The organism is Shewanella sp. VB17 (assembly GCF_013248905.1).
GTDB lineage: Bacteria > Pseudomonadota > Gammaproteobacteria > Enterobacterales > Shewanellaceae > Shewanella.
In genome coordinates, this window is sequence record NZ_JABRVS010000001.1 from 1 (window position 1) to 57,671 (window position 57,671).

Annotated in this window: 22 protein-coding genes, 3 rRNA genes and 4 pseudogenes (1 of these 29 running past the window's edge); 10 read left to right on the top strand and 19 right to left on the bottom strand. The window is 43.5% G+C overall.

Going from position 1 to position 57,671, the window contains the following annotated elements:
• The 9 genes and pseudogenes from HQQ94_RS00005 to HQQ94_RS00050 all read right to left on the bottom strand — a co-directional run.
• Positions 1-988, bottom strand: a 988-nt coding sequence (locus HQQ94_RS00005) for an AMP-binding protein (RefSeq protein WP_173292474.1), incomplete at its 3' end; no start/stop codon positions are given.
• 2 nt (positions 989-990) lie between these two features.
• Entirely contained in the window at positions 991-4,290 is a 3,300-nt protein-coding gene (locus HQQ94_RS00010; RefSeq protein WP_173292476.1) for a condensation domain-containing protein, read from the bottom strand.
• Positions 4,232-8,776, bottom strand: coding sequence for a non-ribosomal peptide synthetase (locus tag HQQ94_RS00015; protein ID WP_173292478.1), 4,545 nt, complete (start codon positions 8,774-8,776; stop codon positions 4,232-4,234). The genes HQQ94_RS00010 and HQQ94_RS00015 overlap by 59 nt, the downstream gene beginning before the upstream one ends.
• Positions 8,718-10,034, bottom strand: a complete 1,317-nt coding sequence (locus tag HQQ94_RS00020) for an AMP-binding protein (RefSeq protein ID WP_173292480.1) — start codon at positions 10,032-10,034, stop codon at positions 8,718-8,720. The genes HQQ94_RS00015 and HQQ94_RS00020 overlap by 59 nt, the downstream gene beginning before the upstream one ends.
• A complete protein-coding gene (locus tag HQQ94_RS00025; RefSeq protein ID WP_173292482.1) occupies positions 9,997-13,515 on the bottom strand; it encodes a condensation domain-containing protein in 3,519 nt (1,172 codons plus the stop codon). The genes HQQ94_RS00020 and HQQ94_RS00025 overlap by 38 nt, the downstream gene beginning before the upstream one ends.
• Positions 13,469-16,897, bottom strand: a complete 3,429-nt coding sequence (locus tag HQQ94_RS00030) for an amino acid adenylation domain-containing protein (RefSeq protein ID WP_173292484.1) — start codon at positions 16,895-16,897, stop codon at positions 13,469-13,471. Before HQQ94_RS00030 ends, HQQ94_RS00025 begins: the two co-directional genes overlap by 47 nt.
• Positions 16,860-17,784, bottom strand: a pseudogene (locus HQQ94_RS23025) (condensation domain-containing protein). Before HQQ94_RS23025 ends, HQQ94_RS00030 begins: the two are co-directional and overlap by 38 nt.
• Positions 17,765-21,271 carry a non-ribosomal peptide synthetase gene (locus tag HQQ94_RS00045; protein WP_173292490.1) on the bottom strand — a complete coding sequence of 1,169 codons (3,507 nt, stop codon included), beginning with the start codon at positions 21,269-21,271 and terminating at the stop codon, positions 17,765-17,767. The pseudogene HQQ94_RS23025 and the gene HQQ94_RS00045 overlap by 20 nt, the downstream one beginning before the upstream one ends.
• A gap of 9 nt (positions 21,272-21,280) precedes the next feature.
• Complete coding sequence (locus tag HQQ94_RS00050; RefSeq protein ID WP_173292492.1) at positions 21,281-32,233, bottom strand: non-ribosomal peptide synthetase; 10,953 nt, start codon at positions 32,231-32,233, stop codon at positions 21,281-21,283.
• 667 nt (positions 32,234-32,900) lie between these two features.
• On the opposite strand from HQQ94_RS00050, the pseudogene HQQ94_RS22415 reads away from it, so the two are divergent.
• Positions 32,901-33,361 (top strand): annotated as a pseudogene (locus HQQ94_RS22415) (transposase); the annotation flags it as partial.
• Between the two features lie 99 nt (positions 33,362-33,460).
• Here HQQ94_RS22415 and HQQ94_RS00065 read toward each other — a convergent pair.
• A complete protein-coding gene (locus HQQ94_RS00065) occupies positions 33,461-33,961 on the bottom strand; it encodes a lactoylglutathione lyase family protein (RefSeq protein ID WP_173292498.1) in 501 nt (166 codons plus the stop codon).
• Between the two features lie 95 nt (positions 33,962-34,056).
• Here HQQ94_RS00065 and HQQ94_RS00070 point away from each other — a divergent pair, with 95 nt between their 5' ends.
• Entirely contained in the window at positions 34,057-34,950 is an 894-nt protein-coding gene (locus tag HQQ94_RS00070) for a LysR family transcriptional regulator (protein WP_173292499.1), read from the top strand.
• On the opposite strand, the gene HQQ94_RS00075 is transcribed toward HQQ94_RS00070, so the two are convergent.
• The gene (locus HQQ94_RS00075) at positions 34,947-35,525 is read right to left on the bottom strand and encodes a hypothetical protein (protein ID WP_173292501.1); all 579 of its coding nucleotides are present in this window, start codon (positions 35,523-35,525) and stop codon (positions 34,947-34,949) included. The two genes, HQQ94_RS00070 and HQQ94_RS00075, sit on opposite strands and share 4 nt — an antisense overlap.
• Positions 35,526-35,788: 263 nt before the next feature.
• On the opposite strand from HQQ94_RS00075, the gene HQQ94_RS00080 reads away from it, so the two are divergent.
• Positions 35,789-36,412 (top strand): PDC sensor domain-containing protein, encoded by a 624-nt coding sequence (locus HQQ94_RS00080; protein WP_173292503.1) that lies wholly within the window; start codon positions 35,789-35,791, stop codon positions 36,410-36,412.
• 100 nt (positions 36,413-36,512) lie between these two features.
• Here the strand turns inward: HQQ94_RS00080 and typA are convergent, their stop codons facing one another.
• Complete coding sequence (gene typA, locus HQQ94_RS00085) at positions 36,513-38,321, bottom strand: translational GTPase TypA (RefSeq protein WP_173292505.1); 1,809 nt, start codon at positions 38,319-38,321, stop codon at positions 36,513-36,515.
• A 371-nt stretch (positions 38,322-38,692) separates the two neighbouring features.
• Between typA and glnA the strand changes: the two genes are divergently transcribed.
• From glnA to HQQ94_RS00100, 3 genes are all read left to right on the top strand, one after another.
• On the top strand, positions 38,693-40,102 hold the full coding sequence (gene glnA, locus HQQ94_RS00090) for a glutamate--ammonia ligase (protein WP_173292507.1): 1,410 nt from the start codon (positions 38,693-38,695) through the stop codon (positions 40,100-40,102).
• A 182-nt stretch (positions 40,103-40,284) separates the two neighbouring features.
• A complete protein-coding gene (locus tag HQQ94_RS00095; protein ID WP_173292509.1) occupies positions 40,285-41,241 on the top strand; it encodes an ABC transporter substrate-binding protein in 957 nt (318 codons plus the stop codon).
• A gap of 1 nt (position 41,242) precedes the next feature.
• On the top strand, positions 41,243-44,071 hold the full coding sequence (locus tag HQQ94_RS00100; RefSeq protein WP_173292511.1) for an ATP-binding protein: 2,829 nt from the start codon (positions 41,243-41,245) through the stop codon (positions 44,069-44,071).
• Positions 44,072-44,189: 118 nt separating this feature from the next.
• Here HQQ94_RS00100 and HQQ94_RS00105 read toward each other — a convergent pair.
• Positions 44,190-45,314: pseudogene (locus tag HQQ94_RS00105) on the bottom strand (aminotransferase class V-fold PLP-dependent enzyme).
• On the bottom strand, positions 45,301-46,509 hold the full coding sequence (locus HQQ94_RS00110; RefSeq protein WP_173292514.1) for a monodechloroaminopyrrolnitrin synthase PrnB family protein: 1,209 nt from the start codon (positions 46,507-46,509) through the stop codon (positions 45,301-45,303). The pseudogene HQQ94_RS00105 and the gene HQQ94_RS00110 overlap by 14 nt, the downstream one beginning before the upstream one ends.
• Positions 46,510-46,802: 293 nt before the next feature.
• Here HQQ94_RS00110 and HQQ94_RS00115 point away from each other — a divergent pair, with 293 nt between their 5' ends.
• The 3 genes from HQQ94_RS00115 (at position 46,803) to glnG (ending at position 49,977) form a co-directional block, all read left to right on the top strand.
• Positions 46,803-47,348, top strand: a complete 546-nt coding sequence (locus HQQ94_RS00115) for a DUF4124 domain-containing protein (protein WP_173292516.1) — start codon at positions 46,803-46,805, stop codon at positions 47,346-47,348.
• A gap of 116 nt (positions 47,349-47,464) precedes the next feature.
• On the top strand, positions 47,465-48,508 hold the full coding sequence (gene glnL, locus HQQ94_RS00120) for a nitrogen regulation protein NR(II) (protein ID WP_173292519.1): 1,044 nt from the start codon (positions 47,465-47,467) through the stop codon (positions 48,506-48,508).
• 53 nt (positions 48,509-48,561) lie between these two features.
• Entirely contained in the window at positions 48,562-49,977 is a 1,416-nt protein-coding gene (gene glnG, locus HQQ94_RS00125; RefSeq protein WP_173292521.1) for a nitrogen regulation protein NR(I), read from the top strand.
• A 22-nt stretch (positions 49,978-49,999) separates the two neighbouring features.
• On the opposite strand, the pseudogene HQQ94_RS22420 reads toward glnG, so the two are convergent.
• The 4 genes and pseudogenes from HQQ94_RS22420 to HQQ94_RS00140 all read right to left on the bottom strand — a co-directional run.
• Positions 50,000-50,155 (bottom strand): annotated as a pseudogene (locus HQQ94_RS22420) (IS630 family transposase); the annotation flags it as partial.
• 460 nt (positions 50,156-50,615) lie between these two features.
• Positions 50,616-50,731: ribosomal RNA gene (gene rrf / locus HQQ94_RS00130) — 5S ribosomal RNA — on the bottom strand.
• Between the two features lie 259 nt (positions 50,732-50,990).
• Positions 50,991-53,898, bottom strand: a 23S ribosomal RNA gene (locus HQQ94_RS00135).
• Positions 53,899-54,367: 469 nt separating this feature from the next.
• A 16S ribosomal RNA gene (locus HQQ94_RS00140) occupies positions 54,368-55,911 on the bottom strand.
• The 16S, 23S and 5S rRNA genes sit together here, the layout of an rRNA operon.
• A gap of 778 nt (positions 55,912-56,689) precedes the next feature.
• Between HQQ94_RS00140 and HQQ94_RS00145 the strand changes: the two genes are divergently transcribed.
• On the top strand, positions 56,690-57,160 hold the full coding sequence (locus HQQ94_RS00145; protein ID WP_173292524.1) for an RNA-binding protein: 471 nt from the start codon (positions 56,690-56,692) through the stop codon (positions 57,158-57,160).
• 25 nt (positions 57,161-57,185) lie between these two features.
• Here the strand turns inward: HQQ94_RS00145 and murI are convergent, their stop codons facing one another.
• Positions 57,186-57,671 carry the 3' portion of a glutamate racemase gene (gene murI / locus HQQ94_RS00150; RefSeq protein ID WP_173292527.1) on the bottom strand. Its footprint extends 318 nt past the window's final position, so only the last 486 of its 804 coding nucleotides appear in the window; its start codon lies beyond the right edge, outside the window; its stop codon occupies positions 57,186-57,188.

Below are 57,671 nucleotides of genomic sequence, written 5' to 3' on the forward strand. Positions count from 1 at the left end.
CTCGCTCAAGACCCAACACCGACTGCCAAATCTCACACAGCCGAGTCTCAAGCTCATTGCGGGGTGCAGTGTAATTGTCCCTATTAACCCAAGTCGGCTCAGGTAAAGCCCGCCTGTCTAGCTTACCGTTGATCGTTAATGGAACAGCATCAATATCTGTGAACGTCGCCGGCACCATGTATTCGGGTAAGCTTTGAGCCAGAGACGCCATGACGCTATCAATGTCCAAAACATGACCCTTTGTTAACATCACATACGCCGCTAAGTATTTAGCCCCATCACGTTCACGGTCTATCACCACGGCTTGCTTCACGCTATCAAGGAGTGATAACGCCGTTTCAATTTCACCTAGCTCAATCCGGTAACCACGGATCTTGACCTGGCTATCGTTACGGCCTAAATACTCCAAATGACCATCGGCTAAGTAACGTACCAAATCACCCGTTTTGTATAAACGCGTATACCCTTTTTCGATGTCTTCAGCCGTGGCAAACGGGTTTTTAATAAAGCTCGCCGCTGTTAAGTCTGGGCGATTAAGATACCCGCGCGCCAAACCTGCGCCACCGATGTAAAGCTCACCAGCCCCCCCAAGAGCAACAGGTTGCAAGCTAGTATTTAAAACATATAGCAGTGTATTATCTATTGCTTTTCCTATTTGAATATCATTGAAATCTTTAAGTAAGTTCTGCGTCACGCATACAGTTCCTTCTGTTGGGCCATATTGATTAAATGTCACCTTAGCAGGCAAGCAAGCTAATGCGTTTAACACATCCCCTCCCGTATGCAGCACCTGCAAGCTAGAATCTTTCAGCTCTTTCGCCATATGATTAACAATAACTGTAGGGATAAAGGCCTTATCGATCTGATACTCGTTGATCATTTTCAATAAAATTTCAGGATTTTTTTGAGCATGCTTAAGCACTATATGTAACGAAGCCCCTGAAAATAAACATGGAAAAAGTTCATAAACCGACGCATCAAAAAACATAATTAGAAAAAAAGTAATACTTTTGTATCTGCTGATATTTCATGCGTTTTAATTATAAATTGAGATAGGTTCACAACTCCCCTATGCTCAATCATCACCCCCTTTGGTTTCCCCGTCGTCCCAGAGGTGTAAATCACATAGGCCAAATCGTTAGCTGTGCTGACTAGGTTTAGTCTTTGGGTTGGCATACTTTCATAACTCGAAGACAAGTCTGCTGACAACAAACTCATATCATCACCCAGAGCAGTTAGCGTCTCAAGATATTGTGACTGCGTCACCACCATCTTGGCATCGGTATCGGTTAAGATGAACTGAGTTCGCTCTGCTGGGTACTCCGGCGAAATAGGCACATACGCACCACCCGCTTTCAGCACCGCTAAAATACTAATCACCATCTCCAGACTTCTGTCCAAATACAGTGGAATTAAGGTATCGGCCTTAAGCTCGTGACCACAGATATCGAGGTGTGTCTGACGGATGCTGTGGGCTAATTGATTGGCTCTTTCATTTAATTCAGCATAGGTGAGCTGCTTGTCTTCAAACACTAAAGCAATGTTATCCGGTGTTTTCGACACCTGCTCATCAAACAACTGATGCAAGGTTTTATCGCTTGGATATGGCGCCTCAGTGTCGTTAAAGCTGTGCAGCAAGGTATTGCGTTCATCCTCACTGATAAAAGATAATGACTGACATAACTGCGCGGGCTTGGCGGCGATTGAGCTTAAGATACACTCAAGCTGATTAAGCAGACGTGTGGCATCCTGGATGCTCAACCAAGCTTCACTAAATCCAAGGTTAACCGTTAAGCTATCCCCTTCCTCAAAAGCTATCACCGACAGCGGATAATCCACTTTCTCTACCGCATCACGGAAAGCTAAATTAGATTCAATCCCAGTATTAAGCTCATCCACCTCCGACAGCGGATAGTTTTCAAACACAAACAAGCTATGGAACAATCGCTCACCGTCTTGTTGCAGACTCGCTAGCGACACTGCACTGTGACTGTTCAACGCCGCAATATCTTTTTGAATCGCTTTTAAGCTAGCGCCAACCGTTAACTCGGCTTGCTCCCAATCAACCATCAATGGCAAGGTATTAATATACAGCCCAACGCTGGACTCAATCCCTTCAACCGGCACATCTCGACCCGATACCGTGGTCCCCACGATTGTTTGACTATCACCACTGTAGGTTTGCAGTAACTTATGCCAAGCAAACTGCAAAGCAACATTTAAGGTCACCCCTTGCGCTTTACACATCGTGGTCAATTGCTTGTAGGCTTGACCTTCCACCTTAAATGCTTGCCCTGCCGGCTCATCCACAGCCTTAACCTGAGATAAGTCCACCTTATGAGTGAGCAGGTTAGATAAATCATTCGCGCCTTGATATTGCGCCTTCACCTCTGACCAATACATATCAGTGTCAGCTTGAGTATGACGATAATATTCTTGCGCAGCCAAATACGCCTTGTCCACCTCGATACGCGGCGCCTCACCTGCCATTAACTGATTGTAATAACCATGCACCGTATCCATCAACACAGGCACACTCCAGCCATCAATAATGCTGTGATGCTCACTTTTTAATACCGTAAACAAGTCATCCGCTTGCTTAATAATCGTAAAACGGACTAACCCCGGCTGAGTTAAATCAAAACCAACAGCCCTATCTTCTTGCTGTATCTCAATGATGACTTGTTCACGCGCCTCAAGCGATAAATGGCTAATATCTTTAACAGTGAAATTATCTTTATTAATACTCGCACCACGGGTTGTCACCTGCAGCATCTCTCCTTGCCAATCAAAAGCTGTGCGAAGGATTGGGAAACGTATCGATGCTAAGCGCCACGCCTCTTGATAGTTATCAAGGTCTAATGCACGTTGATAATCAAATAACATCTGTACACGATAAGCATCATCATCAGGCTGACTAATGTGATGATAGATAAACCCTTGCTGCAAGCTCGTGGCAGGGTAAATAGCTTCTATGTCATATTGGCCTTGTAAGCGATAAAGTTCTGAAACGGAGAATTTATCGAGCCCGTAATCACTCGGTGTCTTAAGTCCGCCTAATTGAGCTTGCTGTTTAGCAGTGTTAATCACCATTGTCAGCGCCGCTTCAAAATCAGCAACAAATAATGCCGTTTGCCCCTGTGATAAACGTGAAATAATACTAAAGCCCAACACCCCTTGCTGTACTGCACCATTGATATTAAGCGCTAAATCATCCTCGTTATCGAACGAGACTTGTACACCCACATCTGTTGATACCAAGCTCCAATCCAGCTCAGCTCCGCTAACACTGCTTTCACCTAATTGGCCTAAATAGTTAAAGCTCACTTCAGGTAATTGACCTGCAACACGCCCAACCTGACGCAAAGCACCATAACCAAGCCCCTTATCGGGTATTGCCCTGAGCATTTCCTTAGTGTGAATGATGGTCTCTGCAGCCGTTTCATAAGCATCAAGCTTCACCGGGTACATACTGGTAAACCAACCCACTGTTTGTGATACATCTAAGGTCTCATCAATCGACTCACGTCCATGCCCCTCCAGTACGATATGATTAACCGACTCTCCAAAGGTACTTTGTAGGGCAATCGTTAGCGCACTTAACAACAAGTCATTAATCTCAGTGTGATAACCGCTATTGGCCTCGCGCAATAAAGTCTCGGTTAACTCATGAGATAACATCACACCTTGCGTTTGCGGCTCACTAAGCTCAGGGAGTATCCGCATATCAGCGGTGACACCTTGCCAGTAAGCCACGTCCTTCTCCGACTTTTTACCATACTCTGTGATGGCACCCACCCATTGCCGATAACTGCTGGTTTTTTCTGGTAAGCTTTGCCCTGTTAGCAGTAGACGCATGTCATCGGCAATAATTCGCCACGACACCGCATCAATAATCAAATGATGAAGTGCAAAGAAAAGACGTGAGCGGCCATCTTCATAGCCTGTCAGCTCTGCAGCCTGCCATAAAGGCCCTGCATCAAGTGCAAAGTCACTCTGCCAAGTCGTTAGTTGCTGATGCAACTCATCATCTGACAACTCACTGACATCACAACTCACTAAAGGTGCCATGGCGCTGCGGGCATCATAACGCTGACCTCTTGATGGTGAAGAGGTAAAGCGAGTACGCAAGACATCATGCTGCTCCGCTAAACTTTCTAGCGCCCTTTCGATGGCAGACAGTGTCACACCTTGAGGTAGCTGCACCATAAAGGCTTGATTCCAGTGATGCTCACTCGCCCATACCCCCATCAAAGAACCATTGCTGAATTGGCAATAAATCAAACTCACCTTCAAGCACGCCTTGCTCGGCAACAATTTCAACCGCTGAGGCTTCTTTTTCTAATGCAGATGCCAATTGCGCCACCGTAGGTGCATCAAAAATCACCTTAACCTGCAAGCTAAAGCCTGCTTGACGTAGTTTAGATACCAGCTGAATACTGATTATCGAATCACCACCACTGCGGAAGAAGTTATCGTGTATCCCCACTCGCTCAAGACCCAACACCGACTGCCAAATCTCACACAGCCGAGTCTCAAGCTCATTGCGGGGTGCAGTGTAATTGTCCCTATTAACCCAAGTCGGCTCAGGTAAAGCCCGCCTGTCTAGCTTACCGTTAATCGTTAATGGAACAGCATCAATATCTGTGAACGTCGCCGGCACCATGTATTCGGGTAAGCTTTGAGCCAGAGACGCCATGACGCTATCAATGTCCAGAACATGACCCTTTGTTAACATCACATACGCCGCTAAGTACTTAGCCCCATCACGTTCACGGTCTATCACCACAGCTTGCTTCACGCTATCGAGGAGTGATAACGCCGTTTCAATTTCACCTAGCTCAATCCGGTAGCCACGGATCTTGACCTGGCTATCGTTACGGCCTAAATACTCCAAATGACCATCGGCTAAGTAACGTACCAAATCACCCGTTTTGTATAAACGCGTATACCCTTTTTCGATGTCTTCAGCCGTGGCAAACGGGTTTTTAATAAAGCTCGCCGCTGTTAAGTCTGGGCGATTAAGATACCCGCGCGCCAAACCTGCGCCACCGATGTAAAGCTCACCAGCCCCCCCAAGAGCAACAGGTTGCAAGCTAGTATTTAAAACATATAGCAGTGTATTATCTATTGCTTTTCCTATTTGAATATCATTGAAATCTTTAAGTAAGTTCTGCGTCACGCATACAGTTCCTTCTGTTGGGCCATATTGATTAAATGTCACCTTAGCAGGCAAGCAAGCTAATGCGTTTAACACATCCCCTCCCGTATGCAGCACCTGCAAGCTAGAATCTTTCAGCTCTTTCGCCATATGATTAACAATAACTGTAGGGATAAAGGCCTTATCGATCTGATACTCGTTGATCATTTTCAATAAAATTTCAGGATTTTTTTGAGCATGCTTAAGCACTATATGTAACGAAGCCCCTGAAAATAAACATGGAAAAAGTTCATAAACCGACGCATCAAAAACATAATTAGAAAAAAGTAATACTTTTGTATCTGCTGATATTTCATGCGTTTTAATTATAAATTGAGATAGGTTCACAACTCCCCTATGCTCAATCATCACCCCCTTTGGTTTCCCCGTCGTCCCAGAGGTGTAAATCACATAGGCCAAATCGTTAGCTGTGCTGACTAGGTTTGGTCTTTGGGTTGGCATACTTTCATAACTCGAAGACAAGTCTGCTGACAACAAACTCATATCATCACCCAGAGCAGTTAGCGTCTCAAGATATTGTGACTGCGTCACCACCATCTTGGCATCGGTATCGGTTAAGATGAACTGAGTTCGCTCTGCTGGGTACTCCGGCGAAATAGGCACATACGCACCACCCGCTTTCAGCACCGCTAAAATACTAATCACCATCTCCAGACTTCTGTCCAAATACAGTGGAATTAAGGTATCGGCCTTAAGCTCGTGACCACAGATATCGAGGTGTGTCTGACGGATGCTGTGGGCTAATTGATTGGCTCTTTCATTTAATTCAGCATAGGTGAGCTGCTTGTCTTCAAACACTAAAGCAATGTTATCCGGTGTTTTCGACACCTGCTCATCAAACAACTGATGCAAGGTTTTATCGCTTGGATATGGCGCCTCAGTGTCGTTAAAGCTGTGCAGCAAGGTATTGCGTTCATCCTCACTGATAAAAGATAATGACTGACATAACTGCGCGGGCTTGGCGGCGATTGAGCTTAAGATACACTCAAGCTGATTAAGCAGACGTGTGGCATCCTGGATGCTCAACCAAGCTTCACTAAATCCAAGGTTAACCGTTAAGCTATCCCCTTCCTCAAAAGCTATCACCGACAGCGGATAATCCACTTTCTCTACCGCATCACGGAAAGCTAAATTAGATTCAATCCCAGTATTAAGCTCATCCACCTCCGACAGCGGATAGTTTTCAAACACAAACAAGCTATGGAACAATCGCTCACCGTCTTGTTGCAGACTCGCTAGCGACACTGCACTGTGACTGTTCAACGCCGCAATATCTTTTTGAATCGCTTTTAAGCTAGCGCCAACCGTTAACTCGGCTTGCTCCCAATCAACCATCAATGGCAAGGTATTAATATACAGCCCAACGCTTGACTCAATCCCTTCAACCGGCACATCTCGACCCGATACCGTGGTCCCCACGATTGTTTGACTATCACCACTGTAGGTTTGCAGTAACTTATGCCAAGCAAACTGCAAAGCAACATTTAAGGTCACCCCTTGCGCTTTACACATCGTGGTCAATTGCTTGTAGGCTTGACCTTCCACCTTAAATGCTTGCCCTGCCGGCTCATCCACAGCCTTAACCTGAGATAAGTCCACCTTATGAGTGAGCAGGTTAGATAAATCATTCGCGCCTTGATATTGCGCCTTCACCTCTGACCAATACATATCAGTGTCAGCTTGAGTATGACGATAATATTCTTGCGCAGCCAAATACGCCTTGTCCACCTCGATACGCGGCGCCTCACCTGCCATTAACTGATTGTAATAACCATGCACCGTATCCATCAACACAGGCACACTCCAGCCATCAATAATGCTGTGATGCTCACTTTTTAATACCGTAAACAAGTCATCCGCTTGCTTAATAATCGTAAAACGGACTAACCCCGGCTGAGTTAAATCAAAACCAACAGCCCTATCTTCTTGCTGTATCTCAATGATGACTTGTTCACGCGCCTCAAGCGATAAATGGCTAATATCTTTAACAGTGAAATTATCTTTATTAATACTCGCACCACGGGTTGTCACCTGCAGCATCTCTCCTTGCCAATCAAAAGCTGTGCGAAGGATTGGGAAACGTATCGATGCTAAGCGCCACGCCTCTTGATAGTTATCAAGGTCTAATGCACGTTGATAATCAAATAACATCTGTACACGATAAGCATCATCATCAGGCTGACTAATGTGATGATAGATAAACCCTTGCTGCAAGCTCGTGGCAGGGTAAATAGCTTCTATGTCATATTGGCCTTGTAAGCGATAAAGTTCTGAAACGGAGAATTTATCGAGCCCGTAATCACTCGGTGTCTTAAGTCCGCCTAATTGAGCTTGCTGTTTAGCAGTGTTAATCACCATTGTCAGCGCCGCTTCAAAATCAGCAACAAATAATGCCGTTTGCCCCTGTGATAAACGTGAAATAATACTAAAGCCCAACACCCCTTGCTGTACTGCACCATTGATATTAAGCGCTAAATCATCCTCGTTATCGAACGAGACTTGTACACCCACATCTGTTGATACCAAGCTCCAATCCAGCTCAGCTCCGCTAACACTGCTTTCACCTAATTGGCCTAAATAGTTAAAGCTCACTTCAGGTAATTGACCTGCAACACGCCCAACCTGACGCAAAGCACCATAACCAAGCCCCTTATCGGGTATTGCCCTGAGCATTTCCTTAGTGTGAATGATGGTCTCTGCAGCCGTTTCATAAGCATCAAGCTTCACCGGGTACATACTGGTAAACCAACCCACTGTTTGTGATACATCTAAGGTCTCATCAATCGACTCACGTCCATGCCCCTCCAGTACGATATGATTAACCGACTCTCCAAAGGTACTTTGTAGGGCAATCGTTAGCGCACTTAACAACAAGTCATTAATCTCAGTGTGATAACCGCTATTGGCCTCGCGCAATAAAGTCTCGGTTAACTCATGAGATAACATCACACCTTGCGTTTGCGGCTCACTAAGCTCAGGGAGTATCCGCATATCAGCGGTGACACCTTGCCAGTAAGCCACGTCCTTCTCCGACTTTTTACCATACTCTGTGATGGCACCCACCCATTGCCGATAACTGCTGGTTTTTTCTGGTAAGCTTTGCCCTGTTAGCAGTAGACGCATGTCATCGGCAATAATTCGCCACGACACCGCATCAATAATCAAATGATGAAGTGCAAAGAAAAGACGTGAGCGGCCATCTTCATAGCCTGTCAGCTCTGCAGCCTGCCATAAAGGCCCTGCATCAAGTGCAAAGTCACTCTGCCAAGTCGTTAGTTGCTGATGCAACTCATCATCTGACAACTCACTGACATCACAACTCACTAAAGGTGCCATGGTGCTGCGGGCATCATAACGCTGACCTCTTGATGGTGAAGAGGTAAAGCGAGTACGCAAGACATCATGCTGCTCCGCTAAACTTTCTAGCGCCCTTTCGATGGCAGACAGTGTCACACCTTGAGGTAGCTGCACCATAAAGGCTTGATTCCAGTGATGCTCACTCGCCCATACCCCCATCAAAGAACCATTGCTGAATTGGCAATAAATCAAACTCACCTTCAAGCACGCCTTGCTCGGCAACAATTTCAACCGCTGAGGCTTCTTTTTCTAATGCAGATGCCAATTGCGCCACCGTAGGTGCATCAAAAATCACCTTAACCTGCAAGCTAAAGCCTGCTTGACGTAGTTTAGATACCAGCTGAATACTGATTATCGAATCACCACCACTGCGGAAAAAGTTATCGTGTATCCCCACTCGCTCAAGACCCAACACCGACTGCCAAATCTCACACAGCCGAGTCTCAAGCTCATTGCGGGGTGCAGTGTAATTGTCCCTATTAACCCAAGTCGGCTCAGGTAAAGCCCGCCTGTCTAGCTTACCGTTAATCGTTAATGGAACAGCATCAATATCTGTGAACGTCGCCGGCACCATGTATTCGGGTAAGCTTTGAGCCAGAGACGCCATGACGCTATCAATGTCCAAAACATGACCCTTTGTTAACATCACATACGCCGCTAAGTATTTAGCCCCATCACGTTCACGGTCTATCACCACAGCTTGCTTCACGCTATCGAGGAGTGATAACGCCGTTTCAATTTCACCTAGCTCAATCCGGTAACCACGGATCTTGACCTGGCTATCGTTACGGCCTAAATACTCCAAATGACCATCGGCTAAGTAACGTACCAAATCACCCGTTTTGTATAAACGCGTATACCCTTTTTCGATGTCTTCAGCCGTGGCAAACGGGTTTTTAATAAAGCTCGCCGCTGTTAAGTCTGGGCAATTAAGATACCCGCGCGCCAAACCTGCGCCACCAATGTAAAGCTCACCGCTGACGCCCAATGGCGTTAGCTCTAAATGCTCATCGATCACATAAAAGCCAATATTGTCAATAGCTCGCCCAATAGGCACGCTCGCGTTAAAGCTATCACGAGTATCGAAATAACTGACATCAATAGCCGCCTCTGTCGGGCCATACAAGTTAAACAGACAGGTATTCGGCTCACTTACTTGGTTAAATTCTCCAACCTGAGTCACCCCCAGAGCTTCTCCGCTACAGAAAACCTGATTAATTCGGGCAGAAAACTGCTGCGATGATTCTTTTAAATAATGACTAAAAGCACTGAGCATCGAAGGCACAAAATGCAGAGTGGTGATCCCTGCATCACAAATCAGCGCCTGCAATAATTCTGGTTGCTTATGCACCACTGGAGCAGCAATTACAATTTGAGCCCCTACTTGATTAGCCCAGAGTAATTCCCACACCGAGACATCAAAAAATATACGGTGTTTTTTGTAATACTCGGTCATTTTCCGCCAGTGGATATTCTTTTTGCATCCAATAAATGCGGTTCACCACAGCATCATGGGCCAACATAACCCCCTTTGGCTTCCCAGTCGTCCCAGAGGTGTAAATCACATAGGCCAAATCGTTAGCTGTGCTGACTAGGTTTGGTCTTTGGGTTGGCATACTTTCATAACTCGAAGACAAGTCTGCTGACAACAAACTCATATCATCACCCAGAGCAGTTAGCGTCTCAAGATATTGTGACTGCGTCACCACCATCTTGGCATCGGTATCGGTTAAGATGAACTGAGTTCGCTCTGCTGGGTACTCCGGCGAAATAGGCACATACGCACCACCCGCTTTCAGCACCGCTAAAATACTAATCACCATCTCCAGACTTCTGTCCAAATACAGTGGAATTAAGGTATCGGCCTTAAGCTCGTGACCACAGATATCGAGGTGTGTCTGACGGATGCTGTGGGCTAATTGATTGGCTCTTTCATTTAATTCAGCATAGGTGAGCTGCTTGTCTTCAAACACTAAAGCAATGTTATCCGGTGTTTTCGACACCTGCTCATCAAACAACTGATGCAAGGTTTTATCGCTTGGATATGGCGCCTCAGTGTCGTTAAAGCTGTGCAGCAAGGTATTGCGTTCATCCTCACTGATAAAAGATAATGACTGACATAACTGCGCGGGCTTGGCGGCGATTGAGCTTAAGATACACTCAAGCTGATTAAGCAGACGTGTGGCATCCTGGATGCTCAACCAAGCTTCACTAAATCCAAGGTTAACCGTTAAGCTATCCCCTTCCTCAAAAGCTATCACCGACAGCGGATAATCCACTTTCTCTACCGCATCACGGAAAGCTAAATTAGATTCAATCCCAGTATTAAGCTCATCCACCTCCGACAGCGGATAGTTTTCAAACACAAACAAGCTATGGAACAATCGCTCACCGTCTTGTTGCAGACTCGCTAGCGACACTGCACTGTGACTGTTCAACGCCGCAATATCTTTTTGAATCGCTTTTAAGCTAGCGCCAACCGTTAACTCGGCTTGCTCCCAATCAACCATCAATGGCAAGGTATTAATATACAGCCCAACGCTTGACTCAATCCCTTCAACCGGCACATCTCGACCCGATACCGTGGTCCCCACGATTGTTTGACTATCACCACTGTAGGTTTGCAGTAACTTATGCCAAGCAAACTGCAAAGCAACATTTAAGGTCACCCCTTGCGCTTTACACATCGTGGTCAATTGCTTGTAGGCTTGACCTTCCACCTTAAATGCTTGCCCTGCCGGCTCATCCACAGCCTTAACCTGAGATAAGTCCACCTTATGAGTGAGCAGGTTAGATAAATCATTCGCGCCTTGATATTGCGCCTTCACCTCTGACCAATACATATCAGTGTCAGCTTGAGTATGACGATAATATTCTTGCGCAGCCAAATACGCCTTGTCCACCTCGATACGCGGCGCCTCACCTGCCATTAACTGATTGTAATAACCATGCACCGTATCCATCAACACAGGCACACTCCAGCCATCAATAATGCTGTGATGCTCACTTTTTAATACCGTAAACAAGTCATCCGCTTGCTTAATAATCGTAAAACGGACTAACCCCGGCTGAGTTAAATCAAAACCAACAGCCCTATCTTCTTGCTGTATCTCAATGATGACTTGCTCACGCGCCTCAAGCGATAAATGGCTAATATCTTTAACAGTGAAATTATCTTTATTAATACTCGCACCACGGGTTGTCACCTGCAGCATCTCTCCTTGCCAATCAAAAGCTGTGCGAAGGATTGGGAAACGTATCGATGCTAAGCGCCACGCCTCTTGATAGTTATCAAGGTCTAATGCACGTTGATAATCAAATAACATCTGTACACGATAAGCATCATCATCAGGCTGACTAATGTGATGATAGATAAACCCTTGCTGCAAGCTCGTGGCAGGGTAAATAGCTTCTATGTCATATTGGCCTTGTAAGCGATAAAGTTCTGAAACGGAGAATTTATCGAGCCCGTAATCACTCGGTGTCTTAAGTCCGCCTAATTGAGCTTGCTGTTTAGCAGTGTTAATCACCATTGTCAGCGCCGCTTCAAAATCAGCAACAAATAATGCCGTTTGCCCCTGTGATAAACGTGAAATAATACTAAAGCCCAACACCCCTTGCTGTACTGCACCATTGATATTAAGCGCTAAATCATCCTCGTTATCGAACGAGACTTGTACACCCACATCTGTTGATACCAAGCTCCAATCCAGCTCAGCTCCGCTAACACTGCTTTCACCTAATTGGCCTAAATAGTTAAAGCTCACTTCAGGTAATTGACCTGCAACACGCCCAACCTGACGCAAAGCACCATAACCAAGCCCCTTATCGGGTATTGCCCTGAGCATTTCCTTAGTGTGAATGATGGTCTCTGCAGCCGTTTCATAAGCATCAAGCTTCACCGGGTACATACTGGTAAACCAACCCACTGTTTGTGATACATCTAAGGTCTCATCAATCGACTCACGTCCATGCCCCTCCAGTACGATATGATTAACCGACTCTCCAAAGGTACTTTGTAGGGCAATCGTTAGCGCACTTAACAACAAGTCATTAATCTCAGTGTGATAACCGCTATTGGCCTCGCGCAATAAAGTCTCGGTTAACTCATGAGATAACATCACACCTTGCGTTTGCGGCTCACTAAGCTCAGGGAGTATCCGCATATCAGCGGTGACACCTTGCCAGTAAGCCACGTCCTTCTCCGACTTTTTACCATACTCTGTGATGGCACCCACCCATTGCCGATAACTGCTGGTTTTTTCTGGTAAGCTTTGCCCTGTTAGCAGTAGACGCATGTCATCGGCAATAATTCGCCACGACACCGCATCAATAATCAAATGATGAAGTGCAAAGAAAAGACGTGAGCGGCCATCTTCATAGCCTGTCAGCTCTGCAGCCTGCCATAAAGGCCCTGCATCAAGTGCAAAGTCACTCTGCCAAGTCGTTAGTTGCTGATGCAACTCATCATCTGACAACTCACTGACATCACAACTCACTAAAGGTGCCATGGTGCTGCGGGCATCATAACGCTGACCTCTTGATGGTGAAGAGGTAAAGCGAGTACGCAAGACATCATGCTGCTCCGCTAAACTTTCTAGCGCCCTTTCGATGGCAGACAGTGTCACACCTTGAGGTAGCTGCACCATAAAGGCTTGATTCCAGTGATGCTCACTCGCCCATACCCCATCAAAGAACCATTGCTGAATTGGCAATAAATCAAACTCACCTTCAAGCACGCCTTGCTCGGCAACAATTTCAACCGCTGAGGCTTCTTTTTCTAATGCAGATGCCAATTGCGCCACCGTAGGTGCATCAAAAATCACCTTAACCTGCAAGCTAAAGCCTGCTTGACGTAGTTTAGATACCAGCTGAATACTGATTATCGAATCACCACCACTGCGGAAAAAAGTTATCGTGTATCCCCACTCGCTCAAGACCCAACACCGACTGCCAAATCTCACACAGCCGAGTCTCAAGCTCATTGCGGGGTGCAGTGTAATTGTCCCTATTAACCCAAGTCGGCTCAGGTAAAGCCCGCCTGTCTAGCTTACCGTTAATCGTTAATGGAACAGCATCAATATCTGTGAACGTCGCCGGCACCATGTATTCGGGTAAGCTTTGAGCCAGAGACGCCATGACGCTATCAATGTCCAAAACATGACCCTTTGTTAACATCACATACGCCGCTAAGTATTTAGCCCCATCACGTTCACGGTCTATCACCACAGCTTGCTTCACGCTATCGAGGAGTGATAACGCCGTTTCAATTTCACCTAGCTCAATCCGGTAACCACGGATCTTGACCTGGCTATCGTTACGGCCTAAATACTCCAAATGACCATCGGCTAAGTAACGTACCAAATCACCCGTTTTGTATAAACGCGTATACCCTTTTTCGATGTCTTCAGCCGTGGCAAACGGGTTTTTAATAAAGCTCGCCGCTGTTAAGTCTGGGCAATTAAGATACCCGCGCGCCAAACCTGCGCCACCAATGTAAAGCTCACCGCTGACGCCCAATGGCGACAATTTCCTATCACTGTCCAACACATAGACTTTTCGAGTATTAATTGGCTTGCCAATAGGAACTGACCCACCAAAATGATCGCAATCATAAGTGGTCGTAAACGTCGTGCTTTCTGTTGGACCATAACCATTTAATACTTTCTCAGGTCGACTTTCCTGCGCCAGTAACTGCCGTATCAAGTCTGGCGTCAAGGCCTCTCCACCCACTAATAAGTAACGCAAGTTGGCAAACAGCTCCATATCTTGAACATACAAGCTATCGAACAAGGCGCGGGTTAGCCATAAAACGCTAATTTTATGACTACTTAGTAAATGGCGAATTTGCTCAACAGATATATGAGCATTGCGAGTCGGCAACACCAGTTTTGCCCCATACGTTAATGCGCCCCACAACTCGAAGGTGGCGGCATCAAAACTAGCGTCAGACAGCTGCAAGAAAACATCATCAGCAGACAAATCAACATAAGCATTGTTTTGCACTAAGGAAGTGATCCCTTGGTGTGGCGTTAAGACCCCTTTGGGCTTACCTGTAGTACCCGAGGTGTAAATCACATAGGCCAAATCGTTAGCTGTGCTGACTAGGTTTAGTCTTTGGGTTGGCATACTTTCATAACTCGAAGACAAGTCTGCTGACAACAAACTCATATCATCACCCAGAGCAGTTAGCGTCTCAAGATATTGTGACTGCGTCACCACCATCTTGGCATCGGTATCGGTTAAGATGAACTGAGTTCGCTCTGCTGGGTACTCCGGCGAAATAGGCACATACGCACCACCCGCTTTCAGCACCGCTAAAATACTAATCACCATCTCCAGACTTCTGTCCAAATACAGTGGAATTAAGGTATCGGCCTTAAGCTCGTGACCACAGATATCGAGGTGTGTCTGACGGATGCTGTGGGCTAATTGATTGGCTCTTTCATTTAATTCAGCATAGGTGAGCTGCTTGTCTTCAAACACCAAAGCAATGTTATCCGGCGTTTTCGACACCTGCTCATCAAACAACTGATGCAAGGTTTTATCGCTTGGGTATGGCGCCTCAGTGTCGTTAAAGCTGTGCAGCAAGGTATTGCGTTCATCCTCACTGATAAAAGATAATGACTGACATAACTGCGCGGGCTTGGCGGCGATTGAGCTTAAGATACACTCAAGCTGATTAAGCAGACGTGTGGCATCCTGGATGCTCAACCAAGCTTCACTAAATCCAAGGTTAACCGTTAAGCTATCCCCTTCCTCAAAAGCTATCACCGACAGCGGATAATCCACTTTCTCTACCGCATCACGGAAAGCTAAATTAGATTCAATCCCAGTATTAAGCTCATCCACCTCCGACAGCGGATAGTTTTCAAACACAAACAAGCTATGGAACAATCGCTCACCGTCTTGTTGCAGACTCGCTAGCGACACTGCACTGTGACTGTTCAACGCCGCAATATCTTTTTGAATCGCTTTTAAGCTAGCGCCAACCGTTAACTCGGCTTGCTCCCAATCAACCATCAATGGCAAGGTATTAATATACAGCCCAACGCTGGACTCAATCCCTTCAACCGGCACATCTCGACCCGATACCGTGGTCCCCACGATTGTTTGACTATCACCACTGTAGGTTTGCAGTAACTTATGCCAAGCAAACTGCAAAGCAACATTTAAGGTCACCCCTTGCGCTTTACACATCGTGGTCAATTGCTTGTAGGCTTGACCTTCCACCTTAAATGCTTGCCCTGCCGGCTCATCCACAGCCTTAACCTGAGATAAGTCCACCTTATGAGTGAGCAAGTTAGATAAATCATTCGCGCCTTGATATTGCGCCTTCACCTCTGACCAATACATATCAGTGTCAGCTTGAGTATGACGGTAATATTCTTGCGCAGCCAAATACGCCTTGTCCACCTCGATACGCGGCGCCTCACCTGCCATTAACTGATTGTAATAACCATGCACCGTATCCATCAACACAGGCACACTCCAGCCATCAATAATGCTGTGATGCTCACTTTTTAATACCGTAAACAAGTCATCCGCTTGCTTAATAATCGTAAAACGGACTAACCCCGGCTGAGTTAAATCAAAACCAACAGCCCTATCTTCTTGCTGTATCTCAATGATGACTTGCTCACGCGCCTCAAGCGATAAATGGCTAATATCTTTAACAGTGAAATTATCTTTATTAATACTCGCACCACGGGTTGTCACCTGCAGCATCTCTCCTTGCCAATCAAAAGCTGTGCGAAGGATTGGGAAACGTATCGATGCTAAGCGCCACGCCTCTTGATAGTTATCAAGGTCTAATGCACGTTGATAATCAAATAACATCTGTACACGATAAGCATCATCATCAGGCTGACTAATGTGATGATAGATAAACCCTTGCTGCAAGCTCGTGGCAGGGTAAATAGCTTCTATGTCATATTGGCCTTGTAAGCGATAAAGTTCTGAAACGGAGAATTTATCGAGCCCGTAATCACTCGGTGTCTTAAGTCCGCCTAATTGAGCTTGCTGTTTAGCAGTGTTAATCACCATTGTCAGCGCCGCTTCAAAATCAGCAACAAATAATGCCGTTTGCCCCTGTGATAAACGTGAAATAATACTAAAGCCCAACACCCCTTGCTGTACTGCACCATTGATATTAAGCGCTAAATCATCCTCGTTATCGAACGAGACTTGTACACCCACATCTGTTGATACCAAGCTCCAATCCAGCTCAGCTCCGCTAACACTGCTTTCACCTAATTGGCCTAAATAGTTAAAGCTCACTTCAGGTAATTGACCTGCAACACGCCCAACCTGACGCAAAGCACCATAACCAAGCCCCCTTATCGGGTATTGCCCTGAGCATTTCCTTAGTGTGAATGATGGTCTCTGCAGCCGTTTCATAAGCATCAAGCTTCACCGGGTACATACTGGTAAACCAACCCACTGTTTGTGATACATCTAAGGTCTCATCAATCGACTCACGTCCATGCCCCTCCAGTACGATATGATTAACCGACTCTCCAAAGGTACTTTGTAGGGCAATCGTTAGCGCACTTAACAACAAGTCATTAATCTCAGTGTGATAACCGCTATTGGCCTCGCGCAATAAAGTCTCGGTTAACTCATGAGATAACATCACACCTTGCGTTTGCGGCTCACTAAGCTCAGGGAGTATCCGCATATCAGCGGTGACACCTTGCCAGTAAGCCACGTCCTTCTCCGACTTTTTTACCATACTCTGTGATGGCACCCACCCATTGCCGATAACTGCTGGTTTTTTCTGGTAAGCTTTGCCCTGTTAGCAGTAGACGCATGTCATCGGCAATAATTCGCCACGACACCGCATCAATAATCAAATGATGAAGTGCAAAGAAAAGACGTGAGCGGCCATCTTCATAGCCTGTCAGCTCTGCAGCCTGCCATAAAGGCCCTGCATCAAGTGCAAAGTCACTCTGCCAAGTCGTTAGTTGCTGATGCAACTCATCATCTGACAACTCACTGACATCACAACTCACTAAAGGTGCCATGGTGCTGCGGGCATCATAACGCTGACCTCTTGATGGTGAAGAGGTAAAGCGAGTACGCAAGACATCATGCTGCTCCGCTAAACTTTCTAGCGCCCTTTCGATGGCAGACAGTGTCACACCTTGAGGTAGCTGCACCATAAAGGCTTGATTCCAGTGATGCTCACTCGCCCATACCCCCATCAAAGAACCATTGCTGAATTGGCAATAAATCAAACTCACCTTCAAGCACGCCTTGCTCGGCAACAATTTCAACCGCTGAGGCTTCTTTTTCTAATGCAGATGCCAATTGCGCCACCGTAGGTGCATCAAAAATCACCTTAACCTGCAAGCTAAAGCCTGCTTGACGTAGTTTAGATACCAGCTGAATACTGATTATCGAATCACCACCACTGCGGAAAAAGTTATCGTGTATCCCCACTCGCTCAAGACCCAACACCGACTGCCAAATCTCACACAGCCGAGTCTCAAGCTCATTGCGGGGTGCAGTGTAATTGTCCCTATTAACCCAAGTCGGCTCAGGTAAAGCCCGCCTGTCTAGCTTACCGTTGATCGTTAATGGAACAGCATCAATATCTGTGAACGTCGCCGGCACCATGTATTCGGGTAAGCTTTGAGCCAGAGACGCCATGACGCTATCAATGTCCAAAACATGACCCTTTGTTAACATCACATACGCCGCTAAGTATTTAGCCCCATCACGTTCACGGTCTATCACCACAGCTTGCTTCACGCTATCGAGGAGTGATAACGCCGTTTCAATTTCACCTAGCTCAATCCGGTAGCCACGGATCTTGACCTGGCTATCGTTACGGCCTAAATACTCCAAATGACCATCGGCTAAGTAACGTACCAAATCACCCGTTTTGTATAAACGCGTATACCCTTTTTCGATGTCTTCATCCGTGGCAAACGGGTTTTTAATAAAGCTCGCCGCTGTTAAGTCTGGGCAATTAAGATACCCGCGCGCCAAACCTGCGCCACCAATGTAAAGCTCACCGCTGACGCCCAATGGCGTTAGCTCTAAATGCTCATCGATCACATAAAAGCCAATATTGTCAATAGCTCGCCCAATAGGCACGCTCGCGTTAAAGCTATCACGAGTATCGAAATAACTGACATCAATAGCCGCCTCTGTCGGGCCATACAAGTTAAACAGACAGGTATTCGGCTCACTTACTTGGTTAAATTCTCCAACCTGAGTCACCCCCAGAGCTTCTCCGCTACAGAAAACCTGATTAATTCGGGCAGAAAACTGCTGCGATGATTCTTTTAAATAATGACTAAAAGCACTGAGCATCGAAGGCACAAAATGCAGAGTGGTGATCCCTGCATCACAAATCAGCGCCTGCAATAATTCTGGTTGCTTATGCACCACTGGAGCAGCAATTACAATTTGAGCCCCTACTTGATTAGCCCAGAGTAATTCCCACACCGAGACATCAAAAATATACGGTGTTTTTTGTAATACTCGGTCATTTTCCGCCAGTGGATATTCTTTTTGCATCCAATAAATGCGGTTCACCACAGCATCATGGGCCAACATAACCCCCTTTGGCTTCCCAGTCGTCCCAGAGGTGTAAATCACATAGGCCAAATCGTTAGCTGTGCTGACTAGGTTTGGTCTTTGGGTTGGCATACTTTCATAACTCGAAGACAAGTCTGCTGACAACAAACTCATATCATCACCCAGAGCAGTTAGCGTCTCAAGATATTGTGACTGCGTCACCACCATCTTGGCATCGGTATCGGTTAAGATGAACTGAGTTCGCTCTGCTGGGTACTCCGGCGAAATAGGCACATACGCACCACCCGCTTTCAGCACCGCTAAAATACTAATCACCATCTCCAGACTTCTGTCCAAATACAGTGGAATTAAGGTATCGGCCTTAAGCTCGTGACCACAGATATCGAGGTGTGTCTGACGGATGCTGTGGGCTAATTGATTGGCTCTTTCATTTAATTCAGCATAGGTGAGCTGCTTGTCTTCAAACACTAAAGCAATGTTATCCGGTGTTTTCGACACCTGCTCATCAAACAACTGATGCAAGGTTTTATCGCTTGGATATGGCGCCTCAGTGTCGTTAAAGCTGTGCAGCAAGGTATTGCGTTCATCCTCACTGATAAAAGATAATGACTGACATAACTGCGCGGGCTTGGCGGCGATTGAGCTTAAGATACACTCAAGCTGATTAAGCAGACGTGTGGCATCCTGGATGCTCAACCAAGCTTCACTAAATCCAAGGTTAACCGTTAAGCTATCCCCTTCCTCAAAAGCTATCACCGACAGCGGATAATCCACTTTCTCTACCGCATCACGGAAAGCTAAATTAGATTCAATCCCAGTATTAAGCTCATCCACCTCCGACAGCGGATAGTTTTCAAACACAAACAAGCTATGGAACAATCGCTCACCGTCTTGTTGCAGACTCGCTAGCGACACTGCACTGTGACTGTTCAACGCCGCAATATCTTTTTGAATCGCTTTTAAGCTAGCGCCAACCGTTAACTCGGCTTGCTCCCAATCAACCATCAATGGCAAGGTATTAATATACAGCCCAACGCTTGACTCAATCCCTTCAACCGGCACATCTCGACCCGATACCGTGGTCCCCACGATTGTTTGACTATCACCACTGTAGGTTTGCAGTAACTTATGCCAAGCAAACTGCAAAGCAACATTTAAGGTCACCCCTTGCGCTTTACACATCGTGGTCAATTGCTTGTAGGCTTGACCTTCCACCTTAAATGCTTGCCCTGCCGGCTCATCCACAGCCTTAACCTGAGATAAGTCCACCTTATGAGTGAGCAGGTTAGATAAATCATTCGCGCCTTGATATTGCGCCTTCACCTCTGACCAATACATATCAGTGTCAGCTTGAGTATGACGATAATATTCTTGCGCAGCCAAATACGCCTTGTCCACCTCGATACGCGGCGCCTCACCTGCCATTAACTGATTGTAATAACCATGCACCGTATCCATCAACACAGGCACACTCCAGCCATCAATAATGCTGTGATGCTCACTTTTTAATACCGTAAACAAGTCATCCGCTTGCTTAATAATCGTAAAACGGACTAACCCCGGCTGAGTTAAATCAAAACCAACAGCCCTATCTTCTTGCTGTATCTCAATGATGACTTGCTCACGCGCCTCAAGCGATAAATGGCTAATATCTTTAACAGTGAAATTATCTTTATTAATACTCGCACCACGGGTTGTCACCTGCAGCATCTCTCCTTGCCAATCAAAAGCTGTGCGAAGGATTGGGAAACGTATCGATGCTAAGCGCCACGCCTCTTGATAGTTATCAAGGTCTAATGCACGTTGATAATCAAATAACATCTGTACACGATAAGCATCATCATCAGGCTGACTAATGTGATGATAGATAAACCCTTGCTGCAAGCTCGTGGCAGGGTAAATAGCTTCTATGTTATTAGAGAACTCTTTAGTTATCGTTTCAACTTTAACTAACTCAATAAAATCTTGTGCATCATAAATCTTATTTTGATGTAAAAAACGTAATAAGTTGTCTTTATTATTTTTAATATTACTGACAACATTCGAACATACATTTTCACCTTCAAATGCTAATTTTAATTTATCACCAGAAGCCCAAATGGAAACATTTAGCTCACTTAATTCCTTTAATAGATTTAGCATTGTTTACCCTTAAATCTCTAATATTGTTTGCTTAACTGAACTTGGTTTTTTTTGAGTTTTTGTATTAAACCGATCAGTTAATTGATGCAATTGCTGATTTGATAACTTATCAACCCCATAATCACTCGGTGTCTTAAGTCCGCCTAATTGCGCCTGCTGCTTGGCAGTGTTTATCACTGCATCTAGCGCCGCTTCAAAATCAGCAACAAATAACGCCGTTTTCGCCTGTGATAAACGTGAAATAATACTAAAGCCCAACACCCCTTGCTGTACTGCACCATTGATATTAAGCGCTAGCTCACCCTCATTATTGAGCGCCACCTCAACACCAGTATCACCACCAACTAAACTCCAATCCAGCTCAGCTCCGCTAACACTGCTTACACCTAATTGGCCTAAATAGTTAAAGCTCACTCTAGGTAATTGACCTGCAACACGCCCAACCTGACGCAAAGCACCATAACCAAGCCCCTTATCGGGTATTGCCCTGAGCATTTCCTTAGTGTGAATGATGGTCTCTGCAGCCGTTTCATAAGCATCAAGCTTCACCGGGTACATACTGGTAAACCAACCCACTGTTTGTGATACATCTAAGGTCTCATCAATCGACTCACGTCCATGCCCCTCCAGTACGATATGATTAACCGACTCTCCAAAGGTACTTTGTAGGGCAATCGTTAGCGCACTTAACAACAAGTCATTAATCTCAGTGTGATAACCGCTATTGGCCTCGCGCAATAAAGTCTCGGTTAACTCATGAGATAACATCACACCTTGCGTTTGCGGCTCACTAAGCTCAGGGAGTATCCGCATATCAGCGGTGACACCTTGCCAGTAAGCCACGTCCTTCTCCGACTTTTTACCATACTCTGTGATGGCACCCACCCATTGCCGATAACTGCTGGTTTTTTCTGGTAAGCTTTGCCCTGTTAGCAGTAGACGCATGTCATCGGCAATAATTCGCCACGACACCGCATCAATAATCAAATGATGAAGTGCAAAGAAAAGACGTGAGCGGCCATCTTCATAGCCTGTCAGCTCTGCAGCCTGCCATAAAGGCCCTGCATCAAGTGCAAAGTCACTCTGCCAAGTCGTTAGTTGCTGATGCAACTCATCATCTGACAACTCACTGACATCACAACTCACTAAAGGTGCCATGGCGCTGCGGGCATCATAACGCTGACCTCTTGATGGTGAAGAGGTAAAGCGAGTACGCAAGACATCATGCTGCTCCGCTAAACTTTCTAGCGCCCTTTCGATGGCAGACAGTGTCACACCTTGAGGTAGCTGCACCATAAAGGCTTGATTCCAGTGATGCTCACTCGCCCATACCCCATCAAAGAACCATTGCTGAATTGGCAATAAATCAAACTCACCTTCAAGCACGCCTTGCTCGGCAACAATTTCAACCGCTGAGGCTTCTTTTTCTAATGCAGATGCCAATTGCGCCACCGTAGGTGCATCAAAAATCACCTTAACCTGCAAGCTAAAGCCTGCTTGACGTAGTTTAGATACCAGCTGAATACTGATTATCGAATCACCACCACTGCGGAAGAAGTTATCGTGTATCCCCACTCGCTCAAGACCCAACACCGACTGCCAAATCTCACACAGCCGAGTCTCAAGCTCATTGCGGGGTGCAGTGTAATTGTCCCTATTAACCCAAGTCGGCTCAGGTAAAGCCCGCCTGTCTAGCTTACCGTTAATCGTTAATGGAACAGCATCAATATCTGTGAACGTCGCCGGCACCATGTATTCGGGTAAGCTTTGAGCCAGAGACGCCATGACGCTATCAATGTCCAAAACATGACCCTTTGTTAACATCACATACGCCGCTAAGTATTTAGCCCCATCACGTTCACGGTCTATCACCACAGCTTGCTTCACGCTATCGAGGAGTGATAACGCCGTTCCAATTTCACCTAGCTCAATCCGGTAACCACGGATCTTGACCTGGCTATCGTTACGGCCCAAATACTCCAAATGACCATCGGCTAAGTAACGTACCAAATCACCCGTTTTGTATAAACGCGTATACCCTTTTTCGATGTCTTCAGCCGTGGCAAACGGGTTTTTAATAAAGCTCGCCGCTGTTAAGTCTGGGCGATTAAGATACCCGCGCGCCAAACCTGCGCCACCGATGTAAAGCTCACCGCTGACGCCCAATGGCGACAATTTCCTATCACTGTCCAACACATAGACTTTTCGAGTATTAATTGGCTTGCCAATAGGAACTGACCCACCAAAATGATCGCAATCATAAGTGGTCGTAAACGTCGTGCTTTCTGTTGGACCATAACCATTTAATACTTTCTCAGGTCGACTTTCCTGCGCCAGTAACTGGCGTATCAAGTCTGGCGTCAAGGCCTCTCCACCCACTAATAAGTAACGCAAGTTGGCAAACAGCTCCATATCTTGAACATACAAGCTATCGAACAAGGCGCGGGTTAGCCATAAAACGCTAATTTTATGAGTCCTTAATAAATGACGAATTTGCTCAACAGATATATGAGCATTGCGAGTCGGCAACACCAGTTTTGCCCCATACGTTAATGCGCCCCACAACTCAAAGGTCGCCGCATCAAAACTAGTGTCAGACAATTGCAACAAAGCATCATCAGCAGATAAATCAATATAAGCATTATTGTGTACCAAGGAAGTGATCCCTTGATGCGGTGTCATCACCCCCTTTGGCTTCCCAGTCGTCCCAGAGGTGTAAATCACATAGGCCAAATCGTTAGCTGTGCTGGCTAGGTTTGGCCTTTGGGTTGGCATACTTTCATAACTCGAAGACAAGTCTGCTGACAACAAACTCATATCATCACCCAGAGCAGTTAGCGTCCCAAGATATTGTGACTGCGTCACCACCATCTTGGCATCGGTATCGGTTAAGATGAACTGAGTTCGCTCTGCTGGGTACTCCGGCGAAATAGGCACATACGCACCACCCGCTTTCAGCACCGCTAAAATACTAATCACCATTTCTAGACTTCTGTCTAAATACAGCGGAATTAACGTATCCGCCTTAAGCTCATGGCCTGTAGTATCAAAATAAGTGTCACGAATGGCATGAGCCAGCTGATTGGCCCTTACATTTAATTCAGCATAGGTGAGCTGCTTGTCTTCAAACACCAAAGCAATGTTATCCGGCGTTTTCGACACCTGCTCATCAAACAACTGATGTAAGGTTTTGTCGCTTGGGTATGGCGCATCTGTATCATTAAAGTCGTGCAATAAAGTGTTGCGTTCCTGAGCTGACAACACATCGATGTTAGCTATATTTTGAGTCTGCTCAGCAACAAAAGTCTGCAGGACTCGTGTATAAATGGCCGAGATACGCTCAACACTCGCCTCATCAAATAAGCTCACAGCATAGTTGATTTGACCACTGATATTATCCTCTCCACTGGTCAGAAAAAGACTTAAATCAAATTTCGCGGGGCTGTATAAGCTTTCTTCTAATTCTACAGGCGTAAAGGGTAGCTGGCTGGCACTTGAACTATTTGAGCCAAAATCTTGCACACCAAACATCACTTGGAAAATAGGGTGCCGTGAACTATCACGCTCTACATTTAACCCGTCCACCAATTGCTCAAACGGAATGTCTTGATGCGATTTCGCTTGAGAGACCACATCATGGACAGCTTGGATGAATTCGTTAGTATCAAGATCACTTAATACTTGCGCCCTCAGTGCCAAGGAATTCACAAACATCCCAATTAAACTTTGCGTTTGCGCATGGTGACGATTGTCTGAGGGTGAGCCAATAACAATGTCATCTTGCCCTGATAATTTCGCCAAGCTCACGTAAAATGCACTCAATAGCACAGTATAAAGCGTCGTCTCTTGCTCTCTAGCCAACATCCGAAGTTTATTTGATAACATCACATCCAGTGTAAATTCACTGTCTTGACCACGATAATCTATCTTCACGGGACGCGGCCTATCGGTAGGTAAGGTTAAGGTCTCACAACCCGACAAGGCCATCCGCCAATAATCAAGCTGCCGCTCACCCACATCACCTTGCAGATAATCTCGTTGCCACACCGCATAATCACCGTAATTGATGTCTAAGGCAGGTAGGTTTATTTCACGTGACTCACTTAATCCTTGATACACCTCACTCAACTCGCGAATAAAGATGCCTTCCGACCAACCATCCATTGCAATATGGTGCCACATCAACAAGACATATTGACCTAGCTCAGTTTGGTAATGGTTAAGCCGCAAGCTTGGTTCGCCTTGTAAGTCAAAAGGGCGGGCAATATCAGCTTTAATCATCTTGCTCAACTCAGCTTCGCCATGGCAAGTATATGAGTTCAGGGTCAAACGAGTATCCAACACCTGTTGATAAGCATTATTGGATTCATCATAGCCATAAACACTATTCATCACGACATGGCGACCACTCACCACGTTAATGGCTTCTTCTAGTAACAACACATTGATGTCATCATCAAGCTGAGCTAAATAAGGCATATGATACGCATTGCTGCCTTGCTCAAACTGCTCAATAAACAACATCCGCGCTTGCGCAAACGACACCGGATAATGAGCCATATCACAATGCGGAATAACCACCAACTCTTGCTGACTCAATGATTGTTCATTTAACGCTAACACAATCCCTGCAACCGTCTTTTGCTCAAATAACACATGTAATGCTAAATCAACACCCAAATCACGACGAATACCTCCCACCAACTTAATCGCAGAAATCGAATCACCACCAGTGCGGAAGAAGTTATCGTATACCCCCACTCGCTCAAGCCCCAACACCGACTGCCAAATCTCACACAGCTGAGTCTCAAGCTCATTGCGGGGTGCAGTGTAATTGTCCCTATTAACCCAAGTCGGCTCAGGTAAAGCCCGCCTGTCTAGCTTACCGTTGATCGTTAATGGAACAGCATCAATATCTGTGAACGTCGCCGGCACCATGTATTCGGGTAAGCTTTGAGCCAGAGACGCCATGACGCTATCAATGTCCAGAACATGACCCTTTGTTAACATCACATACGCCGCTAAGTACTTAGCCCCATCACGTTCACGGTCTATCACCACAGCTTGCTTCACGCTATCAAGGAGTGATAACGCCGTTTCAATTTCACCTAGCTCAATCCGATAACCACGGATTTTAATCTGGCTATCGTTACGGCCTAAATACTCCAAATTACCATCAGGTAAATAACGCACTAAATCACCCGTTTTGTATAAACGCGTATACCCTTTAGCGATGTCTTCAGCCGTGGCAAACGGATTATCAATAAAAGACGCAGCAGTTAATTCAGGCTGGTTAAGATAGCCACGAGCGAGCCCTGCACCGCCGATATAAAGCTCACCTGCTCCGCCTATCAGTAATAATTTTTTCTTATCATCAAGCACATAAATACGCTCACTCGATAATGGTCGACCTATTTTCTTATCATTACCATCTTGATAGCCGCTGCGCGTGCTCCAAATACACGTTTCTGTGGGACCGTAAACATGATGAATCTCCATAAATAGGGCTGACAGCTTATCAAATAGCTCAGCCGAGCAACTCTCCCCACCTACAACCACTTGGATACTAGATAAGTTATACCGACGACCCACTTCATCACAAATCATGCTCCACATCGACGGAGTCTGCTGAATAAAACTAATATCCTGCAAGTGACTATCAAGCGATTCATTTAACTGCGCAAATTCTGACAATATCAGGCGATCACCCGAAACTAGAGGCAATGCGTACTCTAAGCCAAAAATATCGAAGGTGTACTGCGTCAAGCTCAATGTAGAGAAACTCTCAAGCGACAACCATTGATGAGCGGAAAGAATAAAGTAGGTAAAGACATCATGTTCAACCATCACCCCCTTTGGCTTCCCAGTCGTTCCAGAGGTGTAAATCACATAGGCCAAATCGTTAGCTGTGCTGGCTAGGTTTGGCCTTTGGGTTGGCATACTTTCATAACTCGAAGACAAGTCTGCTGACAACAAACTCATATCATCACCCAGAGCAGTTAGCGTCCCAAGATATTGTGACTGCGTCACCACCATCTTGGCATCGGTATCGGTTAAGATGAACTGAGTTCGCTCTGCTGGGTACTCCGGCGAAATAGGCACATACGCACCACCCGCTTTCAGCACCGCTAAAATACTAATCACCATTTCTAGACTTCTGTCTAAATACAGCGGAATTAACGTATCCGCCTTAAGCTCATGGCCTGTAGTATCAAAATAAGTGTCACGAATGGCATGAGCCAGCTGATTGGCCCTTACATTTAATTCAGCATAGGTGAGCTGCTTGTCTTCAAACACCAAAGCAATGTTATCCGGCGTTTTCGACACCTGCTCATCAAACAACTGATGTAAGGTTTTGTCGCTTGGGTATGGCGCATCTGTATCATTAAAGTCGTGCAATAAAGTGTTGCGTTCCTGAGCTGACAACACATCGATGTTAGCTATATTTTGAGTCTGCTCAGCAACAAAAGTCTGCAGGACTCGTGTATAAATGGCCGAGATACGCTCAACACTCGCCTCATCAAATAAGCTCACAGCATAGTTGATTTGACCACTGATATTATCCTCTCCACTGGTCAGAAAAAGACTTAAATCAAATTTCGCGGGGCTGTATAAGCTTTCTTCTAATTCTACAGGCGTAAAGGGTAGCTGGCTGGCACTTGAACTATTTGAGCCAAAATCTTGCACACCAAACATCACTTGGAAAATAGGGTGCCGTGAACTATCACGCTCTACATTTAACCCGTCCACCAATTGCTCAAACGGAATGTCTTGATGCGATTTCGCTTGAGAGACCACATCATGGACAGCTTGGATGAATTGGGTGATATCGCTATCACCTAGCACCTGCGCCCTCAACGTTAGCGAGTTAACAAACATCCCGATGAGATTTTGTGTTTGTGCATGGTGACGATTATCCGAGGGCGAGCCAATAACAATGTCATCTTGCCCCGATAATTTCGCCAAACTCACGAAAAACGCACTCAATAGCACAGTATAAAGCGTAGTTTCCTGCGCTTTCGCCAGCGCCCTAAGCTCAGATGACAATCCAGCATCTAATGTGAAATGACTGTCTTGACCGCGATAATCTATCTGCGCGGGCCGCGGCCTATCTGTCTGCAAACTCAAGTTCTCATAACCCGACAAGGCTTCTCGCCAATAATCAAGCTGCTGCGAGCCCACTCCACCCAGCAAATAATCACGTTGCCACACCGCATAATCACCGTAATTGATGTCTAGTGCAGGTAAATCTATTTCCCGTGACTCACTTAGCGCTTGATACACCTCACCCAACTCGCGGATAAAGATATCATCCGACCAACCATCCATCGCAATATGGTGCCACATCAACAAGACATATTGACCTAGCTCAGTTTGGTAATGGTTAAGCCGCAAGCTTGGTTCGCCTTGTAAGTCAAAAGGGCGGGCAATATCAGCTTTAACTCTCTCGAGTAATTCAGATTCACCATGGCAAATACGCGACTGAAATACGAGATGCGCATCCAATACCCGCTGATAAGCAGTATTGGATTCATCATAGCCATACACGCTATTCATCACCGAATGACGAGCGCTCACCACATTAATGGCTTCTTCTAATAAGAATACGTTGGCGTCATCATCGAGCTGAGCCAAATAGGGGATATGATACGCATTGCTGCCTTGCTCAAACTGCTCGATAAACAACATACGCGTTTGCGCAAACGACACCGGGTAATGAGCCATATCAAGATGCGGAATGACCACCAACTCTTGCTGAGCTAGCGTTTGCTCATTCAGCACCAAGGCAATGCCCGCTATGGTTTTTTGCTCAAACAACACATTTAGAGCTAAATCAACACCCAAATCACGGCGAATGGCCGCCACCAACTTAATCGCCGAAATCGAATCACCGCCACTGCGGAAGAAATTATCGTGTATCCCCACTCGCTCAAGACCCAACACCGACTGCCAAATCTCACACAGCTGAGTCTCAAGCTCATTGCGGGGTGCAGTGTAATTGTCCCTATTAACCCAAGTCGGCTCAGGTAAAGCCCGCCTGTCTAGCTTACCGTTAATCGTTAATGGAACAGCATCAATATCTGTGAACGTCGCCGGCACCATGTATTCGGGTAAGCTTTGAGCCAGAGACGCCATCACGCTATCAATGTCCAAAACATGACCCTTTGTTAACATCACATACGCCGCTAAGTACTTAGCCCCATCACGTTCACGGTCTATCACCACGGCTTGCTTCACGCTATCAAGGAGTGACAACGCCGTTTCAATTTCACCTAGCTCAATCCGATAACCACGAAGTTTAACCTGGCTATCATTTCGCCCTAAGTATTCTAAATTACCATCGGACAAGTAACGCACTAAATCACCGGAGCGATATGCCCGAGCGCCAAGTTCCGTGCTAAACGGATCTGCAATAAACTTCTCGGCGCTCAGAGCTTCACGGTTAAGATATCCTCGAGCAACACCAGCCCCACCAAGTAATAGCTCACCCGGCACCCCTTTAGGCACTAATTGTAATTGCTCATCAACCACATAGACTCGGGTATCTAAAGTGGCTCGACCAATTGGCACGCTCGAACTTGCCTCACTTTCACCTAACCAATATAAAGTTGATGAAATAGTCGCTTCTGTCGGTCCATAGTTATTAATCAACTGACATGCAGGTTGCGCTGGCCCTGTTAACCATGCTTTAGCAAAGTCAGCATTGAGCACATCACCACTAACAATTAATCGTGTTAGCGAGGTCTGCTGCCAAAAATCGACATCACTTAACACCGACTCTAATAAGGCTTTTGCATATAAGGGCGGAAATTCAGTAATGGTAATAGGGTTATCTTGCAGCCATAAGATAAACTCAGCCGAGGTCCATTGAGTTTCTGGGCGAAGATACAAACTTGCCCCGGTCGTTAAGGCCTCAAACACTTGCTCTACCGAGGCATCAAAACCTATATTGGAAAATTGCAGTACCTTATCTTCAGCACTGATACCATAAGCAACACAAATACTCTTAATATGACTACTTAACGCTTTATGCTCTATCATCACTCCCTTAGGCTTGCCCGTGGTACCCGAGGTGTAAATCACATAAGCCAAATCTTTAGCTGTGCTCATCGCTGCAACATTAGCCACTGGCATATCGGCATAAACTGACCATTCATCGATGACCATTAAGCTCACCGGATTGTCTAGCGTTACGTTTATAGCCTGCAACGCATCAAGATGCCTTTGCTGGGTTAACACTAAAACAGTCGAGGTATCCGTTAGGATAAATTGGGTTCTCTCTGCAGGGTACTCAGGTAAAATCGGCACATAGGCACCACCGGCTTTCAATACCGCCAAGATACTAATCACCATCTCCAGACTACGGTCAAAATACAGTGGAATTAAGGTATCGGCCTTAAGCTCATAACCGCAAGTATCGAGGTAGGTCTGACGAATAGCGTGCGCTAATTGATTGGCTCTTTTATTTAACTCAACATAAGTGAGTTGTTTGCCTTCAAACACTAAAGCAGTGTTATTTGGCGTTTTCGCCACTTGCTCCTCAAACGACTGAACCAAGGTTTTGTCGCTTGAATACGACGTATCCGTGTCGTTAAAACCATAAAGCAAGGTATCGCGCTCATGAGGTAATACAAGAGGTATTTGTTGAATTAATTTGCAGGGTGAATCAATAAAGGCCTTCAGCACATGCTCGAGGCGCTCAAGTAAGAGTGTAGCCTCTTCCTGATTAAAATATTGCAGCCCAAAAGATGCATTAATTTCTAACGACGGATTAGACTCGTAATCTTTTAAACTTAATAATAAAGGATCATCATCGTAAGTCGTGCCCACTTTAAATGATTCATACGATATCTTTAAATCAGAATCATTTTTAAATAAATCATAAGACACAGTAACATCAGGCAACAACACATCCAAATGACTTGCAATGCGCTGTACATGAGAGCGAGGAAAACGGCAATGAGCATAACTTTTTTTTATCGACCCCATGGTCGTTTTTATTTGCTCAATAACACTGCTATCATCCCCAATGCTAGATGAAAAAAGACAAGTATTTACATGCATACCCACCACTTGCATGCCTTGCTTACCTCTGCGGCCATGTATCGGAGTATTAAGCACTACCTCATTGTCTCCTATTATTTTTGCCATAACCAGACTCACCGCACTTGAAAAAAACGCGAGTAAATTCAATTTATAAGTAGCACAGAAGTGATGCAGTTGGTCAGTTAACTCAACAGATAACACACGTGTACAACTAGCGTTTTTGGCCAACGAATAGCGAATAGGAAGAAGAGAGACTTGCTGCAGCTCTAAAAATTGTTGCCAATATACTTTGTCTTTATTGTATTTCACTGAATTTAGGTATTCATGCGATCGTAGTACGGCATCTTTAAATTGCGGAATACTTAGTAACCAAGCTGTTGACCGTCCTTGCTCGAGATCTCGATATAAGCGCTGAATATATTCCTGCAAACGATAACTACCAACACCATCAATCACAATATGATGAGATTTTATAAAGATAAAATAATTATCAGGTGATAACTTAATTAAGGACATATGATTAAGTTCATCGGATAAATGGTCCATATATATATCAACTTGCTGCTGCATCCAATGCAATGCCCTTTTATCAGGATTGACATCAAGAGAGAAGTCATAAAGCTCAATTAAAGGCACTTTTTTATCTTCTTGAATACATTGAAGTGGGCTTCCATCATCTGCTGTAATTTTTATTCTTAGAGCGTCAAGACTTAAAATAAGCAAATACCAAGCCTGTTGCAATCTAGTTCGATCAACTTTTTTCATCGTTGTATAACTAGCAATATTATTTTTTGGACTCAGATGATTAACTAGCTGATCATAATAAACATCTTCTTGAGCTGGATGAATTTTAAATAAATCTAATTCAGATGAATATTTATTCGGTGTATTGTTTTCTTCAATACTATCTTTCATTACCATTCCCTTGCCTATAACTGGCTCATATATAAGAATATAAAGCCAACAGATAGACAAAAGTCATCTTTTTGGCTTACAAAATAAATTCATCATTTGTCATGGAATAGATATAAATCTTCAGCATACAAGATGAAAGCACTGTGATTTGTGTTGGAAAATTACGGGGTTATATTATTAATTAGCTTATATTAACGGCTTAATTTTAAATATTATCATCCCTAGACAAAACTATGTTTTATTGCCTAATCGCGAAAAGTATAATCTATGAACAATTATTGGTTCTGCTTAAAGATATAATTTATAGATATTATGTTTTTTTATTATTTAATCGCATTAGCATTCCTTCACAGCTGGAGACACTTCTAACATAAGGTTGATATTGATCAAACTTGGCTATCAGTTAATTTTAAAGTAGAAGTTAAGTAACTAAGAGACAGAAGCACATGTTAACCACACAAAAAATTACTTTGACGATTATGCCTACAAACATTTAAGTTGACAAATAAAAACATAAAAAATACAAAAAAAATACATAGCACCCAATAATTAAACATTGAAATCATCTGCGTAATCAAAGTAACATATAGTAAATAAAGCTAACAAAAAAATATAAAAAACCTTAATAGTCAACACTTTAAAACTAAATAAAACTTAATAACCTCACACCTTTGAACCACAACTGATTAAGAAGAGCCTGATGACGTTAACGGATGAAATAGACCGTAAAATCCTCTCAATTTTTACCATCGGTATGAGCTACCTAAATATCAATAAACAAGTTGAGGATATGTATTTCATAAACGTCTTAAGTGATACAGATAAGATTATCTCTGGGGCTTTAGACCATTATTAACCAGTTGTCTGGCTCGATACTATATCACTACAAAAATGAAAGAAAATGGCAGTTATATTGGTGAGGTAATTTACATACTATTTACACTTAATATGCAGGGAAAGGTATTAGGGCTTCGCTTGTCAGAAAATAAAGAGGGAAATTGTTGGCTCTCACTGCTGTTCGCCACTCGCCATCAAGGCCTTAAAGACATCTTTTTCGCCTGTATAGATAGATTAACGCCCTTCCCTAAAGCAATAGCCATCATCTTCCCTGCAACAGTGACTCAACTATATGCTTATCTTTCTTTTATCTTAGCAAGCATTACTCGGCTCATTTTTCGAGTATTAGACTCCTACACACGAGCAGCCTAACTTTCTAGTCAAATTGATCTAATAGGCACCTTCGCTATAGACAAGTTCATAACTATGGCTGTAAATTTCTAGAATATTTCCAAATGGATCTTCCATATAAATCATGCGATATGGTTTGCTCCCAGGGTAGTAATAGCGAGGCTTAGGCATACGTTTTTTACCTCCTGCTGCGACTATTTTATCTGCCAACTCTTCAACATTTGGATCTTGGACGCAAAAGTGAAATACACCTGTTTTCCAATATTCGAAATTATCTTCAGGATTAACTTGCCCTTTAAACTCAAATAATTCAACACCGATACGATCACCTGTAGACAGATGCGCAATTCGAAACCTGTCCCAATTACGACCAAATACGTCTGTACACATTTCCCCTATAGGGCTGTCATCTTCTATTATTTCTGTTGGCTCCATAATCAAATACCAACCCATCACTTCGGTATAAAACTTAACAGCAGCCTCTAGATCAGGAACGGATATGCCTATATGTGAAAAATTACGTGGATATGTATTGCCCATAGTTTATAGTCCAATGATTACTCTTGTAACTAGATTACAAAACAGGCATTATTAAGTAAAATTATCATTTATAATAAATATAAGTATAAACTGTAATGATTAATCCCATCTGGTTACGCAGCTTCTGTACACTTGTAGAGCTCGGCCATTTCACTCGTACTGCCGACAAGCTTCATATGACTCAATCAGGGGTTAGTCAACATATTCGTAAACTCGAACAACATCTCAATCAGCAGCTACTTATTCGGCATGGTAAAACCTTTTCCCTCACCAATACTGGAGAACGACTATATCAAGAAGGTAAAAAACTCATTCTGTCATTGTCTGCTCTTGAGGTGATGATCGGCCTAGATCCAACACACGAAGGGATTGTAAAAATGGCTTCGCCAGGGAGTGTAGGCCTTAAGCTTTATCCACATTTATTAAGTCTACAAAGACAATATCCAAAGCTAGTTATAGAATATCGATTTGCACCGAATATTGAAATAGAGAGGCTTATTGCCGAACATAAGATAGATGTTGGTCTAATGACTTGTTTATCTAAGATGAATGAAATTAGCCTTGATCCTATTGCAGAAGAAGAGCTTTTATTGATCACCCCTTCGAACATCTTATCTCCAAGTTGGGAGCAACTAATGTCACTAGGTTTTATTGACCATCCAGATGGTCACTATCATGCAAGAGAACTGCTTAGCGTTAACTTTTCAGAGTTTCAAAATAGTAAACAATTCAAAAGAACAGGGTTTTCCAATCAAATAAATCTCATTCTAAAACCCGTCAGTATGGGCCTCGGATTTACGGTTTTACCTAGTCATGCTATAGATGCTTTTAAAGACAGTGATAATATAAAAATACATCAACTGAAGAACAAAGTCAGTGAGATACTATATATAGGGACTCATACAAATAAATTTATTCCCAATCGGATAAACACCATAATATCTGAGACAAAAAAATGCCTTGCGCATAAGATAAAGACTCATAATTAGTCTCCTTTTTCAATAAAATCATCAGAGAAGTCAGTTTCCCAATACTTATAGCCTTGTAACGTTGCCTGAGCCGCTGCACCCATTAAATTAACCTGATACGTTTTCACCCCTTCTATATCTATCGATTGATTAGCTGAGGCTTGGTCGCCGCTATCTTCATACTTAGCACTAGCTTCTGCTTGAGCTTGACCTTCGAAGCCTGCTTCTTTAAAACGAGTCAACGCATCACGAGTCATAAATGCCTGTACGAAGGCTAGTTGTTTCCAACCAATACCGGCGCCAACACCACCAGTGGCAAAGCGATAATAAGAATTTGCTCCTTTTTCTGAAAGTACGCATATTCCACCGCCAGTTGATAATGCGAATAAATAAGTATTACTGCCAGTACATGTTACATAAGCAATAGAGTTAGTTACTGCAGATTTGGCACCTTTATGCTCTTGATATATTTCCTGCAATGCTGCTTGAGTTTCTTTAAGCGCATGTGATTTTTTAGCGCTTGGTGTCGTACCGGTAGCACAACCAAGTAGTACTAATGGAACCAAGCAGCAAGCTGATTTTTTTATTAAGTTCATATTTTACCTTAAAAAAGTTCAAGAAAAAGATAGTTTACTCTAGGGTCTATTTGTAACGTAGATGCAATTACATTTCACTATATTCACTATATTCACTATAGACACTTAAGCAATATAAGATGATATTGATGCCAAATCAGACTTAAAAACTCAATATGAAAAATGAAATTCGTTCGAGCTACCCTTTTTTATCCTAAAATGAGTAATAAGAGCTGCTGGTTAATGACTACCTAGCCATCATTTGCTTTAATTGAGGTCATTGTATGCCCATGTTCAGTCTTGTTGGTTTATCACTAAGAAGAATACTCATCATTATTTTATTAACTCACCCAAACGCTACTTGGTCTCAAGATTTACAAAATACTGAACCTGAAAAAAAGCTCAGCATACGAATGAACACGGTGATTGAAACCCACATAGGCATTATTAGTCAATGGCTTAAAACTCCTGAGTTTAACAATCTACTTATTGAAAACAATAAAAACTTATTATCAGTAGAAGAAATAGAGCAAAGAGATCAAAATTGGATCCAAGGCAAAGATGTTCACCTGTATGAACAATTAAAAAGTTCACTGGTCAGCCAGATATTGCAAGCTAAAATTATCAACAGTAAGGTGTATGTCGAGGCATTTGTTTGTGATCAACAAGGGGTAATTGTCGCACTGTACCCTAAAAGTAGCGATTACTGGCAAGGAGATGAAGCTAAATTCATTAACAGCTTTAACCAAGGTAAAGGCAGCATTTTTATAGATAAGCTGAGTTTTGATGACAGCACTAACATGTACTCGGTACATGTCTCTATTCCTATTTTCCATGACAATAAAACAATAGGTATCCTTATTGTGGGGATAAAAAATATTACCTCAGGAATAAAAAACTATCACTAACTTTAACAAAAATGATAACAAAAAGCCTGAATATTGCTATTCAGGCTTTTTTTGTACTATCTCACCCTTACAGGAAAATAGTCGCTAAACAGAGCAATAATTAACGGTTATGACGCTTACGATCATTTTCGCTCAAGTAACGCTTACGAACACGGATGTTCAATGGTGTTACTTCTACTAACTCATCATCATCAATGAACTCAAGCGCTTGCTCAAGTGTCATGTCGATATGTGGAGTCAGTACTTGTGCTTCATCAGTACCTGATGCACGCATGTTCGTTAGCTGTTTGCCTTTCAGACAGTTAACGGTCAAATCGTTCGCACGAGCGTGAAGACCAACAACTTGACCTTCATAAACTTCAGCCGCATGTGTAATAAACAGACGACCACGAGCTTGAAGGTTAAACAATGCAAATGTCAGTGCTTTACCTGTACCGTTAGAAATCAATACACCACGTGCACGTTGACCAATATCACCCCCTTTCACAGGACCATAATGATCGAATGAATGGTAAATCAAACCGCTACCTGAAGTAGACGTCATGAATTCAGTTTGGAAACCAATGAGGCCACGACTAGGGATAACGAAATCGATACGTACACGACCCTTACCATCAAGCTGCATGTCTTTCATGTCACCCTTACGGGTACCAAGCTTCTCAATTACGCTACCCTGATGCTCTTCTTGGATGTCAACTGTTAGCGTTTCAAATGGCTCACACATCTCGCCATCGATCTCTTTAACAATCACTTCTGGACGAGAAACAGCAAGCTCGTAACCTTCACGACGCATATTTTCAATCAAGATTGAAAGATGAAGTTCACCACGACCTGATACACGGAAGCGATCAGGACTGTCTGTTTCTTCAACACGTAATGCTACGTTATGAACTAATTCTTGCTGCAAACGCTCAAGGATATTACGTGAAGTCACGTACTTACCTTCTTTACCAGCAAATGGAGAAGTGTTGACCTGAAAGGTCATTGTCAACGTTGGTTCATCAACAGACAAAGGAGGTAGCGCTTCTACGTTAGTAGTAGCACACACAGTATCAGAAATTAACAACTGACCAAGACCTGTAATAGCCACGATATCGCCAGCATTAGCAACGTCAACTTCGTGACGCTCTAGACCCATGTAACCTAATACTTGGCCCATTTTACCGTTACGTTTCTTACCGTCAGCACTAATAATAGTAACCTGCTGGTTAGTCTTAACGCTACCGCGCTTGATGCGACCAATACCGATAACACCCACGTATGAGTTATAATCGATTTGAGAGATCTGCATTTGGAAGTCACCTTCCGCATCTGCGTCTGGAGATGACACTTTCTCAACAATCGTTTCAAACAGAGGAGTCATGTCTCCCTCTGTCACTTCAGGATCTAAAGACGCAAAACCATTTAATGCAGAAGCATAAACGATTGGGAAATCTAGCTGCTCATCAGTAGCGCCTAAGTTGTCAAAAAGATCAAACACTTGATCGATAACCCAGTCAGGACGAGCACCTGGACGGTCGATCTTGTTGATAACAACTATAGGCTTAAGGCCTTGAGCGAATGCTTTTTTAGTCACGAAGCGAGTTTGCGGCATTGGACCGTCAACGGCATCAACAAGCAGTAATACTGAATCAACCATGGATAAAACACGTTCAACTTCACCACCGAAATCGGCGTGACCTGGAGTGTCAACGATGTTGATACGGTAATCATTCCACTTAATGGCAGTATTCTTTGCCAGAATCGTGATCCCACGCTCCTTTTCAAGATCGTTCGAATCCATCACCCGCTCAGTGGCTTCTCCTCGACTCTCAAGGGTTCCAGACTGCGCCAGCAACTTATCAACCAAGGTAGTTTTACCATGATCGACGTGTGCAATAATGGCGATGTTACGTAAATTCTCTAACACAGATAAACCTCTTACCATCAAAATATAGGGGGTATTTGTAACAGCTTAAAGACTAGCTGCTACAATAAAAAACGTGCCATTCTACTCTAGCCAAGAGCTCTCGCACAGGATTATTTTTTAGACAGCTATGAATAATCCATTTTATCTCATTCGCACTAGCATGATGAGCGCACCAAAATGGCACAAAACATGCACCACTATAGTGCGCCACATTCGTGTATTAGAATGAGAATATTAATAGTTACTTTAAAAATCAAAATGTTATAGTTGTGGCACAAATCTAGCTTATTCATTATTTAGAATAATAATGAACGCTAGCGTAATTAATAATAAAAGGGAACTCCCTTAAATACTCTACCCGGAGACTTAGAATGTCAGCAGAATCAGTTTTACAACAACTAGAAGAGTTAGAAGTTAAGTTTGTTGATTTACGTTTTACCGATACTATAGGTAAAGAGCATCACGTTTCGATCCCAAGCCATCAAGTAGATGCTGACTTTTTTGAAGACGGTAAAATGTTTGATGGTTCTTCAATTTCAGGCTGGAAAGGTATTAACGAATCGGACATGGTACTAATGCCTGATGCAGCAAGCTTCGTACTCGACCCTTTCACAGCTGAAACAACAGCAAACATCCGCTGTGACATTCTTAACCCTGGCACCATGACAGGGTACAATCGTGATCCTCGTTCTATTTCTAAAAAAGCGGAAGAATATTTACGCTCCACAGGTATCGCTGACACCGTATTAATTGGTCCAGAACCAGAATTTTTCCTGTTTGATGATGTCAAGTTCGGTGCTGACATGTCAGGTTGCTTCTACAAAGTTGATGCAGAAGAAGCAGCATGGAACTCAGGGACCAGCTATGAAGGTGGTAACAAAGGTCATCGCCCAACAGTCAAAGGCGGTTACTTCCCTGTTGCTCCTGTAGATTCTTCTCAAGATTTACGCAGTGCCATGTGCCTAGTGCTCGAAGAGATGGGACAAGTCGTTGAGGCACACCATCACGAAGTCGCAACAGCTGGCCAAAACGAAATTGCTACTCGCTTTAACACACTTATGCTAAAAGCTGATGAAGTTCAGGTATTAAAATATGTCGTCCACAACGTTGCTCATGCTTACGGTAAGACAGCAACATTTATGCCTAAGCCAATCGTTGGCGACAATGGCAGTGGCATGCATGTTCATCAGTCTCTTGCTAAAGACGGTGTTAACCTTTTCGCTGGTGACAAATACGGTGGATTGAGTGAAATGGCCTTGTTCTATATCGGTGGTATTATCAAGCATGCGCGCGCTATCAATGCTTTTGCAAACCCTTCGACGAATTCTTACAAACGCCTAATCCCACATTTTGAGGCGCCAGTAATGCTGGCATACTCAGCAGCAAATCGCAGTGCATCTATTCGTATTCCATTAGTACCAAGTCCAAAAGGACGTCGTATAGAACTGAGGTTCGGCGATCCAATGGCTAATCCATACTTGGCATTCTCTGCAATGCTAATGGCAGGGCTTGACGGTATTCAAAACAAAATCCATCCGGGCGAAGCCATGGATAAAGATCTTTACGATCTTCCGCCTGAAGAAGCTGCTGAGATCCCAACGGTAGCAACGTCATTAGAAAATGCACTAGAGTGCCTAGACGCAGATAGAGAATTCCTCACTCGTGGTGAGGTATTTAGCAATGATTTCATCGACTCATATATTGCGCTTAAATCAATCGATGTTCAACGTGTAAACCAAACAACTCATCCACTAGAATTTGAGCTTTATTACAGTTTATGATCTTGTAAAAATATCAATATAAAAACCTTAATTTATTAAGGTTTTTATATTTACTTACCGCAGCATATCACCCTATGAATTTGCTAAACCTAAGCTCGCTTGAAATAGAGTCATCTCGTTGGCGATAAGCTATTCTGTCTACTAACCTAGTAACTAAATCAAACTTATTCAAGAACGCTGCTATGCAACGAATCACTGCCAGCCTGTTTCTTTGTTTTATCCTTGTTGCTTGCACACCTCAAAAAACCAGCAATAAAATCTCCATTGCCATTAATCCTTGGCCGGGATATGAGCTGCTATATTTGGCCAGTAACAAGGATTTCTTTAAAGCGGTAGGATTAAATATTGAGCTAATCCAAACCGCCACTCTTTCCGATGCCCAAAGAGCTTACATTAATGGTCGTGTCGATGGTTTTAGCAGCACAATAGTCGAGGCTGTACAAGCTCAGGAGTTTGGCGGAGAACCTCTCACTGTAGTGCTATTGGCAGATTATTCTAACGGAGGAGATGTGATTTTAAGCCATCCGCCATACAATACATTGGCCAGCCTTAAAGGCAAAAAAATAGGCTGTGAAGTTAGCTCTCTTGGGATCTATATTCTCGCTAGAGCACTTACACTGTACGACATGTCTTTAGACGATGTCGAGATGATTAATATTGAACAAGGTAACGCACTACAATCATTAACCTCTGGCCACATCGACGCTATGGTGACTTACCCCCCATACTCATTGACCATATTAAACGACACTACTCAAAGCTCTCATAAAGTCTTTAGTACCGCAGAGATCCCTAATGAGATTTTAGATACAATTTCTATTTCAAAAAGGGCAATTAAAGACAATCCAGACTTAGTACCTAAGTTACAACAAGTATGGCAAATGGCCTACGATTATCTCAAGCAATATCCTGATGACGCGACACAGATTATGGCTGAACGAGAAAATATATCAAAATTTGAATTTAGTCAGGCTCTTAGCGATATTCATATCCTTAATAATACTGAGCAACATAACTTGCTTAAAAATCAAGATAATTTGATAACCCTAGCTCAATCTGTTTGCGACACACTTAATAAAGTCGGCGTGTTTGATAGCTCATGCGAACATATAAAAACCCTATTTTACTCAGGAATATAAAATGGATAAGGACTTTCCAGATAAAAATAAGCGCCCCATTACAATAGGTATCGCCTTTAAACTGAGCCTAAGTACTTTTCTCATAGGGTTATTAATATGTAGCAGCTTAGCCGCATACTTTTTTCATGAAACTCAAAATAAGATAAAAATACAAGCTCACGTTGAACTCTCCCAAATAACAAACAACTTAAAACTTGCCCTAGAAACTAATTCACATTTATCCAATATGATCCGTATTGTCGGTGTATTAGCGACACAGGAAAATATTGCACGCCTTTCAGTCATTAAATCATCTAGTATGCGCATCAGCGCTGACAGCTTAGCGCAATATAACGGTAAATTAGCTTCAGAGGTCTTTCCAGATCAAATAATGAGTTTACTGCTAAGCTCACAGCACATTAATCTACAACAATCAGGCCAATTTATCGGTAGCTATTTACAACAAGCGATACAATTTCCTTTAATCGATCCTCAAGTTAACCGTCTTAGACCCTATATAATCTACCTTAAATACGATAAAACAGTACTAGAAGCAACGATAAAAAAAAGCCGAGACACTTATCTATTAATTGTCATTTCTGGTTTTATTTTACTTCTGCTTATTAATCTTTGGATACAAAAAATTGTCATTTTAACTCCCCTATCAAAAATGGCAAATCAACTTAAAAACCAATCAGGTAACGAAGCCATTCCGCAACCATTAATCACTTTTGCCCAAGATGAATTCTGCATTCTCGCAAATAGCTATAATCAGTCGATTCATAAGCAACTATTACAAAAACAAGAACTCGAGAAATCTCATCGCCACATTAATAATATGACCAAAATACTTCCGATACATCTTGCTTATATAGATACTGAGCAAAAAATTCAGTTTATGAACCACCACAGCTTAAACTGGTTAAATTGTGACATCATTGCAGTACTGGGACATGATCTCCAAAACATTATCCCTATCAATCTGTTCAATATTATGCAGCCTTATATTGATCAGGCATTAAATGGAGAGCCGTTAACATTTGATGCTGAGTTTACACATAATAATCAAGCCGTACTCTTTTTTCATATAACACAAGTACCTGATATAGATGTGGACAACAAGATTAATGGTTGCTTTATCTGCATTGAAGATCAAACCCAAACAAGAAACAATGAAAAGAAAATTAACAAATATGCACAAGATCTTGAAATGAACAACTGGGCACTGGATGATGCTCGTGAAAAAGCAGAAGCCACAGCAAAAGCTAAATCGGAGTTCCTTGCCTGCATGAGCCATGAAATACGTACACCGATGAATGGAGTACTGGGCATGCTAACCCTTATTAGCAGAACAACACTTGAAAAAAATCAACGGCATCACTTAGAAATGGCTCAAGGTAGCGCTAAATCTTTATTAAAAATCATCAATGATATTCTGGATTTTTCTAAAATAGAGTCAGGAAAACTCCATATTGAATCTATCGAGTTTAACTTACAACAAGCCTTGGATGAACTCATACAACCTTTAGCTATTCGTGCCCAAGGAAAAAATCTTGAATTTATTCTCGACGCTACCAGAATTAAACCTGCAGAGGTGATCGGAGATCCTGGTCGTATCACTCAGGTACTCACCAACCTCATCGGTAATGCCATCAAATTCACCCAACAAGGCTGCATCACTGTTATCGGTAAAATCATTTCAGAGCATAACCAACATCGACTTATTTTTTCTATCCAAGATACTGGAATAGGGATGAAAAAAGAAAAGTTTGAAAATATTTTTCAGCCATTTAGTCAGGCAGACAGTTCTACAACACGTCATTACGGTGGAACAGGATTAGGGCTCTCAATAGCAAGAAACTTAAGTCAACTTATGGGAGGAGGTATTTCAGTCACAAGTACAGAGGATGAGGGAAGTCATTTCAACGTTGATATTAATATCCAATTGCCCAACTTAACGTCTGCACTACAAGCTCCGTCTTTGATTGATCTCGATACACTTCCCATCTTAATATTAAGTAACAATTCATTTGCTGATAATATATTAGAAAGCATGCTCAAAGCATTCAATGCCTCGGTGACAAAACTCGTGATGGTCAATGATACAGATCCATTAGACCTCTCAGACTTGATTAATCAGCAACCTAAACTGGTTATTCTTAGCTTACCTATAGGAGAAAGTTTCATTAAAGCTAAGGTAGATCAATTGAATAATCAACCTTTGCTATCTCAGCTTCCAACATTACTGCATTACCACTCAATCGATGCTACTACCATCAATCAATATCTTAAAAATCAAATTTATGGTGCTATTACTAAACCTATTTCTCAAATCAAGCTGATAGAACAGCTCAAAATCTATAACCAAGACCAATCATCTCCATCCAACCATCATGTCTCAGACGGTCCAAATGATTGGCTACTAAAAGATCATTTTGGAGACGCACAGCCTAAGCTGCTATTGGTTGAGGATAATATGGTTAATCAGCTGGTCGCCAAAGGGATTATTAATGAGTTTGGACTCGAAATAGACATCGCTGATGATGGTCTACAAGCGTTAGATATACTTTCAAATAGCCATTCAGCGGCACCCTATCACCTCATTTTTATGGATTGCCAGATGCCAAAGCTCGATGGCTATCAAACAACAGAAAAGATCCGTACAGGTGAAGCAGGTGAAATATACAAAACGGTGCCTATAGTGGCCATGACAGCCAACGCGATGGTAGGTGATAAAGAAAAATGCATCGCTGCAGGCATGGATGATTATATTTCAAAACCTTTGGATCCAGAGTGCATAAAAAAAGCACTCCTAACATCTCTGGTACATATGATTAAGAGTGACAAGTAAACACAATAAAAATAATTTTTTATTGTTATATATTCAAGATATTATATTAATATTTATTTCATTTTTTGCCAACACTGGTGCACACAGCATAAACCCCACTCACTCAATTTATTACGATTTAACAAGCATTCTTAATAACCGATAATAGATTATTAATATCAAAAACATCATTATATATGTGGGGCGATATTCTAATACCTGTACTACGGGCGTCAACACTGATATTGGCAGAGTCTAATGCATGTAAAACATTATCTTGTTTATCACCAAAATCCAAAACCACAGTACCACTACGCTTTAATGGCTCACGAGGAGACACAAGTTCTTCACAAAATTCAGCTGCAATGATGTCAATAAGATCTTGATTATGTTCCTGTAATACATGTGATCCCAACTTAGAAAAATACTCAATGCTGTTTGCAGCAATAGCATATGGCGCAATAGAGGGTGTTCCTCCCCAAAATCTCAACACAGTTGGGTGATAACGAAACTGACGAATATCAAACTCAAATGGCTTCTCATGACTAAACCAGCCCACATCTTTTGGCTCACATTCAGATAATATTTTTGAGTTAATCCACAAGTATGCAGCACCAGGTCCACCACATAGCCATTTAACACTCGAACCAATCACAACATCTGCATCTAATTCAATCAGATTAATCGGCACAATACCGACAGATTGTGCAATATCAATCAAACTTAATATCCCTCTTTTTTTTGCTATTGTTACAATATCCGCTAGTGGCGATAATACCCAGTATTGGAATAAGCGTGACTCACCATAACTAAAGTGACCTCATCTTTAAGGTATTCATCCCACACTAAGATATCAGTGACATCTAGCTCTTTAGGAATGAATCTGATAATGGCATTCTTCGGTAATGCCATCTTCATCGCAAAGCCTATGCTTGGAAAGTCGCTCTCGCTCATCAAAACAACTATGTTGTTTTTTTGCAGCTCAGGATATGACATCACAAATTTACTCAATGCGCTAGAGAGGTTAGTTTGAGGACAAAAATGCTCTTTTTTACCCTGTAGTAACTCTGCCAAAGCCTGAGTAAATCGGTCAATAATCGGCAACCATTCTCCCCAAGGATCGCCGCCAGAATCTCTCCATGGAGCAAAGAATGCTTCATCAAAAGCCTCTTTAACTCGTCTGTAAAGGGCGCCCAACTGAATGGTTAAGTAAATAGCTACCTGATGTCATAATAAAGTCTGATTTAACATTAATTGTATTCATCAATCTCCTCACCTTGACTCTCGCTTATGGTCGTTAAACTGGCTTTTAATATTTCAATATCATGGTAGCGAGTATCAATATCACTTCGGTTAACTGCTGCTCGTTTATCCTTAAGTTTGTCAAGTGAATCGATCAGAATATGCAGAGGTGGTCCGCTGGCTGTAACTTTGTCTAGGTGGCTCTGTTTCATATTTCTAGAAGGCTGGGATATATACTTAGTAATTAATTGATTATGGTGTTGAATCGCAGTATTACCGTGATGACGGCATACATCGAGAAAGAGTGGAAGATTAGTTTGATACCAATCTTCATTCGGAGATATAGCATTGAGGAAGTCATCCATAATACTGGTTCTACGCATACAATCTCTGAGAGTTTGTTGATCTTCAGGCATCATATATAAAAATTTATCCACCAGTAATTGAGAATATGCAGGATCATTAGCAGCGCATAATCCAAGCTGCAGATCAATGACATTTATTCCTGCAAAGTCCCCTGCATTCGCTCCCCGATAAACATGTTCACCGACTCGATAAGGCTTATAGTATGGGCGAACACAATAAAAGAAACGATCGGTATCAAGTCGATTAAATAACCCCTTATTCGAATCAATCACATCCTGTAAGCCATTTTTAGCCAACAGTAATAAATCGGCCGTAATTGGGTGGGAAATACCTAAAGATTGAATTTTTAACAGTGCATCAGCAGCACGTTGATAAGCCAAAATCCCTTTGGTGTTATAGTCAAGAAACCATTTTTCATCGGCTAAACTTGTAAAGCGTTTATAGCTGCCATCCACCGCTTTATTATGCGTCGTCAAATGGGCAGTGGCAAAGCGCGGAGTAACACCAATCGATGCACCTATGTGCATAGCCAACGCTGACGCCTCTTTTAAAGGGGACACTATTTCTCTTGTTGGCTCAGTAAGTTCATGACGCCTGCAAGCTGCCATATACAAGCCTACATTACCTAAGAGATCAAATGCACTATCAAAACCTTCATCTGTATTTCCTTCAACTAATAAAGCTTGAATTAAAGCTTTACCTTCAATAAGTAATTGTTGCTTTTGTGTATCAGCCACATTCACAACATTGGCTTTGTCTTCCTGTTGCCAATATAACTTTTCAAGATAAGTATTGATCTCAACAAAATCATGCCTAATCCAATGATCAAATACTTGAGTATTAACAGTCATAATGATGACCCCATATTTATCTTATTTTTTAAACCAATCAATATGTCCAAAATTACATTTTCCTAAAAATAGATTCTCATTCATTATCCAAACGTCATAATGCGACACAAACACACATAAAAACAACATTTAAGCTAAAAAACAATCTACACCTGGATGTAAAACACTATTGGACAATGGTTTAACAAACAAAAATGCATTATTCATCAACTATTTATAATAATAAATCATGATTTTTATGAAAAAAAAAGCTAACCTTAAACAATATGCAAATATATAACAATTGAGGTTTTATGCGCTTCAGCACTATCATTTTATTGCTCACATTTACCATGATGAGCCATGCAACAGTCTATAAGTGGATTGATAAAGATGGCAAAATTCATTATTCGGATAAACCAATACCAAATTCAAAAACAGTTCAATTTAAAGATAACACCCAAAATCAAATTACCTTACAGCTACCTGTAGCAAACTCTGCAGAAACAACAGAGCACAATATATCTACAGACTATAAATTAAGTATTACCTCTCCAAGGGAAGAAGAAACTATCCGTAACAACGAAGGAAATATAACGATAATCGCCATTATTTCTCCCGATCTAGCTCCTAAACATGTATTAGTACTTCTTATGGATGGGATCATTGTGGGACCAGCACAAAATACACCTATATTTAACCTAAAAAATGTGAACAGAGGGGAACACAGTTTCATTATCAAAGCTATCGCACAAAATGGCAAACAACTTGCATCAACACCTCCTAGAAAGGTATACCTTCACAGAACAAGGGTTAATTATCCAAAATCAGTCACACCGAGCAATACAGGGTCACAATAAACTATTTATTATTAATGACTTAATGAAATGTAAGATATTTTATCCTCTGTGAAGTCAGTTGCACGTCGCACCATGATGGTGCAATATAATAGTGCATCAATTTACTGGGAATACTAATGGATCTAAAATACCTGTTTAATAGCCTTGTCACAGCAGTCGTCGTCATCGATAACAATCTCAAGCTTTGCTTTGCAAACGCTGCTGCAGAACAATTGCTAGGTGTGAGTAGCCACCGATTAACTGAACATTTCCTCATCGACTATGTTCAAATTCTTGGTGTTAACTTAGATTTATTAACCAATTCAATTAAAGACAATCAGGGGCTAACGGTGAACACAGCCTCATTAGTCACCTTAGATAGCCAACATCATACTGTTGATTTAACATTAACACCCTTAGAGCAAAATCAAGGTTTAGCATTATTAGAACTGCGCCAGGTCGATCAACAACGCCGCATTCATCAACAATTGACTCTCGATGCACAACAACAAGCCGCGCAATATTTAGTCCGTAATCTAGCACATGAAATTAAGAATCCATTAGGGGGATTACGAGGCGCTGCTCAACTGTTATCGAGAGAGCTTCATGACCCCCAGTTGAATGAATTTACGGACTTAATAATTGAGCAGGCTGATAGACTTAGAAATTTAGTCGATCGCTTACTAGGGCCACAAAAACCAACTCAACATAGCCCACATAATATTCACCAAGTCATTCAAAAAGTTCTTAATCTGGTCACTATGGAGCTCCCCCCAAACATTTTATTAGAGCAAGACTATGATCCTTCCATTCCTGATATCCAGATGGATCCTGAGCAACTCCAACAAGCTATCCTAAATATCGTTCAAAATGCTGTACAGGCACTGGATATTCAAGGTGGGAAAATACTGATCAAAACTCGTACCCAGCACCAAATAACGATAGGAAAAGATAGACATAAAATAGTATTAGCGCTTTCCGTTATCGATAACGGCCCAGGCATACAAGCTGAATTATTAGATACTCTATTTTATCCGACTGTAACCAGTAGAGACAATGGCTCAGGATTAGGTTTATCTATCTCACATAATTTTGCAAGATTACATGGAGGAAGAATTGATTGTCAATCTACCTCTAACAGAACTGAATTCACCATTTTACTCCCCATTGAACATAAATAACTGATGGACGACAAACATAAAATCGGTGCAATATAATGATAATAAGGAAATAGATGAGTATGGAAGAACAAGTTTGGATACTCGATGATGATGATTCCATTCGCTGGGTAGTTGAGCGCGCGCTTAAAGGGGCTAATATTAGCAATGCTAGTTTTGCGGCAGCAGAGTCACTATGGGATGCGCTCGAACTCGGTCAACCTAAAGTCATTATTTCAGACATCAGAATGCCGGGGACTGATGGTTTATGTCTCCTTGAGCGCATTCAAGTTCATTACCCTCATATTCCTGTCATAATAATGACTGCACATTCAGATCTCGATAGCGCTGTTAGTGCATATCAAGCTGGTGCTTTTGAATATTTACCCAAACCATTTGATATTGATGAAGCTATAGCACTCGTTGAAAGAGCACTTACTCATTCAAAAGAACAAGCAATTAAACAACCTAAAGAGATAACTGTTAAGGCACCTGAAATAATAGGTGAGGCAGCAGCAATGCAAGAAGTGTTCAGAGCCATTGGACGTCTATCGCGTTCTTCTATCAGCGTGTTAATCAATGGACAATCTGGTACCGGAAAGGAACTCGTTGCAGGGGCACTACATAAACACAGTCCGCGCAGAGAAAAACCCTTTATTGCAATTAACATGGCTTCGATCCCTAAAGAGCTTATTGAATCAGAACTATTTGGCCATGAGAAAGGCGCCTTTACCGGCGCTGCGGCGGTAAGGCAAGGACGATTTGAGCAAGCGAACGGTGGTACCCTCTTCTTAGACGAGATCGGTGATATGCCCCTCGATGTTCAAACTCGTTTATTACGTGTGCTAGCTGATGGACAGTTTTACCGAGTCGGAGGACATTATCCTGTAAAAGTAGATGTTAGAATCATCGCTGCCACTCATCAAGATCTGGAACAACTTGTTCAACAACGAAACTTCCGAGAAGATCTTTACCATAGATTAAATGTCATTCGAGTTCATTTACCACCTCTGTCACAGCGAAGGGAGGATATACCACAACTTGCACGCCATTTTTTGAGCTCTGCAGCAAAAGAAATCTCGGTAGAACCCAAAGTACTCACTAAAGCGGCAGCTGAAAAACTATCTCAATTCCCCTGGCCTGGTAATGTAAGACAACTTGAAAATACCTGTAGATGGTTAATGGTAATGGCATCTGGCCAAGAAATCTTACCCCAAGATCTACCTCCTGAGCTTCTAAAACAACAAAAGCAAACCCATTCTTTAGCACCAAATGACTCATCTAATTGGCAAGAGCCACTAAAAACATGGCTCAACGAAAAACTCCGAGAAGGCGAGAGTAATCTCCTTACAGATATACAACCAGCCTTCGAGCGCATCCTGTTAGAAACAGCACTAGCCTATACTAATGGACATAAGCAAGAAGCTGCAAAACGCTTGGGTTGGGGACGAAATACATTAACCAGAAAACTCAAGGAACTAGTCATAGATTAATTTTTCTATCAACAAAAAGCGTAATTATGGCTTCTGTTTGGCCAGTGCTCGGGCATAGTGCACCAAATAAGTAGCCATATTCAAATTGTTACTGTTTCACAACCCTAAGTCGTGTCCCCGTTTTAGCCCACAGACGTGTTGTCTGGTTTTGCTGACCAAATCTAGTTTCATCTTGCAACACCCAATATTCTAGCGATTTGAGTCCTATAGACATATTTTATCCTAAGGTGAGTGATGTAACGCTCTCGCATTTTCAAAATGAAAGTGCCATCTAACATGATGAAATATGCTAAAGCGATCAAACCAGCATTGACAGCCGAGTGAGTGTTTTGCAACATTTAAAAAGAAAAAGTGAAAACGAATTAGGCGCCTGGAAATGACCTACTCTCACATGGGGGTGAAGAAGTAGTGATTTGAATGCATAGCATTCAGCTACTTTGTAACGAGAGGCTGCACTGTCGCTGAACTGGGGAGCCCGCTTAGCGGCGGGTTGAGATCGAAGTAGGCATTGTACGTGCTTAAGTGGATAAGCCACCTGCCTAGAATAACATTAGATACGCCAAATGAAGTGTCAAACTATTAACAGTCCAAACGCAAAAAAGCCACCTTAATAAGGTGGCTTCTCTACTTAAATAGGCGCCTGGAAATGACCTACTCTCACATGGGGAGACCCCACACTACCATCGGCGCGATTGCGTTTCACTTCTGAGTTCGGGATGGGATCAGGTGGGGCCACAATGCTATGGTTTCCAGACAAATTCTTACTGGTTAATTATTCGCCTGACGGAATTGTTTTCTCGCTCCAGTGCTTGTGTACTAAAGTACACGCCGAGCTTCGCTCGTTACTGCTTTGTCAGCCAAACAATTTCCTGCGTAATTAACCAAATAACTAAATTCGAAAAGCTGTTAAATAAATATAATTGAGTGTAACTTAAATCAAATTGGTATTCTTTTGTACTCTGTAATCACTCATTAACCACTTACTTCTTAGAAGTAAAACCCATCTGGGTTGTATGGTTAAGCCTTACGAGTCATTAGTACAGGTTAGCTCAACGCCTCACAACGCTTACACACCCTGCCTATCAACGTCCTAGTCTCGAACGGCTCTTTAAAGGGATTAAATCCCTAGGGATGACTCATCTTAGGACTCGCTTCCCGCTTAGATGCTTTCAGCGGTTATCGATTCCGAACGTAGCTACCGGGCAATGCTATTGGCATAACAACCCGAACACCAGCGGTTCGTCCACTCCGGTCCTCTCGTACTAGGAGCAGCTTCCTTCAATCATCCAACGCCCACGGCAGATAGGGACCGAACTGTCTCACGACGTTCTGAACCCAGCTCGCGTACCACTTTAAATGGCGAACAGCCATACCCTTGGGACCGACTTCAGCCCCAGGATGTGATGAGCCGACATCGAGGTGCCAAACACCGCCGTCGATATGAACTCTTGGGCGGTATCAGCCTGTTATCCCCGGCGTACCTTTTATCCGTTGAGCGATGGCCCTTCCATTCAGAACCACCGGATCACTATGACCTACTTTCGTACCTGCTCGACGTGTATGTCTCGCAGTTAAGCTGGCTTATGCCATTGCACTAACCGTACGATGTCCGACCGTACTTAGCCAACCTTCGTGCTCCTCCGTTACTCTTTGGGAGGAGACCGCCCCAGTCAAACTACCCACCAGACACTGTCCTCAACCCCCGATTCAGGGGCCAGAGTTAGAACATCAAAACTACAAGGGTGGTATTTCAAGGTTGACTCCATCAGAACTAGCGTCCCAACTTCATAGTCTCCCACCTATCCTACACATGTAGGTTCAATGTTCAGTGCCAAGCTATAGTAAAGGTGCACGGGGTCTTTCCGTCTAGCCGCGGGTATACGGCATCTTCACCGCAATTTCAACTTCACTGAGTCTCGGCTGGAGACAGCGTGGCCATCATTACGCCATTCGTGCAGGTCGGAACTTACCCGACAAGGAATTTCGCTACCTTAGGACCGTTATAGTTACGGCCGCCGTTTACCGGGGCTTCGATCATGAGCTTCTCCGAAGATAACCCAATCAATTAACCTTCCGGCACCGGGCAGGCGTCATACCGTATACTTCCTCTTGCGAGTTTGCACAGTACTGTGTTTTTTGATAAACAGTTGCAGCCACCTGGTATCTGCGACTCCCGTCAGCTTAAAGAGCAAGTCTTATCACCAACAGGAGCGTACCTTCTCCCGAAGTTACGGTACCATTTTGCCTAGTTCCTTCAGCCGAGTTCTCTCAAGCGCCTTGGTATTCTCTACCCAACCACCTGTGTCGGTTTGGGGTACGATTCCTACTAACCTGAAGCTTAGAAGATTTTCCTGGAAGCATGGCATCAACTACTTCATCACCTTAGTGACTCGTCATCAGCTCTCAGCATCGCAATTTAATGCGTATTCCCGGATTTGCCTAAGAATACTGCCTACTACCTTAAACGCGGACAACCAACGCCGCGCTAGCCTAGCCTTCTCCGTCTCTCCATCGCAGTTAGCAGAAGTACGGGAATATTAACCCGTTTCCCATCGACTACGCCTTTCGGCCTCGCCTTAGGGGTCGACTCACCCTGCCCTGATTAACATTGGACAGGAACCCTTGGTCTTTCGGCGAGGGAGTTTTTCACTCCCTTTATCGTTACTCATGTCAGCATTCGCACTTCTGATACCTCCAGCGTGGGTTACCCCTTCACCTTCTACGGCTTACAGAACGCTCCTCTACCGCGTACATCAAAGATGCACACCCGTAGCTTCGGTGTATTGCTTAGCCCCGTTAAATCTTCCGCGCAGGCCGACTCGACTAGTGAGCTATTACGCTTTCTTTAAATGATGGCTGCTTCTAAGCCAACATCCTAGCTGTCTAAGCCTTCCCACATCGTTTCCCACTTAGCAATAACTTTGGGACCTTAGCTGACGGTCTGGGTTGTTTCCCTTTTCACGACGGACGTTAGCACCCGCCGTGTGTCTCCCGAGTAGTACTCATTGGTATTCGGAGTTTGCAAAGGGTTGGTAAGTCGGGATGACCCCCTAGCCTTAACAGTGCTCTACCCCCAATGGTATTCGCTCGAGGCGCTACCTAAATAGCTTTCGAGGAGAACCAGATATCTCCCGGTTTGATTGGCCTTTCACCCCCATCCACAAGTCATCCGCTCATTTTTCAACATAAGTCGGTTCGGTCCTCCAATTGATGTTACTCAATCTTCAACCTGCCCATGGATAGAATCACCGGGTTTCGGGTCTACACCTTGCAACTAAACGCGCAGTTAACACTCGGTTTCCCTACGGCTCCGCTATTCGCTTAACCTCGCTACAAAATGTAAGTCGCTGACCCATTATACAAAAAGGTACGCAGTCACGGTCTCAAGGACCGCTCCCACTGCTTGTACGTATACGGTTTCAGGTTCTATTTCACTCCCCTCACAGGGGTTCTTTTCGCCTTTCCCTCACGGTACTGGTTCACTATCGGTCAGTCAGGAGTATTTAGCCTTGGAGGATGGTCCCCCCATGTTCAGACAAGATGTCACGTGTCCCGTCCTACTCGTTTTCATCTATGGTTAGTTTTCATGTACGGGGCTATCACCCTGTGCCGCTGTGCTTTCCAACACATTCCACTAACACCCCATAGACTTAAGGGCTAACCCCCGTTCGCTCGCCGCTACTAGGGGGATCTCGGTTGATTTCTTTTCCTCCGGGTACTTAGATGTTTCAGTTCCCCGGGTTCGCCTCACGACACTATGTATTCATGTCGTGATACATGCTTATGCATGTGGGTTTCCCCATTCGGATATCGTTAGCTCAAATGCTTGTTACTAGCTCGCCAACGCTTTTCGCAAGTTACTACGTCCTTCATCGCCTCTGACTGCCAAGGCATCCACCGTATACGCTTAGTCACTTAACCATACAACCCACATAGGTTTTCTTTCGCTTGCTACTTTGCCCTTATGCGGCGTTACTTAAGTTCGCTTGTCAGTTATGTAGCGCAGCTACATGCCTTTCTCGCTCACTTTCGCGCATTGCCTAAGACCAAACTCGCTGCGCTAATATTATCTATTGTTCAAACGGGTAGTTTGAACGAGATGTATCGCAACTAATGGTGTTTACTTTCGCCAAAAGAATACTCTTGAACTCATCACCCTAAGGTAAATCATTCCGCACTTGATTTAAGTGTTTGAGAACTCAATTATTTATTTTCGCATTAATGCTATTAACAACAAACAACCTAAGCCATTCACCGTCCCTTTCACATTAACACTATCAGCTTTCCAAATTTTTAAAGAACAAGCATCACCGTAAAGGCGTGCCACTCGCTCTAACAAGAACAAGTTATCTGTGTGAACACTCAGCAAATATTGAGTTAGTCGTATAGGTAAGGAGGTGATCCAGCCCCAGGTTCCCCTAGGGCTACCTTGTTACGACTTCACCCCAGTCATGAACCACACCGTGGTAAACGCCCTCCCCGAAAGGTTAAGCTATCTACTTCTGGTGCAGCCCACTCCCATGGTGTGACGGGCGGTGTGTACAAGGCCCGGGAACGTATTCACCGTGGCATTCTGATCCACGATTACTAGCGATTCCGACTTCATGGAGTCGAGTTGCAGACTCCAATCCGGACTACGACCGGCTTTGTGAGATTAGCTCCACCTCGCGGCTTTGCAACCCTCTGTACCGACCATTGTAGCACGTGTGTAGCCCTACTCGTAAGGGCCATGATGACTTGACGTCGTCCCCACCTTCCTCCGGTTTATCACCGGCAGTCTCCCTAAAGTTCCCGGCATAACCCGCTGGCAAATAAGGATAAGGGTTGCGCTCGTTGCGGGACTTAACCCAACATTTCACAACACGAGCTGACGACAGCCATGCAGCACCTGTCTCTCAGTTCCCGAAGGCACCAAACCATCTCTGGTAAGTTCTGAGGATGTCAAGAGTAGGTAAGGTTCTTCGCGTTGCATCGAATTAAACCACATGCTCCACCGCTTGTGCGGGCCCCCGTCAATTCATTTGAGTTTTAACCTTGCGGCCGTACTCCCCAGGCGGTCTACTTAATGCGTTAGCTTGGGAACCCAGTAACTAAGTTACCAAATTCCGAGTAGACATCGTTTACGGCGTGGACTACCAGGGTATCTAATCCTGTTTGCTCCCCACGCTTTCGTACATGAGCGTCAGTCTTTGTCCAGGGGGCCGCCTTCGCCACCGGTATTCCTTCAGATCTCTACGCATTTCACCGCTACACCTGAAATTCTACCCCCCCTCTACAAGACTCTAGTTCCCCAGTTCCAAATGCAATTCCCAGGTTGAGCCCGGGGCTTTCACATCTGGCTTAAAAAACCGCCTGCGTACGCTTTACGCCCAGTAATTCCGATTAACGCTTGCACCCCTCGTATTACCGCGGCTGCTGGCACGAAGTTAGCCGGTGCTTCTTCTGCGAGTAACGTCACAGCTAGCCGCTATTAACGACCAACCTTTCCTCCTCGCTGAAAGTGCTTTACAACCCGAAGGCCTTCTTCACACACGCGGCATGGCTGCATCAGGCTTTCGCCCATTGTGCAATATTCCCCACTGCTGCCTCCCGTAGGAGTCTGGGCCGTGTCTCAGTCCCAGTGTGGCTGATCATCCTCTCAGACCAGCTAGGGATCGTCGCCTAGGTGAGCCATTACCTCACCTACTAGCTAATCCCACCTAGACTCATCTAATCGCGGAAGGCCCGAAGGTCCCCTCCTTTCCCCCGTAGGGCGTATGCGGTATTAGCAGTCGTTTCCAACTGTTATCCCCCACGACTAGGCAGATATCTAGGCATTACTCACCCGTCCGCCGCTCGACGCCTGATAGCAAGCTATCTTCGTTTCCGCTCGACTTGCATGTGTTAGGCCTGCCGCCAGCGTTCAATCTGAGCCATGATCAAACTCTTCAATTAAAGTTTTTTGCTAAACCCCGTTAAGGACTCAGCGGCTCAATGAATTCTGATGTCATTGACAACACTCATAAGAGTATTAACAACGATTGTACATATTGATTCAAACTAGGTTCGAATCTATGAACACTCATTCATTGAGAAATTTTTTTACTGCCTCACTTTTTACTAGAAAAAAGAGGCAGTTTCGAATAACTCAATACCTGTGAGTGTCCACACAGATTTCTTGTCTCAAATTGTTAAAGAGCGTTAGTACCAATCTTTCAGATACTGCCGTTAGACGCTAGGTCACTGGCTTGAGGAGGCGTATTCTACACTCTCCATCGTTGGCGTCAAGCGCTTATTTTAAGAAGATTTTCAATTGACGTTTTCTTGTACACTTTCGTGTTATGCTACATCAATGAACCACTTAAACCGCTTTTCACCTGATTAAGCTTTCTATTGAAAGCTTAATCTCTAACACTGCTGCAAGTCACTTACTCCTTAGCGTTTACGCTATCTCGTTGGCCTGCTGTGCCGTGTCAGTGGTTGCGCATTATAGGGATGTTAGAGATGAGTGCAACACCTTTCTCAACATTTTTGTCTGCTAGCTGAACTTTTACGCAGCCCCACTTTTATTTCGCCGAAAAAAAGCGCATATCATGCATTCTAGAACTAAATATCTTACTAAGATGCAATATTAAGTTCATTTTTTCAGCAATAGACTAGTGTAATGGTAAATTATTCATTACCATATACCTGCTATTAACAGTTATTTATCAATTCTTCAGAGATCATATATATGCAAAAGCCATTTCTTATCGTTTTGATTATCGCCATACTAGGCGCATTCGCGTTCGTTCAGTTCGCAGACCTAAATGCCGCAATCGCCTTCTTTACCGGTTCTATTATTGCGAGCGTTGTATTTGCACTTCAAGGCAAATCCTCTCCAATCGCTAACAATGCCGTAAGTGTTGAGCAATATACAGGCCCAACAATGACACTTTATGTGGGCAATTTGCCTTATCGTATTCACGAAGGGGAAGTAAAAGAACTATTTGGAAAATATGGACCAGTAAACTCTGTTCGTTTAGTTCGTGATAGAAAAACGGGCCGTCGTAAAGGCTTCGGGTTCATTGAGATGTCTGAGGCGGGTGCGCAAAAGGCAATGAGCAAGCTCAACGAATTTGACTTCCAAGAGCGAACATTAAAAGTCAGAGAAGCAAAATCGCAAGATGCGGATAAAAATGACCGTCAAGAAGCTGGGGCTTAATCCTTAGCTTACTTAACAGGAGTGATCATTGGCCTGTTTGGACTTTCGATAATGTTGAAAAACCAAATTTGGCTAATGATTTTTTTAATCCCTCATTGATTTCTTGCGTGTATAGCGCACTTAGTCTTTTTTCATATGTGTCAAATTCTGCTCGATTTCTATCTGCTCGTCCGTCTATTAAGTTATGTACCCTTGCTGCAACAGCTTTCCCAGAATCTAGCAGTAAAACATCACAACCTAAATATTCTTGTATCTCTACTTTAAGGATCGGAAAATGAGTACAACCTAAAATGAGTGTATCCAAACCAGATGATTTAATTGGATGCAAAAGCTGAGAGATCTCTTCTTGAAAAATAGCTTCACCCGAGGCTTTTTTTTCTGCTAGTAATACGAGTTCAGACGATGCGTACAACTCAACTCGGCAGTCACTGGCAAACTGCTCAATTAACACTCGAGTATAATTCCTTTTAATGGTTCCCGGCGTCGCAAGTAGGCCTATATGTTTTGCCCG

Excerpts from the sequence above, each read along its gene's own strand:
- HQQ94_RS00080 (WP_173292503.1), top strand. The coding sequence starts at position 35,789 with ATGCCCATGTTCAGTCTTGTTGGTTTATCACTAAGAAGAATACTCATC.
- HQQ94_RS00050 (WP_173292492.1), bottom strand. The coding sequence starts at position 32,233 with ATGAAAGATAGTATTGAAGAAAACAATACACCGAATAAATATTCATCT.
- HQQ94_RS00070 (WP_173292499.1), top strand. The coding sequence starts at position 34,057 with ATGATTAATCCCATCTGGTTACGCAGCTTCTGTACACTTGTAGAGCTC.
- HQQ94_RS00075 (WP_173292501.1), bottom strand. The coding sequence starts at position 35,525 with ATGAACTTAATAAAAAAATCAGCTTGCTGCTTGGTTCCATTAGTACTA.
- HQQ94_RS00145 (WP_173292524.1), top strand. The coding sequence starts at position 56,690 with ATGCAAAAGCCATTTCTTATCGTTTTGATTATCGCCATACTAGGCGCA.
- glnA (WP_173292507.1), top strand. The coding sequence starts at position 38,693 with ATGTCAGCAGAATCAGTTTTACAACAACTAGAAGAGTTAGAAGTTAAG.
- HQQ94_RS00110 (WP_173292514.1), bottom strand. The coding sequence starts at position 46,509 with ATGACTGTTAATACTCAAGTATTTGATCATTGGATTAGGCATGATTTT.
- HQQ94_RS00100 (WP_173292511.1), top strand. The coding sequence starts at position 41,243 with ATGGATAAGGACTTTCCAGATAAAAATAAGCGCCCCATTACAATAGGT.
- HQQ94_RS00095 (WP_173292509.1), top strand. The coding sequence starts at position 40,285 with ATGCAACGAATCACTGCCAGCCTGTTTCTTTGTTTTATCCTTGTTGCT.
- HQQ94_RS00065 (WP_173292498.1), bottom strand. The coding sequence starts at position 33,961 with ATGGGCAATACATATCCACGTAATTTTTCACATATAGGCATATCCGTT.
- HQQ94_RS00115 (WP_173292516.1), top strand. The coding sequence starts at position 46,803 with ATGCGCTTCAGCACTATCATTTTATTGCTCACATTTACCATGATGAGC.
- HQQ94_RS00045 (WP_173292490.1), bottom strand. The coding sequence starts at position 21,271 with ATGCTAAATCTATTAAAGGAATTAAGTGAGCTAAATGTTTCCATTTGG.
- HQQ94_RS00020 (WP_173292480.1), bottom strand. The coding sequence starts at position 10,034 with ATGACCGAGTATTACAAAAAACACCGTATATTTTTTGATGTCTCGGTG.
- glnL (WP_173292519.1), top strand. The coding sequence starts at position 47,465 with ATGGATCTAAAATACCTGTTTAATAGCCTTGTCACAGCAGTCGTCGTC.
- glnG (WP_173292521.1), top strand. The coding sequence starts at position 48,562 with ATGAGTATGGAAGAACAAGTTTGGATACTCGATGATGATGATTCCATT.